The sequence below is a fragment of the Citrobacter sp. Cpo065 genome (assembly GCF_030332805.1).
GTDB lineage: Bacteria > Pseudomonadota > Gammaproteobacteria > Enterobacterales > Enterobacteriaceae > Citrobacter > Citrobacter portucalensis.
The window spans coordinates 531,061-588,731 of the sequence record NZ_JAOWHC010000031.1 but is presented as its reverse complement, the minus strand read 5'-3'; the positions used below and the strand labels follow the sequence as shown (position 1 = coordinate 588,731).

Below are 57,671 nucleotides of genomic sequence, written 5' to 3'. Positions count from 1 at the left end.
TCTCTTTCACGTCAGTGCGGTTAATCTGCTGTTTGTTGCCGTTAGCGTCTTTATACGAAATCATCCCCGTCTCATTATCGGTCTGTGGTTTACCATCAGCTACGATTGATCGACCATCATTGGTGTGCATCACGTAATTCGAACCAGAACAGGCGCTCAGGGCAAAAGTCAGCATACAGGCAGAAATAATGGCGGCAGTCTTTTTCATCTTCTTCTCCTTAAAGCGATTTATGCTATTAAAAACATACTCCGTAACAGGCAAAATTGTTCGCCTAACGCTATTTAGCATAAGACACTGAACGGGCTTTGCCAGGATATCCAGAGTATTCCGATGGTTAGCACAACCCTTGTATCAATGCCCTTTTTGCGCCACGATCGGTTTACTGAACTGAGGAATACCATGAACGCTTTTAACCCCGCGCAGTTTCGCGCACAATTTCCCGCACTCAACGATGCTGGCGTCTATCTCGACAGTGCTGCTACGGCGCTGAAGCCACAGGCGGTCATTGAAGCTACCCATCAGTTTTATAGCCTGAGTGCCGGGAACGTCCATCGCAGCCAGTTTGCTGAAGCCCAGCGTCTGACCGCACGCTATGAAGCCGCGCGGGAAAAAGTCGCACACCTGATTAATGCGTCGGATGACAAAACCATCGTCTGGACCCGCGGCACAACGGAAGCGATCAACATGGTTGCCCAAAGCTATGCGCGTCCACGCCTTCAACCGGGTGATGAGATTATCGTTAGCGCAGCGGAACATCACGCCAACCTCGTTCCCTGGCTGATGGTCGCGGAGCAAACGGGGGCTAAGGTTGTCAAACTCCCACTCACCCCCCATTTATTGCCAGACGTTGAGCGCCTCACGCAGCTCATCACCCCGCGCAGCCGCATTCTGGCGCTCGGGCAAATGTCGAACGTCACCGGTGGCTGCCCGGATCTGGTCCGCGCCATTACGCTCGCCCATGCGGCTGGCATGGTGGTGATGGTTGATGGTGCCCAGGGGATTGTGCATTACCCTGCCGATGTACAGCAGTTGGATATTGATTTCTATGCGTTTTCAGGCCACAAGCTATATGGCCCCACCGGTATTGGCGTGCTGTACGGTAAGCCGGAACTGCTGGAAGCCATGTCTCCCTGGCTTGGGGGCGGTAAGATGATTAGCGAAGTCAGTTTTGACGGTTTCACCACTCAGCCCGCACCATGGAAGCTGGAAGCCGGTACGCCTAACGTTGCAGGCGTTATCGGGCTAAGCGCGGCGCTCGAATGGCTGGCGGACGTCGACGTTGCGCAGGCCGAAAACTGGAGCCGGGGTCTGGCGACGCTGGCAGAAGATGCCCTGGCGAAACGCCCTGGCTTTCGTTCCTTCCGCTGCCAGGACTCCAGTCTGTTAGCCTTTGATTTCGCGGGTGTTCATCACAGCGATATGGTCACTCTATTGGCCGAATATGGCATTGCGCTGCGCGCGGGGCAACACTGCGCACAACCGCTGCTGGCGGAACTCGGCGTATCCGGAACACTACGCGCCTCATTTGCCCCTTATAATACCCAAAGCGATGTGGATGCGTTGGTCGCAGCCGTCGACCGCGCGCTGGAAATATTGGTGGATTAATGACAAGCCCTCAGTTCGCCGGACACCCGTTTGGCACAACCGTAACCGAAGAGACGTTACGCAATACCTTTATCCCGCTTACTCAGTGGGAAGATAAATATCGCCAGCTGATTCTGCTGGGTAAGCAGTTGCCGGCGCTCCCGGATGCGCTAAAGGCGCAGGCCAAAGAAATTGCGGGCTGCGAAAATCGCGTCTGGCTGGGACATACCCTTCATGAGAATGGTACTCTGCATTTCTTCGGCGACAGCGAAGGTCGAATAGTACGTGGACTGTTGGCGGTATTACTCACCGCGGTCGAAGGTAAAACGGCAGCCGAATTACTGGCGCGTGCGCCGATGGCGTTATTTGACGAACTGGGTTTACGCGCTCAGCTCAGCGCCTCGCGTAGCCAGGGACTACATGCTCTGAACGAGGCGATTCTCGAGGCGGCCCAGAAAGCCGGATGACGACGCTGATACGTCTTATCCGGCCTACAACACTGCACGAACCGTAGGTCGGATAAGCGTAGTGACATCCGACACAATCAGGCCTGACGCGCGGCCTTCGCCATCATCTTCTTCAGCGCATGGGAGACAGCAACAAAGCCAAAGGTGGCTGTCACCATGGTGGCCGCGCCAAACCCGGACGCGCAATCCATACGCTTCGGCCCTTCCGCCGTCGCTTTCATCGCACATACCGAGCCATCCGCCTGCGGGTAAACCAGCGCTTCGGTCGAGAACACACAGTCCACGCCCAGCTTGCCTTTGCTGTTTTTCACCACGCCAAAATCGCTTTTCAGCCGCTCACGTAGCTTGGCCGCCAGCGGATCCTGGATGGTTTTTGCCAAATCAACGACCTGAATCTGGGTAGGATCGATCTGTCCGCCCGCACCACCGGTGGTCACCAGCGGAATTTTATTACGTCGACAGTACGCGATCAGTGCCGCTTTTGGGCGCACGCTATCAATCGCATCGATGACGTACGAAAATCCCGCATTCATATATTCAGCAACGTTATCTGGCGTAACAAAATCATCGACCACGTTCACCCGGCAATCCGGGTTAATCTGTCGGATACGCTCCGCCATCACTTCAGCTTTTGCCAGACCGACGTTATCACGCAGCGCATGGATCTGGCGGTTTGTATTGGTGACGCACACATCATCCATATCGATGAGTGTAATAGCGCCAATACCGGTTCGCGCCAGCGCTTCCGCCGCCCATGACCCTACTCCGCCAATCCCAACCACGCAAACGTGCGATTGGGCAAACAGCTGCAACGCATTTTCGCCATACAGACGTGCCGTACCGCCAAAACGTTGGCGCCAGGCATCGCTAATAACCACAGACATAGAACCTCAAATTCATTAATACCGAGCAGTCTGACTGCCTGATGTCGGCTACGCCTTATCAGGCCTACTCAATAATGTAGGCTTGATAAGCGAAGCGCCATCCGGCAATTAACCGCTGAACACGTTACCCGCACCCGGCGCCGTTTTTAGTACCCATACGCGACCGTAGTGATTATACCACCCGGCACGGTGTCCGGCGTCAGCGCCAATACCCTGATAGATATCGAAGTGTTGCCCTTTAATAGCCCCACCCACATCTAACGCCACCATCAGGCGCAGTTCGTACTGGCCAGTAAACTTGCCGTTATTGTCCAGTAACGGGACTTCCGCCAGTAACGTTGTGCCCGCAGGAATGATACTACGGTCAGAAGCTACGGACGCGCGGCCAATCAGCGGCACCGCGCTGGCCCCTTTTACCGGAGCAAAAGATTGCGGTTTAAAGAAGACAAACGATGGGTTCTGCTCCAGCAGCTCACGCACTTCGGCTTCGCTGTGCGTTTCACCCCAGTGGCGAATAGCCTGCATCGACATATCTTCTTTTTTCACTTCGCCACGGTCGATAAGCACTTTACCGATACTGCGATAGGCGTGGCCGTTTTTCCCGGCATAGCTAAAGAAGTTGAGCGGGCTGCCATCGCCAAAATCGATGTAACCACTGCCCTGAACATCCATAATGAAGTTATCCATCAGGGAGTTGCTGTATGCCAGAATATAATTGTCGCTTAGCGCGCCCGCGTAGATCTCGGCACGAGAGGGTAAGCGCCCACGTTTTGGTGGCATGCGATAGATAGGATACTGAAACTCGCCCTGGCGCGTATGGCGCGCCTGGATAACCGGTGTGTAGTAACCGGTAAACTGGACGTTACCGTAGTTGTCCGCCCCTTCCATTTGCCAGGCATCAATACCAAACTGGCGCATACTGCGCGTATCACCGCCCGCACGTAACCATTGCTGGATAGCGTTGTAGACGTCGCTCTGGTTGCCGTACAAACGTGGCGAAGCGCTGCGAATTTGATTAACCTGCTCGGCGAAATCACCGGCATTGATTGGCGCGCCAACCGCATCAGGCTGGTTCACCAGTGAGAAAGGCTGGGTAAATTTCCCGTCTTTATACTGCTGCCCACGATCGGTGGGTTTTGAGGAACACGCGGCGAGCATCGCGACTACAGCTCCCGCCAGAAGATATTTTGCCCAACGTCCTTTCATTGTTCTCGTCTTATGTTGCCTGAATGCGAGACGAAGATAACAAACCCCCGAACCTAATGAAATGCGTATACATACCCGAACGCAAATTTTGAGCAAAAAATAATCCAGAATGCGTTGTTTTTGTTCATTTTCACCCTAAAAACGTGATCAAGGTGAAAAAAGGGTTGCATGAAAATGCGAGCAGAGTATAGTGCGCATCCACGGACGCGGGGTGGAGCAGCCTGGTAGCTCGTCGGGCTCATAACCCGAAGGTCGTCAGTTCAAATCTGGCCCCCGCAACCAATTAAAATTTGATGTAAGATTTTTGCAAAGTAGTTCGGATCACAGCAAGGCGGCGACGCAGTGAATCCTTAGGAGCTTACTCCAGTAAGTGACTGAGGTGAATGAGGAAAGCCAACGCTGATGTGGTTTGAAATACGAAGCAAAAAGACGGACGCGGGGTGGAGCAGCCTGGTAGCTCGTCGGGCTCATAACCCGAAGGTCGTCGGTTCAAATCCGGCCCCCGCAACCAATCAAATTTGATAAAATATAAGCAGTACGGTGACGCGGGGTGGAGCAGCCTGGTAGCTCGTCGGGCTCATAACCCGAAGGTCGTCGGTTCAAATCCGGCCCCCGCAACCAACACATTAAACACCTTAACGGGTGTTTTTTTGTTTCTGCCGCCCATAAAAAAAGCGCTTTTCAGCGCTTTTTTGTTATCCCCTTCTCGCCAGCGTCGCCCCATCGGCAAAGTAGGCTTTAATCCCTGCCAGAATCGACTCTGCAACTTCCTGCTGGAAGGTCGCCGTTTTGAGTTTGCGCTCTTCCTCAACGTTACTGATAAATGCCGTTTCGACCAGAATAGACGGGATATCCGGCGCTTTTAGTACCGCAAACCCGGCCTGTTCAACCTGGTTCTTGTGCAGATTGTTGATTTTGCCAAGCTTACTCAATACCGCTTTACCAAACTTCAGGCTGTCGGCGATGGTCAGCGACTGCACCATGTCGAACATGGTGTGGTCGACGTAGCGGTCACCGCTCTTACTGACACCACCAATGAGATCCGAGGCGTTCTGGGTCTGCGCCAGATATTTCGCGGCGGTACTGGTCGCACCTTTGGTCGAGAGCGCAAACACCGACGAACCGCTGGGTTGTCGACTGGTAAAGGCATCGGCGTGAATAGAGACAAACAGGTCAGCACGCTGCTTCTGCGCTTTCGCCACGCGGACTTTAAGCGGAATGAAGATATCTTCATTTCGTGTCATAAAGACCTTCATGTTGCCCTCTTTCTCTATGAGGGCTCGCAGGCGGCGGGCAATCTGCAGCACCACATCCTTTTCACGCGTCTTGTATTTCCCCACCGCACCGGAGTCTTCTCCGCCGTGGCCCGGGTCCAGCATAATGACAATGGGACGATCGCGCCCCGCTTTACCCGGCTGCGGGCCACTTTGTGCAGGTGGCACCTGTTTATCCAGATCGCCCTTGTTGTAATCTTCCAGCAATGCCAGCAGCGGATCCTGAACGTCCTGGGCATTCGCGGGATAGAGATCCATTACCAGACGTTCTTTAAAGCCTGCCACCGGAGCCAGCGCAAAAAGTTGCGGCTTCACATTCTGTTTCAGCTCGAACACCATCCGCACGGTCTTAGGATCAAACTGGCCAACGCGCGCCGACTTAATATACGGATCGTCAGGACGAATCTGCGTCCCAATGCCCTTGAGCACCGAGTTCAAATTAACGTCTTCAATATCCACAACCACACGCTCAGGATTACTCAGGGCAAACTGTTTGTATTTCAGCAGACGGTTAGATTCTACCGTGACGCGAGTGTAGCTGGACGCAGGCCAGATACGTACGGCAACGACCTGACTCACGGCCGCCAGACCCACCTGGCTGACGCTCAAAAGCCACATAGCACCCGCACCTTTCAATAAACGGCGGCGACTGATTGCTGAATTGGATCCCGACATGCTTCTCCCGAGCAAAGAAATCTTTTTTAGAGGTAATACGTAAAACGTCCGAATTGACCGGAAACTTTAGCGAATGACGCATAATCTGTCATCTATAAAAGGGTAAACATTCTTTTTATATTCACGGCATTACTGAGAAAAATCTTCGGCATGGGTAAAAATTACGCTTGCGCACAGCGCAAAAACAGAATAAAAATACACAAATTACGAATAATCATGCAATGAGGGTGTGCCGTGGTGAAGGAGCGTAGAACCGAACTGGTACAGGGATTCCGCCATTCTGTTCCCTATATCAATACCCATCGGGGAAAAACGTTTGTCATTATGCTGGGCGGCGAAGCCATCGAGCATGAAAACTTTTCCAGTATCGTCAATGACATTGGGCTTCTTCATAGCCTCGGCATCCGCCTGGTCGTGGTCTATGGCGCACGACCGCAGATTGATGCCAATCTTGCGGCACATCATCATGAACCGGTGTACCACAAAAATACGCGCGTCACCGACGCTAAAACGCTGGAGCTGGTCAAACAGGCTGCGGGTTTACTTCAGCTTGATATTACCGCCCGCTTGTCGATGAGCCTGAATAATACGCCATTGCAGGGTGCACACATCAATGTGGTCAGCGGCAATTTTATTATCTCCCAGCCGCTGGGCGTTGATGACGGCGTAGATTACTGCCATAGCGGGCGAATTCGTCGCATCGATGAAGATGCCATTCACCGCCAGTTAGATAGCGGCGCGATTGTGCTGATGGGCCCGGTCGCCGTTTCCGTCACCGGTGAGAGTTTTAACCTGACGTCAGAAGAGGTCGCCACGCAGTTGGCTATCAAACTGAAGGCCGAGAAAATGATCGGCTTTTGCTCGTCTCAGGGTGTCACCAACGATGATGGCGATATTATCTCCGAGCTGTTTCCTAACGAAGCCCAGGCTCGCGTTGAGTTGCAGGAAGAGAAAGGCGATTACAGCTCCGGCACGGTGCGCTTCCTGCGTGGGGCAGTGAAGGCCTGTCGCAGTGGCGTACGTCGCTGCCATCTGATCAGTTATCAGGAAGATGGTGCATTGCTGCAGGAATTGTTCTCCCGCGACGGGATCGGTACGCAGATCGTAATGGAAAGCGCCGAGCAGATCCGTCGCGCTACCATTAACGATATCGGCGGGATTCTGGAGCTTATCCGCCCGCTGGAGCAGCAAGGTATTCTGGTGCGCCGCTCGCGCGAGCAGTTGGAAATGGAGATCGACAAATTCACGATTATTCAGCGTGATAACCTGACCATCGCCTGTGCCGCTCTGTACCCTTTCCCGGAAGAGAGAATTGGCGAAATGGCGTGTGTAGCAGTGCATCCGGACTACCGTAGCTCGTCACGCGGGGAAGTGTTGCTGGAACGAATCGCCGCGCAGGCCCGGCAAATGGGGTTGAGCAAGCTGTTTGTGTTAACCACACGCAGCATCCACTGGTTCCAGGAGCGCGGCTTCACGCCGGTGGATATCGACCTGCTGCCGGAAAGCAAGAAAGAGATGTACAACTATCAGCGGCGGTCAAAAGTGCTGATGGCGGATTTGGCATAGGAGTGGTTGCCGGATGCGGCATAACTGCCTTATCCGGCCTACATCGCTGGCACATCTTTTTTAGGCCGGATGGCGCTGACGCTTATCCGGCCTACATCTACATCATGCCGTCATTAAATAATGCTGACAGTCCGCTGCGGCGTTCAGTGCGGGTGGCAATGGCGTGGCTCAATATCCGCTCATCGGCATACAGCGACAGGCGGCGACGCGCGCGGGTAACGGCGGTATAGACCAGCTCGCGGGTAACCACGGGTGAATGCTGGCTGGGTAAAATCAACGCCGCATGGTCAAACTCAGATCCCTGCGATTTGTGCACCGTCATCGCCCAGGTGGTTTCATGTTCAGGCAAGCGGCTGGGCTGCACCGATTTGATAGAACCATCCGGCAACGCAAACCACACCCTCAGGCCCTGTCCACGATCGAGGGCAATGCCGATATCACCGTTAAATAATCCCAGCGAACTGTCATTGCGCGCGATCATCACCGGCCTTCCCTCATACCAGCGGCTATGCGTCGAACGATGAATTTTACGTTTTTGCGCCATCACCTGCTCAATGCGTTCATTCAAACCACTAACGCCAAACGGACCTTCCCGCAGGGCGCATAGCAGTTGATACTCATTGAAGGCCTGAATGACAGCCCCCGGCTCGGCACCCCCGTGCAGCAAATCCAGGTAGTGCCCATATCCCGACAGCGCCTCATCCAGCATCGCGGCATAATCCTCGCTGCTGTGTAGCGTGCGTTTTTCGATGTCGCTAAATCCCTGCTGGAACACCGTTTTTATCGCAGTTTTGTCGCCGCGATTAATCGCCGCAGCCAACTGACCGATTCCGGAATCGCTGCCGAAACGGTAGCTCTTTTGCAGCAGGCACAGACTGTCGCGCAACGCTGCTGCCTGAATTCCCGAACCGGCAGGAATAGCGCTCCCGGTCAGGCGACTGAGCTGGCGGGCGCGTTCCGGGGTAAACCCGTCACCGACGAAAGCACAGATATCCCCCAGCACGGCCCCCGCTTCGACGGAAGCGAGCTGGTCGCGATCGCCCAGAAAAATCACCCGTCCGTGCGGCGGCAGCGCATCGATAAGGCGCGACATCATCGGTAAATCAATCATCGAGGCTTCATCCACCACCAGCACATCCAAATGCAGCGGGTTTCCCGCATGATGACGCAGGCGCTGACTGCCAGGCTGAGCGCCTAATAATCGATGCAGCGTACTGGCGTCATCGGGGATGCGTTTCTTTTGCTCATCGGTTAGCGGTAGCTCTCGTAACGCCGCTCCCAGTGAGGCGGTCAGGCGCGCAGCCGCTTTTCCCGTTGGCGCCGCCAGTCGTATACGACAGCGCTCACCGTCGGCCATTTGAATCAACGCCGCCAGCAGCCTTGCGACCGTTGTCGTTTTTCCCGTCCCCGGTCCGCCTGAGATCACCGATATCCGGCGGGTGAGCGCAACAGCAGCGGCTACTTTTTGCCAGTTAACCCCCTCCGATGGCGGAAACAGCGCCGCCAGCGTGTGGGTCAGCCGTTGTTCATCCACTTCAATGGCGTGGTTCACTTCACTGAAAAAGCGAGCTACCGTACGTTCGTTGTGCCACATCCGGTTCAGATACAAGCGATCGCCGTACAGCACCAGCGGCGTGGGTTGCTCGCCACGGCTTACCGCACTGGAAGCCAGCAGACATTCCGCCCAGTCTTCTGGTTCGCCCGTTTCAGCGAGCCAGGCGCTTAACAGAGGATGCGCGTCCTCGCTCAGAGATAACCGTGAAAGCGGTAAGCAGACGTGCCCTTCTCCCGCTTCACGACTGAGCAACGCCGCAGCCAGCGCAACGGCAGGGTTGTCACTTCCGGCAACCGCCAGCGCGAACTGAGCATCCAGAGGCCGGAGCTGTTTTTGCTCAACAGCCTCCAGAAATCGTTTCTGGATTGTCATAGCATCGTCTCCTGCACCGCACCGGCAAACATCTCGTCCATCAACGCAATCAACTCTCCGTCAGGTCGGGTCGCGTAAATTCCCTGCTGCGGATTTTCACTGTCAACGCCGCGCAGGAAGAGATAGATAACGCCGCCAAAATGGCGTTCATAATCGTAATCAGCAATGCGATGGCGTAAGTAGCGATGCAGCGCGAGGGTATAAAGTTGGTATTGAAGGTCGTAGCGATGCGCCTGCATGGCAGAGGCCATTGCCTGCTGCGTATAGGCGGAGCTGTCTTCACCCAGCCAGTTCGATTTGTAATCGAGCAGGTAATAACGCCCCTGGTGGCGAAATACCAGGTCAATAAAGCCTTTCAGCATGCCGCGAACCTGCATAAAGTCCAACGCAGGGCACCCCGCCGAGAGCGGATCGTATTGGCGAATTAACGCATCAAGCTGGTTGGCCATTAACGGCTGCGAAATCGGCAGATAAAACTCCATCTCCACCTGTTTTTCACGCGCGGATAGCTGGCTCAAACTCACGCCCGTCTCGTTGAGAGGCGCCTGCAAAATGGCGTCCAGCCATTCGGTCAAAACCGGCGTCCAGTGTGCGTCATAACCGCCCAACGCCAGTTGCTCCTCGACCCAATGCGGATCCACCGGTTGCGTAAAATCGAGATTTTCAAACAGGCTATGCAAGAACGTACCCGGCGAAGCGCCGCGCGGGAACTGGTGCGGTGTGAGTCCTGACTCTTCAATAACCTCACCGACGCCTGCGGCATCGATATCCAGTCGTGGGATCAGATCCTGCGCGATACCCTGTCCACGCTGTTGCAAACCGGAATAACTGGTCACGCGCCAGCTATCACCGGGCTTACGCTGCAGTATTTTTGCACTCAGTTCGCTGCTAACAGCCTGCGCAACCTGCCAGGGTTCACCGTCAGGCTGCGCGGGTGTCTGGCAAGCAATATCATTGCTGCAAAGCGCTTCAATCGCGCTACGCAGACCCACGGCATCCATCGGCTCACCTTTTTGCAACAGGCGACCAAGGGCACTCTGATGCACATCGGTATCCCCTTTTTTATCGCTCCGACGTCGTACCAACGGCGCAACGCCAAGGCTGCAATGCCATACCGAACGGGTTAGCGCGACATACAGCAAACGCAGGTCTTCCGCCAGACGCTCTGCTTCGGCTAGCTCAACGCTCTCCACAGCATCGCTGAGATCCAGCACGGCTTCAAAAGAGCTACGATCGTGGTAGAAAGCCTGATCCTGAACGCGGAAATTGGTGATAAACGGCAGCCAGACCAGCGGATACTCCAGCCCTTTCGATTTATGGATGGTGACGATTTTGACCAGATGCTTGTCGCTTTCCAGCCTGAGCTGCTGGCTGGACGCGTTGCTGTCGGGTTCAATAATATGCTGGGACAACCAGCGCACCAGCGCATGCTCGCTTTCCAGCTGCGAGCCCGCTTCCTGCAACAGTTCGCTGATATGTAAAATGTCGGTCAGTCGACGTTCGCCTCCCGCCGTCGCCAGCAGGTTCTCTGCAATCTGGCGAGCCGTCATCAGCGCACGTAGCATCGGCATCACGCCGCGTTTATGCCAGATCTGACGATAGCCGTCGAATTCTTCGACCACCGCATCCCAGGCATTCTCGTCGGTATTTAACGCTTCAATATCCTGCGCATTCAGCCCCATCATTGAGGTCGCCAGCGCGCTACGCAACGTGTTCTCACGTTCCGGCGTCATCACCGCCTGCAGCACCCATAGCAACTCCTGCGCTTCCAGTGTTTCAAATACGCTGTCACGGTTGGAGAGGTAGACAGAGGGAATGGCCAGTTGCGTCAGCGCATCACGGACCAGCGCCGCTTCCTGGCGGCTACGCACCAGTACGCTGATATCTGACGCGCGTACCGGGCTGGATGCTTTGCCACTGACCAGTTGCGCTGCGCCAGAATGCCCAGCCTTAAGCCAGTCGCGAATTTGTGTGGCGCACACCTGGGCCATGTAGCTCTGATAATCGCCTACGCCGCAACTTTCTCCTTCCATCAGCCACATACTCATAGCTGGCTGCGTTTCGCCGTGCAAAACAAACCGTAACGCCTGGTTTTTTTCTGCGGATTTTACCGGGCTGAAAGGGATTTCGCGGAACATAAAGGCGTCGTCCATCTGGCTGAAAAGCGTATTCACGCTATTGACCATGCCGGGGGCCGAACGCCAGTTGGTATCAAGCGTATAGTGTGCGCTGACTTCGCTGCGCGCCTTCATATAGGTGAAGATATCCGCGCCGCGAAACGCGTAAATTGCCTGTTTCGGATCACCAATTAGCAGCAGTGCGGTATCCGGCTGATGCTGCCAGATCCGACGAAAAATACGGTACTGCTGCGGATCGGTATCCTGGAATTCATCGATCATGGCGACCGGGAAACGAGTACGAATAGCCGTCGCCAGCGCATCGCCGCTTTCACTGCGCAACGCCGCATCCAGACGGCTGAGCATATCGTCAAAACCCAGCTCGCCGCGGCGACGTTTTTCCTCGGCAACTGCCGAGCGGATCTCCGCCAGCGCCCGGGTGATCACCAGATCGCGGAGAGTTAACGGTTCGCTAAGCAGTTCATCAATAGCGACAAACAGCGGGTGCTGAGGGGTTATCCCGCCCGCTTTGGTTCGCTCTTCCAGAAAACGCTGTGAGAATTTCTCCAGCGCGTCAGGAAGCTGGTAACTTTGTGTTTCTTCCTGCGCCCACGCGCTGATCTTTTCGATCCACTTGCCCTGATTACCGCGATTAAATTTACGCCGGTCAATTCCGGAGGCTTCCATCAGGCCATCCAGCTCATCAACAGAATCACGCCATTGCTGCTTGATCTGGTTAATGCGTGCGAGAATTTGTTCATGCCGGGCGGCCAGCGTTTCGTCATCAGACGGTGGCGCCTTGATAACCGGCGCTTCCCCCTGCAGATAGCGATCGATATCTCTCAACAGCGCTTGCGGTCCTTTCCACGTTTCAAAAACCACCTGCGCAATGTCGCGAGGCAGCGGGTAGCAGTGCCGACGCCAGAAGTCCGCGCAGGCCTGATAGCGCAGCAGCGATTCATCTTCTATCAGTTGCTGTTCGAACAGCATGCCTGACTCAAAGGCATTGAGACTGAGCATACGCTGACAAAAGCCGTGGATGGTAAACACCGCCGCTTCATCCATCTGTCTTTCAGCCAATAGCAGCCACTGCGCGGCCTGTTTTTTATCGGCAATTTCATCTAACAAACGGACATATAGCGGGTTGTCGGTGGTTTCACGCAGGCAGGCAATTCGCAGTTCATGAATATTGCTACGAATTCGACCACGCAACTCTTCGGTAGCCGCCTCGGTGAAGGTGACCACCAGTAGTTCTTCGACGGTCAAAGGACGAGGAAAGGCGGCAGAGCCGCCCAGTCCAAGCAGTAAACGTAAATACAGGGCGGCGATGGTAAAGGTTTTACCGGTGCCCGCAGAGGCTTCAATCAGACGCTCGCCCGTCAGGGGCAAGCGCAGTGGATCAAGGGACTCAGCGGCATCATTCATTCTTATCACTCATCAGGGGTAAGGTTTGCTGCAACGCGCTGACGGTCTGCCACACTTTCCAGCCTTCCGGGCGCACATATTCTGCTTTCCCATTCTGACTGCCGGAAACCTGTGACAATATCGCCATGCCTTGCGGCTCAACCACCGCCTGATGGAAGAAGTCGGCAAGTTTTTGCGGCGTCAGCAGTTTAATCTGAGCCACTATTTTATCACGTGAATCGAAGCGCATATTGCCGCGATCAAAATCTTTGCTTAACTGTGAGGCTTCTGCCCCCAGCGTTTGCGGCGCCTGCAGCATTTGCGCAATAATCGCCTGCTGAATTTGCGCGAACTCTTCAGGTTTCATCGCCCGCAGCTTCGCTTCCGCCGTCGGGAAGAACGCTTTATAACGCTCCCAGAGGTAAGACGGCTGCTTATCACTGCTTTGCAGCAGGAACCCCATTCCCCACTGACGGCCAACGCTCATCGGGAAAGCAAATACGGCGTAGCCTAACTGTTCTTCAGTACGCAGCTGATTGTAGAACCACGGCTGAACAATCTGACCTAACATAGCGCTGTAGGCTGAACTGGCGTATTCATCGTATCCGGTTGGCACAAATACCGCGGCCAGCGCTGAATCCGTGCTGCTGCCTGCTTTTTCAAAGATGACGGACTGCTTCTTGTCCACAACCACATCTTTGTTGCGACACCACTGTGATCCGTTCGCACCAAGCTGTTTTTGGATATCCCGCGCCATGCTCGTCGTCTGAGCTTCGCTCATATTGCCAATGACCAGGAATTCAGGTCGCGCACCGGTTTTTAAGGCGTCGCGGTAGGTCATCACCTCTTTCAGGGTGATGGAAGGCAGCAGCTTACGGCGCTCGTCGCGGGAGAAGTACGGTACCTGAGAAAGCATCTGCACCGGCATAATAGCCTGATCGTAAGCTTTACCCTTTTCTGCGGAATCCATCATCTGGGCATACCAGGATTTCGCCTGTTCCAGCTGTTCGTCCGTTGAGGTATAGCTGAAATATCCGCTCAGCAGCGCCTGAAAAAGCTGCGGCAAACGTTGGGTGTAGCCGTTGGCGTTAAGCATCAACCCATTGTTAGCGTTGGTAGAGAAACCAATTCCACCTACCGATGCCTGGTTACTTAACTGATCGAGCGCAATCCCTGCCAGGTAATCGTTAAGTGCGAATAAGACCTGGTTGCGGGCGCTGTCCATGGCTTTCGGGTTACGCAGGATCACGCTGACGTCAGCCTTCGGCTCGCTGGCAAAATACTGGCTCGGGGCATACACCACGCGTAAATCCGGCTCATCAACGATCAGCTCAGGATGAGCATATTTTTTATCCGTCTTAATCAGCGTGAAATCATCCGGAATGTAGGGGTTCAACTCCGGTAACGACAGCGCAATGCCCTGCGCTTTTTGCTGCCAGTCGGCAAAGGTTTTGTCGCTGATTTTATCCACCTGGTAAGGCGCATCGACAAAATAAGCGGTTTTATTATGCGGCTCTTTCGCGCTGATATACCAGATACGCGCATTCTGCGGCGTCATCATTGCCAGACGTTGCTCAACGGCTTTCGCATCGTACTGGTCAGCAATATTCACCGCATCCAGCGTATGCTCGACGGGAACGCGGATCATGGTATCAGCCAGCCATTCCACGTAGTCCATATCACGGGTGATGGAGGGATAACGGAAATCGAGATCCAGCACGTGCGCCAGCTCGTCAAAATAGCGTTTATCGACACCTTTCTCGCGTAACAAATTGAGGTAGCTAAAGATTGCCGCGACAACTTCATCGCGGTTCGCCAGCCCCTTGTCGGTTAACGTCGCGGAAATGGCTAATACGCCGCTGTTCCCGTTGACCACCGGATCGGAGTCTGCGCGAATACCTTCAACCAGGCCCTGCTTTTGCAGCCAGTCAGACAACGTGCCCGGGCTACGATTGCCAATCAGGTAGGTCACCAGTTCATCGGTTTTACTGCGGAACTGCGCGCTGTTGTTATCGATACGAAACTCGACGCGCAATACTTTACGCGGCATTGCCGGAACATAGTGGATGATGATGCCCTTTTGCGCATCAGTGACGACCGGGACGCTAATCTCAGGCTTTGCGATATTCCTGTTCGGTACGCGCCCAAAGGTGTCAGCCGCTATCCGCGCCAGCTCTGGCAGCGGTTTATTGCTATAAATCACCGCCTTCATCAGGTTCGCAGAGTAGTACTTTTCATGAAATTTTTGTAATGCTTGCAGCACCGGGTTGCCCGGTTTATCGCTTAATGTCTCAAGATTCCCGCCAGAGAAACGCGAACCTGGGTGCGCCGGGTTGATCGTCTCAGCGCTCACCTGCGCCATACGCATCCCGTCTCGGGTACGCGCCAGTGTCAGCTCGGAGTTAACCGCGTTACGCTCGCGGTCGGCATATTTTTTATCCAGCAATGGATCGGCAATAGCATCCGCCAGGCGATCCACCGCCCCCACCAGCGCGTCGTTTTCGACTTCAAGATAGAAGGCCGTACGATAAGGCGCAGTGCTGGCATTGTGGCTACCGCCGTGCATTTTCAGGAATTCAGCCAGGCTGTCCGGCTGTGGGTATTTTTTCGAGCCCATCAGACACATGTGTTCGAGATAGTGCGCCAGTCCCTGATGATCGTCCGGATCTTCCAGCGAACCCACGGGGACTACCAGTGCAGAAAGGGATTTAACGGCCTGAGGATCGGATACCAGCAGCACAACCATGCCGTTATCAAGGCGCACGGCCTGATACTGACGGGTGTCTTTATCGCTTTTACGGATGGTTTCAGCTAAAGGCTGCCAACCGGTATCTGCCTGACTTACGGGAACCCAAAGGGCGACGAACAACAGTAATGCGCTGAACCAGGTGCTGCGGGGCATTCACAAACCTCATCATTAACGAATTCACCTGTTCACTACAAACCACGCATAAATACATGATCTGAACAGGGCAAGACTATGTGCTGAACGAGCCAGCATCTTCTCTTTGTAAGAATCAGTCCGTGACAGAATGCGCATCATAGTGGAAGCCATCGAATTGCGCAATTTTTATACAATCATCATGACTGATTAAAGCGAAAAATCGGTAACAGGTAGCGCTGAGACTTTAAAACAATAGCCTCCTGCGTATCAGCATCCAGTTGACGCCAAAGACGCTGATACCAGATATCATCACCTTCGCCACGTACCATCATGTTGCCTTCATAGGCTTGCAGAAACTTACTGCGCGCTTTTTGCAACGTTGCATCGTCATCTAACATGGCATCATTTGCGGCGTCATAACAGGTTTTTATCCATGCACCACCGCTTTCGGGCAATACCAGCAACGGTGACGACATGCCTTCCCGAAACCCCTCAATGAGTTGCGACAGGTACAGCAGCGCCTGTTCTGCATCCAGCGGCGGAAAACGCCATTCTCCGTCTTTACGCAGGAACAATCGGCTCTCTCCCCTACCGCCACTGGCACAATAGACAAGATGTTCCAGCCAAAGTTGCACACCCTGCGCAATGCTTATCAAAGATGGGCGCCAGCGCAACAAACCGTCTTCTTGCACCTGCGGCAGCCAGCCGGTGATTTGCACGCCGTGACAGTTAAGATCGATTTCCATGCTCTGACAGGGCTGACGACAGGCGATAATGCGTTCAGCCAGCGACTGCATTTCCTGACGCTGCGTATCCCACAGAATTTCGCCAAACGGCCCATAGGGTAGCGCGCCCGCCGCACGAAAACGGCGGAACAGTCGTTCAGCATCGTTCTCTTCAACCAGCGTATTAAGCAATTGCTGATTAAGCTGGTAGCGGGTCAACCCTTCAAGAGTGAAAGGTTCCGTATCCGGGATCTCACTCTCTTCAGAGCGGAAGTTGACCCTTAAACGCATCTGGAAAAAGGCGCGTACCGGATGTGCCCAAAATCGCTGCAGCGTTTCCAGCGTTAGCGTTTCTGGCATTTCAAAGGGAAGAGGCTGCACAAAATCCGTGTGCGCTTTTCCTGACAGACTCGCCGCAGGCAGCCATTCCCGGGCATAGCTTTGCTGTTCGCCCGGCAAATAGTTTTGTGCATCAAAGGGCATACGGGTATGCAAACGGGTTATGTGCGCTTTTACCCTTGCCTCGCTTTGATCGCAGGTCAACGATTCATCGCCCGGCAGGTAGTGGCTTTGCCCGATGTAGTCCATCAGTTCTTGTACCAGCACCGACGGGAAGCGCTCGCTGTTATCCTGAATAGAGCGGCCAATGTAGCTGATGTAGAGCGTCTGCTGTGCCGAAATTAATGCTTCGAGGAACAGATAGCGGTCATCATCTCGACGACTGCGATCGCCCCGCATCGGTTTTTGGCTCATTAAATCAAAGCCCAGCGGCGCAAGTTGACGCGGATAAACCCCATCGTTCATACCCAGCAGGCACACCACTTTGAACGGAATGGAGCGCATCGGCATCAGCGTACAAATGTTAACGGGCCCCGCCAGGAAGCGCTGGCTGATGCGTTCCTGGTCAAGGCGCTGGGCTAGCTCATCACGCAACAGAGAGAGCGGTATAGCATCGCCGTACTCGGCCCCTAAACCTTCGGTAATAATGGCCTGCCACTGCTGTTCAATCAGCGTCATTGCAGCTTCGGTGTCCGCGTCCGGTAGGAAGAAATCATTAAGCATTTCCCGACAAATGGGTAGCCACTCTTCCAGCGGTCGTTCCTGCGCTAACCCTCTACGCCAGAGATTAAGCTGCATCAGCAACGAGGCCAGATGCCCTACCAGTTCGGCAATCAGGCCGCTGGACTCATCGTAAGGCAATACCGATTGCCACTCGCCCTGCGAGCTTTCCATCGCGTAGCCGAGCAGCATACGCGTTAAACCAAATTGCCATGTATGCTGACCTGTAGGTGGAAGTTCCAGTTCACGCACGTTATCGTCGTCAATTCCCCAACGAATCCCGGATTCATTGACCCATAAGCGAAGATAGCGCAACCCTTCTTCATCAATGTTGAAACGCGCCGCCAGCACGGGAACATCCAGTAACGCCAGGACATCCTCTGAGACAAAACGGCTATCCGGCAGCGACAGCAGGCTGATAAAGGCCTGTAAGACGGGATGAGACTGGCGTGCCCGACGGTCAGATATTGCATAAGGTAAGTAACGCTCGGCTGGCGCGCTACCAAAGACCGACTGAATGAATGGGCTGTAGCTGTCGATGTCCGCCACCATCACAATAATATCGCGCGGCGTCAGCGTTGGGTCCGCTTCCAGCATGGCCAACAGCCGGTCATGAAGAATTTCCACCTCGCGCTGTGGGCTATGGCAGACATGGAAAGTCACACTGGTGTCGTTCAGCTCAAGCCGGCGTTTATTGTCGCTACGTGAATATTCTTCCAGCGTAACGCCCGCCACGGCATTACTTTCGAGTTCCAGAATATCTGATTGAATATTATGCAAAAGGTTGTCAGGCGTAATATCGACAAACGCATCCAGTTCCTGACTGTTTTCCAGCTCCGAAAGCAAATAAATGTAATCACGCCCCAGCTTGCCCCACGAGGCCAGCATCGGGTTGCCCACATCCTGTTCGCCATCGCTGTTAAATAATCCTTCGGCTTTCTGGTTATCACGAAACAGCGGCAGATGCCGTTCTTCAAAGCTGTGCCGACGCTGACGAGCCATCAGCTTCGCCAGCCAGGCAGGATCTTTAATGTCGCCCCAATAGTAGCGACAAGGGTTGGTAAACAGCAGATGAATATCAATGTGCTTACCCAACGCCTGCAAGGCCTGCAGGTAAACCGGCGGTAGCGCCGAAATTCCGCAAATAAAGACGCGAGAAGGCAGCCCCTGCGGACATTCAGACGCATTTTCCAGGGTCTGAATAAATCGTTGGTATAAATTGGCACGATGCCAGCGCGGCTGGCCCAATTCCGCGGTGTATTCCACCAGCGCTTTCCACAACGGTGCCTGCCAGGCCTGAGACTCGCCGAGTCCCTCAACCAGTCGCCCCGCTTCCCACTGGGTCAACCAATCAGGGCGGTAGACTAAATACTGGTCGAAAAGGTCAGCCGCGCGCGAGGAAAGCTGAAAAAGCTTACGTTTATCAGTATCGTCCGTCAGATAGTGGCGTAGCAATGCGAAGTCATCGCTATCCAGCAATTGTGGCAACAGCGTCATCAACTTCCAGCTCATACTCTGTTTGCTGAACGCACTCTCTTTCGGGATATCCGGCAGCACGCGCACAAACATATCCCAGATAAAACTCGCGGGCAGCGGAAAGTCGATATTGGCGGCAATACTAAACTTCTGTGCAAGAGTCATTTGTAGCCACTGCGCCATACCGGTACTTTGAACCAGGATCATCTCAGGTTCAAAGGGGTCGTCCAGCCGCTCGCGCTCAACGATAAATTCCATTAACGCTTCCAGCACATCCAGACGGTTGGAGTGGTAGACCCTTAACATAGCGACTCCTGACTACTGACGATTCGGGCAATGCAGACGCGTCATCTGACCCTGCCTGCCGAGGGGTGAAGAAATTATAACGTTGATGCTGACACATCCCGCTCTCGTTGTCTGCATTCGGTTAACCTGCCAGTTCACAGGCGATGAAAACGGGTACAGCTGGGTTTGCTGCCAGGCGTGGCGCCAGAGTTGCTGATACTGGTTTCTGATGATAAAGCTGTTCATTAGCACCCGCTGGTATCCTGACAACGCGGTCACAATCATTATCATTAGTACCATTGCCAGCATCACTTCCGGCAGACTAAAGCCACGCTGTCTGTTCAGGGGATCTGGCATAACGTCTGCTCCTTTAGCGGACAAAAATCGCTCCAGCCACGCGCCGAGAATTCTATGTTGCCATCAATAACCCCCCCCTGACGCCATAACGATATCCCTTCATAGTGGGCAATAAGCAGAACAAAATTATTGGTAAGCAGGCGCAGGCAAACCGCGGCATCCTGCGTGGGAACGCGCCGACACTGTACAGGGGGTTGTAAGCGCCAGGGCTGCATACGCCCCCATTCCATCCCGGATTGCACTACCGCCTGACGCTGCAGCGCCTGACTTTGTGTGACCACACGCGCAGCAAAACTGGCCTCCTGTCTGCTAACGCCTTGCAGCAGCAGACTACCGAGCACCAGCAGCAACAGGACCATTGCCAGAGAAGATACGCCTCGCTCACGGTTCACAGGTTGAATCCCGTAACGCTGTAGACCGCTTCAACAACTTTTTGTGGTTGGTCATTGCTCACTCCACGCAAACGCAGCGTAAGAAGCGGGGAATATCCGCTGAAATTCAGCCTTTCAACCTGGAATGCCTCAATCTGCATCGTGGCCGGATCGGTCATTTTCTCCCATCCTTTGCCAGTGCAGCCGGTGGCTCCACGCACGGTTTCCAACACCTTGTCCTGTAAACGAAACCCAATAGAATCAGCCTCTTTCACGGGACTGCTTTCCCAAACGCCATTGCTGTTGGCATCCCATCGGGCAATAACACAGTCTCCCTTAGCCGATATCACCAGTCCCTCTCCGACACAGTTTCCCCGGCAATACCCCGCCCGCTGAAGATGCTTCGCCACGGTGTAGACCCGCTGCCATATTTCATCTTCCAGTACTAACTGGCGCGTGTTACGCAGAATCTCTCGCTGTAGCGCCGGTAAAAATCGTGCTGAGCTAAGCAATAAAATACTGCTAATCGCCATGGCAATGAGCATCTCCAGCAGTGAAAATCCCCGTTCATTTACTGACATAATCTGGCCTCATCGCGCTCGCAAAGCCTGATTCGCCCCCAGCCAGACACCACCACGCGCCATTCCCCACTCGCATTTTTCAGACGTATATGTCCGGCCCATGCCGTATTGCGCAGTCCAAAAAAGGCCAGTGAAGGTGTTATCTCTGCCATTTCGACGTCGTCCCAGGGCGGTGTAAAAACCAAAGACGAAGCGGGTCGACACGTGGTTTGCGAAGCCGCAGAGCTGACAAAACACCATGATGTGCCATCCCGAATCACGCTTATCACATGATCGCGGTTACGCCAGTTAGCATCTTCACGCAGTTGCAGCAGGTAGTCCCGCACCTGGCAGGCGGTCTGCCACAGCCGCTGTTGCTGCTGCCAGCGCTGCCAACCATACAGTCCAGATGCACCAAGCGCCGCGACAATCAGCATCGCAATCAGGGTTTCGAGAAGCGTGTAACCTTGTTGTTTTTTCATGTCGCCAGTATGGCGTGAGGAAAATGAATAACGAGCGGGAAATTCGGTTTCTACGGCGAGCTATGGGGAATATTTAGCACGTTACAGGCCGTTGCAACATTTCAGGAATCCACGCCGAAGAACGCGATTTGAGACAAAAAAACCGACGCACATGGGCGTCGGTTGTGACAGCATGAAACAGGTTAGATAGCTACCGGTGCTTTAATACCCGGGTGCGGATCGTAGCCTTCAATTTCGAAGTCTTCGAAGCGATAGTCAAAGATTGATTCAGGCTTACGTTTGATAACCAGTTTCGGCAGCGCGCGCGGTTCACGGCTAAGCTGCAGATGCGTTTGATCCATATGGTTGCTGTACAGGTGCGTGTCGCCGCCGGTCCAGACAAAATCACCCACTTCCAGATCGCACTGCTGCGCCATCATGTGTACCAGCAAAGCGTAGCTGGCAATGTTAAACGGCAGGCCGAGGAACACATCGCACGAACGCTGATACAGCTGGCAGGAGAGCTTGCCATCCGCCACGTAGAACTGGAAGAACGCATGGCACGGTGCCAGCGCCATTTTATCCAGCTCACCGACGTTCCATGCGGAAACGATGATGCGGCGAGAGTCCGGATCATTTTTCAGCTGGTTTAGCACGGTGGTGATCTGGTCGATATGGCGACCATCTGGCGTAGGCCACGCGCGCCATTGTTTGCCGTAAACCGGGCCTAAATTACCGTTTTCATCCGCCCATTCGTCCCAGATTGAGACGTTGTTTTCATGCAGGTAGGCAACGTTAGTATCGCCCTGCAAGAACCACAGCAGCTCATGAATGATCGAGCGTAAATGGCAGCGTTTAGTCGTAACCAGCGGGAACCCTTCCTGCAGATTAAAACGCATCTGATGACCAAAAATGGAAAGCGTTCCGGTTCCGGTACGGTCGTTTTTCTGTGTGCCTTCATCCAGCACTTTTTGCATCAGTTCTAAATACTGTTTCATGGTTCCTCAGGAAACGTGTTGCTGTGGGCTGCGGCGGTACGCCCAAACCATCATAATAATGCCTGCGACAATCATCGGGATAGAGAGGATCTGACCCATGCTGATGTACTGTACCCAGGTGCCGGTAAACTGCGCATCCGGCTGGCGGAAGAATTCAACAATAATACGAAACGCGCCATAACCAATCAGGAACAGACCGGATACCGAACCCATCGGGCGCGGTTTGCGAATGTACAAGTTCAGAATGATAAACAGCACAACGCCTTCCAACGCCATCTCATAAAGCTGTGAGGCGTGGCGTGGCAGCGAGCCGTAGGTATCAAAAATAGACTGCCATTGCGGGTTAGTTTGCAGCAGTAAAATATCTTCGGTACGGGAGCCGGGGAACAGCATGGCGTACTTGAAGTTCGGGTCAACGCGTCCCCACAGCTCACCGTTGATAAAGTTGCCCAGACGCCCTGCACCCAAGCCAAACGGAATCAGCGGGGCAATGAAATCAGAAACCTGGAAGAACGAACGCTTAGTGCGTTTGGCGAAGATAATCATCACCAGGATCACACCGATAAGTCCACCGTGGAAGGACATACCGCCGTCCCAGACGCGGAACAGATACAGGGGATTATCGAGGAATAACGGGAAGTTATAGAACAGTACGTAACCAATACGCCCACCGAGGAAAACCCCGAGGAAGCCCGCATACAGTAAGTTTTCTACTTCATTTTTGGTCCAGCCACTGCCCGGACGATTCGCGCGGCGCGTCGCCAGCCACATCGCGAAAATAAACCCCACCAAATACATTAAGCCGTACCAGTGAAGCGCGACGGGTCCGATTGAGAAAATGACCGGATCGAAATCCGGAAAATGCAGATAGCTACTGGTCATCTGTCACCACAAGTTCTTGTTATTTCGCTGAAGTCAGACAGCAATTGATAAGCGCGCCTGCATAATGCAGGCGCTCCAAAGGTGCGAATGATAGCACAAGGGGTTAGAAGCGGATGCCGGGAAGATGTAAAAGATCTGTATAGGTAATCTCTATCCCCCGTAATACCTGATAGCGCTACGCTTATCAGACCTACAATCCCCCGCGAATCAAGCCCCCCATGCCACGACGCTCCATGAAGGCCGCTACCTGATGGCGTACTTCTGTTGCCATCTGTGCCTCCAGGCTGCGCTGCGCCAGCGTTTGCGCCTCATCAAAATCGATATGGCGCAGCAGATATTTTACGCGAGCGACAGAACGACCGTTCATCGACAAATGACGGAAACCGAGACCGATCAGAATAGCCACGCACATCGGGTCGCCCGCCATTTCACCACACAGGCGCAAATCGATACCGCTTCTTTCGGCTTCCTGCGCAATCATCGCCAGCGCACGCAACATCCCCGGATGCAGGCTGTCATAAATGCTGGCTACCCGTGTGTTGTTACGATCGACGGCCAGTATGTACTGGGTAAGGTCGTTGGTTCCAACCGAGATAAAGTCTATCCGGTTTGTCAGATGCGGCAGCATGAACACCATCGACGGAACTTCCAGCATGATGCCAATGCGCGGTTTCGGGATCTCGTAACCGATCATCTCCTCCACTTCGCGTCCGGCGCGTTCAATCAAACGTCGCGCTTCGTCCACTTCATCGATGCTGGTTACCATCGGCAGCAAAATGCTCAGGTTTCCGGTTGCCGCATTCGCACGCAGCATAGCGCGAACCTGGATCAAAAAGATCTCCGGCTGATCGAGCGTTATGCGGATCCCTCGCCAGCCAAGGCAGGGGTTCTCTTCACTGATCGGCATATAGGGCAGCTGTTTATCGGCGCCGACATCCAGCGTACGCAGGGTCACCGGCTTGTCGTTAAACATTTGCAGCATCCCCTGATACTGCGCAACCTGTTCTTCTTCCGAAGGAAAACCGCTTTGCAGCATGAACGGAATTTCGGTGCGATACAGGCCAATGCCGTCGATTCGGCTACCCAGCTTTTCTTCATGTTCCGGGCTGAGGCCCGCATTGAGCATCACCTTCACGCGCTCGCCGCTTTTCAGCTGTGCTGGCTGGTTGACGTCGTCTTCCGCCAGGCGGCTCAGCTCAATTTCTTCACTGATAAGACGCTGGTATTCCTGGATCAATACCGGTTCCGGATCGACCAGCAGTTCACCGCGATAACCGTCCACCACCAGCGTACGGCGATGCAGCACCGACGGCTGGATATCGGCCCCCATGACGGTAGGGATACCCAGCGCACGCACCATAATTGCCGCATGAGAGTTGGCTGCGCCGTCCCGGACAACCACGCCAACTAACCGGTCCTGAGGAAGCTCCGCCAGCGTGGTCGCCGAAAGTTCGTCCGCCACCAGCACAAAGCGTTCCGGCCAGGCATTTGGCCCCTGGATAGAGTCATCAAGGTGGAACAGCAGACGCTGGCCCAGCGCGCGTAAATCTCCGGCCCGCTCTTTGAGGTAGTTATCGCTCAGCGCAGCGAACTGTTCGGCAAACTTTTCGATGATCGTTTTAACCGCCCACTCGGCCACCGAACCGTTATCCACTTCCGCAAACAGCTCGCGGCGCAGACGGGTATCGGAAAGTAAGTGCGAGTAAAGATCAAAGATCGCCGCCGTTTCTTTCTGCGCCCCAGCGGTAAAACGCTTGCTGTAGCGGCGGAATTCGTTCGCCGCCTCTTCCAGCGCACCGGTCAGTCGCTCGCGTTCAAGCACAGGATCCAGCGTTGAAGCCTGGTAGACCTGTTCCATCAACGGCAGCGTCGCATCCTGCCAACCTTCGGCTATTGCCACACCGGGAGCGGCTGGCAGCGCACGGATGCGCGTTTGACGGTACTGGCCGAACAGCGCGTTTAGCTGCGACTGCGAAAGTATGGCCGCCATTTGCGTGGCGAGCGTGACGAGGAAAGACTCTTCACTTTCATCGTACTGACGCAGTTCACGCTGCTGCACCACCAGCACACCTAAAAGCTGGCGACGCTGAATGATCGGTACGCCTAAGAATGCACGAAAACGCTCTTCTTTTACCGAAGGAATGTATTTAAAGCTGGGATGTTTTTGCGCATCGGCGAGGTTGATAGGTTCCGCCAGCCTGCCAACCAGGCCAACGATACCTTCATCAAACGCGAGTGCGACAGTGCGACCACGTGGTTTTTTTAGTCCCCGGGTCGCCATGAGGTAATAACAACGTCGATCGTGATCGGCCAGATAGACCGAGCAGACCTCTGTATCCATCGCAAGACAGATGTCGGTAACCAGTATATTCAGCGCTTCGTTCAGACGCGGAGCACTGGCCACCTTTTCGACTATTTCGCGCAGGCGGGTGAGCATAATTTGCGTAGCTTAACCTCTTTTACGTCTGTACGCAGGTGCGCTTTGCGGTTTAGGAGTGCTCTCCTGAAGCGCCATGACAACACTTGCGAATTCTTTCATCACCCTGCGATAGACATCGCGTTTAAATGACACCACCTGTCGAACCGGATACCAGTAACTCACCCAGCGCCAGCCGTCGAACTCAGGTGTACTGCTGGTTTGCATATTGATTTCAGCATCGCTGCTGACCAATTGCAGAAGAAACCATTTTTGTTTCTGGCCGATACAAACCGGCTTCGTGTCCCAACGCACCAAACGTTTCGGTAACTTGTAACGCAACCAGTTACGAGTAGAAGCAAGGATCCGTACATCTTTACGACTGAGACCCACTTCTTCAAAGAGTTCCCGGTACATCGCCTGCTCTGCTGTCTCTCCTGCGTTGATCCCACCTTGTGGGAATTGCCAGGAGTGCTGACCAAATCGCCGGGCCCACATGACCTGCCCCTGGCGGTTACAAATTACTATCCCTACATTCGGGCGGTAGCCATCGTCATCAATCACCGGACTACCTCAACATAAACCTTATATACAAACGATTGTTTCACACTCCTGAGGGGCGGTAAACCACTCTGTTAAGGGTGCGATATTCTAATAACAATTGAATAACTCACAGTTAAAGGCCGAGTTATAAACAGAAGAAGGGCAAGCAAGGCGATTTTATTCACCTTTTCTGTGGATATAGTTGTGAAGAAGTACGGAATTACTATGGGAAAACCCAGAACAGTCCGAATAAGACATTCGTCACATATCAAAAATACTCTTATACATTCATAAAGTTAAAACCGATCCACGCAGATAAACACACAGAAATGTGATGTGCATCACGCATACGATCTTCACGCTGATGAAAGATCGACCAGCGTTGGTTTTATCCACAGATTATGCCAATAAGTTAGGCACAATTTGTGTGAAAATTCGATTTTCGTCGCACGTCAAGGCTGTAAATTGAAACAGTAGTGGGGGTTTTTCACAGTTATCCCATCTTTCTGTGGATAACATGGTGTAAGATCCTGTTCATTGTCAGTGACCAGAATTGGAAAACCCGCTTCGCTGTTGCGCAACTCTGCGAACGTGAATCTAAAAACCAATATAAATCATAGAATTGAATAAAGCATGTGGAAAAAGATAAACTCTGTCCACACGGTATAAAATCATTGCTCATTTTTTCACCTAAGGGTTAACCCGATGCCAGAACTCCGTCCGTTGCTTTCTCCCCCTGAATCTGAAGCCCAGTTGCTGAGCCAGGCACGGCAGCTTTCGGGCTACGCGTTAGGAGAATTAGCGGCAATGGCGGGAATCGTTACGCCGAAGGATCTTAAGCGCGATAAAGGCTGGATTGGCGTCCTGCTGGAAATCTGGCTCGGTGCCAGCGCGGGCAGTAAACCAGAGCAGGATTTTGCGGCGCTGGGCGTGGAGCTGAAAACGATCCCTGTGGACAGTCTTGGCAGACCGCTGGAAACCACCTTTGTGTGTGTGGCGCCGTTAACCGGCAATACCGGCGTCACCTGGGAAACCAGCCATGTACGACACAAACTCAAACGTGTTCTGTGGATCCCGGTAGAAGGCGAACGCAGCATCCCTCTGGCTGAGCGCCGCGTCGGCTCTCCCCTGCTGTGGAGCCCGAATGAAGAAGAAGACCGGCAATTGCGTCTGGACTGGGAAGAGTTAATGGACATGATTGTGTTAGGTCATGTCGAACGCATCACCGCTCGCCATGGGGAAGTACTGCAACTGCGTCCTAAAGCCGCCAACGCCCGCGCGCTTACCGAGGCCATTGGCGCCAACGGCGAACCCATCCTGACCCTGCCACGCGGCTTTTACCTGAAAAAGAACTTCACCCGCGCATTGCTTGAGCGACATTTCTTGTTCCAGGCGCAATAGGCACCGTCCAGCCTTTCACCCGCCGCGTTACGGGCCTATAATTACCGCTTCTTTTTTTGGCAGGACTTTGTTCGATGTTATTTGCATGGATAACCGATCCTAACGCCTGGCTTGCGCTCGGTACGCTGACGCTGCTGGAGATCGTTCTTGGGATCGACAATATTATTTTCCTTTCTCTGGTTGTAGCCAAACTCCCGACAGCGCAACGCAATCATGCCCGACGTATTGGGCTGGCGGCGGCGATGATCATGCGTCTGGCACTGCTGGCTTCTATCGCCTGGGTAACGCGGCTGACAAACCCGTTATTCGAGCTGTTTGGCGAGGCGATATCAGCACGTGACCTGATCCTTCTGCTGGGGGGATTGTTCCTGATCTGGAAAGCCAGCAAGGAGATCCACGAATCCATTGAAGGTGAGGAAGAGGGGTTAAAAACCCGCGTATCTTCTTTCCTGGGCGCGATTGTGCAGATCATGTTGTTAGACATTATCTTCAGTCTGGATTCCGTGATTACTGCGGTTGGCTTGTCCGATCATCTGTTTATTATGATGGCGGCGGTGGTGATTGCCGTAGGCGTGATGATGTTTGCCGCGCGCCCAATTGGCGAGTTTGTCGATCGCCACCCTTCGGTGAAAATGCTGGCGCTCTCGTTTCTGATTCTGGTCGGTTTTACGCTGATTCTGGAAAGTTTCGACATCCACGTTCCGAAAGGATATATCTATTTCGCCATGTTCTTCTCTATCGCGGTAGAGACCCTGAACCTGTGGCGTAATAAAAAAAATCCGCTCTGATGAAATCCATCGCTCCCCGCAAGGGGAGCGAATGCCAGCCACACCTACCCCTTCTCACAGTTTAAGATTTTACTGCTTTCACCCTGCACAACTTCGCGTTATTACTAAACTATTGTCAGACGCAGGCCATGTGAGGATAAGCAGATGAAAAAATGGGCAGTTTTGATTTCCGCCGTAGGACTGGCTTTTGCCGTTTCCGGATGCAGCAGCGATTATGTAATGGCGACAAAAGATGGTCGAATGATCCTGACCGATGGAAAACCAGAAATTGACGATGATACTGGTCTGGTGAGCTATCACGACCAGCAGGGCAATGCGATGCAGATTAACCGCGATGATGTGTCTCAAATCATTGAACGCTGATGGTTGAGGTCAGCAGCGCGCTGGCCTTAACAATTTTACTTCCCTTTTTCTCTTCCCTCAGCCATTTTTATAATCCTTATGTCGCGATTATAAAAAGGAAACGGCTATGCAATATCACCGTATACCCCACAGCTCGCTGGAAGTCAGTACACTGGGGCTGGGCACAATGACGTTTGGTGAACAAAACAGCGAAGCCGACGCACATGCACAGCTCGATTATGCCGTAGCACAGGGCATTAATTTGATCGACGTTGCCGAGATGTATCCGGTACCGCCGCGTCCTGAAACCCAGGGTCTCACCGAAACCTACGTAGGTAACTGGCTCGCCAAACACGGCAGCCGCGAAAAGCTGATCGTTGCGTCTAAGGTCAGCGGACCATCACGTAACAACGACAGCGGCATTCGACCGAATCAGGCGCTGGACCGTAAAAATATCCGTGAAGCGCTGCACGACAGCCTGAAAAGACTGAAAACCGATTATCTGGATCTGTATCAGGTTCACTGGCCGCAGCGCCCGACCAACTGTTTTGGTAAGTTAGGCTACAGCTGGACAGACTCCGCGCCGGTCGTTTCCCTTCTCGATACGCTGGACGCTCTGGCCGAGTTTCAGCGCGCCGGGAAAATTCGCTACATCGGCGTTTCTAATGAAACCGCGTTTGGCGTGATGCGCTATCTGCACCTGGCGGACAAACACGATCTGCCACGCATCGCCACCATCCAGAACCCCTACAGCCTGCTGAACCGCAGCTTTGAGGTTGGACTGGCTGAAGTGAGCCAGTATGAAGGCGTTGAGCTGCTGGCCTACTCTTGCCTGGGCTTCGGTACGTTAACCGGGAAATACCTGAACGGCGCGAAACCTGCCGGTGCACGCAATACGTTGTTTAGCCGTTTCACGCGCTACAGCGGCGAGCAGACGCAGAAAGCCGTTGCGGCCTATGTGGATATCGCGAAACGCCATAATCTGGATCCTGCGCAAATGGCGCTGGCATTCGTGCGTCGTCAGCCGTTTGTCGCCAGCACTTTGCTGGGCGCCACGACGATGGAGCAGCTAAAAACCAACGTTGAAAGCCTGCATCTGGAGTTGAGCGAAGAAGTACTGGCAGAGATTGAAGCGGTGCATCAGGTGTATACCTATCCTGCACCGTAACAGTTAGCGCCTGATGGCGCTACGCTTATCAGGCCTACAAAGTGAGCATCCTGTAGGCCGTATACGGTAACGCCGCCATCCGGCACATTCATAGCATACTTATCTCGCACCGTGACGATTAGCGCCTGATGGCGCTACGCTTATCAGGCCTACAAAGTAAGCATCCTGTAGGCCGGATAAGGCAACGCCGCCATCCGGCACATTCATAGCATGCTCATCTCGAACCGTGACGATTAGCGCCTGATGGCGCTGCGCTTATCAGGCCTACAAAGTGAGCATCCTGTAGGCCGGATAAGGCAACGCCGCCATCCGGCACATTCATAGCATGCTCATCTCGAACCGTGACGATTAGCGCCTGATGGCGCTACGCTTATCAGGCCTACAAAGTGAGCATCCGGCAACAGCATACAACAGACTAATGGCGGCGCTGCCAAATCCACAGTGCCGCAATCGCCAGCGCAAACAGCGCACCAAATCCAATACCAATCGCAACAGCCGGGATCCCCACCAGCACCGCCAGTGAGTAAATACCGAGCATCAACAGCATCGCGCTGTTTTCGCCCAGGTTTTGCACCGCTATCGCATTACCCGCGCCGACGCTTTTCTTACCCCGTTCCTGCAGCAACGCATTCAGCGGTACCACAAAGAAGCCACCCGACACGCCGATAAGCATCAGCAATGCGTAAGCCGGAAGCAGCGAATGTTGAAGAGAGAAAATCAGCACCACGACGCCAATCAGGATCCCCGCAGGCATACAGCGCGACACGGTTTCCAGCGTTACGAGCTTCGCTGCCGCACCCGCACCGACCACAATCCCGATCGCTACCATGGCATTGAGGTAGGTCGGCGTGGCGTTATCGGTGATGCCGAGCGCCACCGGGACCCACAGCACCAGCAGAAAACGCAGCGTAACGCCCGCGCCCCAAAAAAGGCTGGTTCCGACCAGCGAGAAACGCGTCTCGCCATTACGCCACAACGATGAAGCCGCACAGAAGAAACTGCGCGTCATTTTCCCCAGATGCCAGGACTGGCCAGGACGAGCCGCGGCCAGTTTCGGGATATACAGGTTAGCCACCACCGCGCCAGCATAGGCCAGGGCACAGGCAGAAAGCGCGGCAATCACGTGCCAGTCGGCCAGAACGCCGCCGGCGACAGAACCGAGCAAAATCGCGGCAATGGTGGAGGCTTCCATCAGACCGTTAGCCTTCACCAGTTTGTCGCCGGTAGTCAGTTCACCGAGAATGCCGTACTTGGCCGGTGAATATGCCGCCGCACCGATCCCCACCAGCGTATACCCAAGAAACGGATTAATGCCGAAGCAAATACTCGCCGCGCCCAGCAGTTTCAGAGCGTTCGCGAACATCATCACTCTGCCTTTGGCAAAGCTATCCGCCACCTGTCCCACAAAGGGAGCAAACAGAATGTAAGCGCCCACAAACACCATTTGCAGGATTGGCTGACTCCAGTCCGGATAGAATTGTTCTTTCAGCAACGCCAGCGTAGCAAACAGCAACGCATTATCGCCAAACGCCGACAGAAACTGCGCGGCGATAACGGACATCATCCCTTTGGACCAGATTGAAGTGTTAGTGTGCACTGACTCACTCATGTTGTTTTTCCGGCTCATCGACCCAGCTTTTCAGCGTAACAAAATCCGGCTTACCGCTGCCGAGTAAGGGGAGTTGCTTCAGATGGCGAATATCACGCGGTACGGCGAGTTCAGGTACACCGTGCGCCCGCGCATACTGCTGTAGTTTTTCACGTGTCAGCTCGCTGTCGGTAGTGAACAGCACCAGCGCCTCACCTTTGCTGGCATCACTCTTGATCGCCGTGGCGTGCATTTTGTCTGCGGATACCGCCAACGCCAGTTGCTCAACCATTTCCAGCGAAACCATCTCTCCGGCAATTTTAGCGAAACGCTTAGCGCGCCCCTGAATCTGTACAAAGCCGTTTTCATCAAAGCGCACGATGTCTCCGGTGTCATACCAGCCGCGCTCAATCTCACCTTGCGCATTCTCTGCTGTCGGCACTTCCAGCACGCCAGGTTTTTCGACGCGCAAATAGCCGCTCATAATATTAGGACCTTTCAGCTGTAAACGCCCACCGTCCTCAATTCCCGGAACGGCCAACAGTCGAGCATCCATACCAGGCAAGATGCGCCCTACCGTTCCCGATTTTGCCGCCATTGGTACGTTAATCGACACAACCGGCGCACATTCCGTCACGCCATAGCCTTCAAGAACGCGCAGGCCAAATTTCTCCTGCCACAGCTGCTTTGTGCTGTCCTGAAGTTTTTCCGCTCCCGCCACCACATAGCGCAGGCGGTGGAAATCGTACGGATGCGCAAAACGCGCGTAGTTGCCGAGGAACGTTGAAGTACCAAACAACACGGTGCAATTCCGGTCGTATACCAGCTCTGGCACAATGCGGTAATGCAGCGGGCTGGGATAAAGAAACACTTCTGCGCCAGTCAGTAGCGGCGTGAATAATCCCACCGTCAGGCCAAAGGAGTGGAACAGCGGCAGCGCCGACATAAAACGGTCATCGGCGGTGAAATCGGCAATCGTTTTGATCTGCTCAACGTTCGCCAGAATGCTTTTATGACTGTGAACCACACCTTTCGGATGGCCTTCTGAGCCAGAAGTAAAGAGGATCACCGCAGCGTCTTCCGGCTGCTGCTTCACCTGCGCCAGATGCGGTGCCAGCAGATGTGAGAAAATCCACAGCTTATCGCTGAAGGTCACATCAGCTTTTAAGTCTTCCAGATAAACCCAACGCACCTGGGTGAGCTGTTCCGGTAAATGCCAGAGTTTGCCTTTATCGAGAAACTGTCGGGATGTGAAGATCGTTTTAATTTCAGACGCAGTAATGGCGCTGGTTAATCCTTTCACGCCCGCGGTGTAGTTCATCATGGCCGGAATGCGTCGACGCGCAATGGCGCCAAAAATAACCGCCGCGCTGATCCCCGCGTTTGGCAGCATCAGGCCGATTTTTTCACCTTCGACGCTGTATTTTTCCAGAATACGGGCCACAAAGAGCGTCTTTGTCAGCAGTTTGCGGTAGCTGTCCGGGGTAAAGTTAACATCTTCAATGCAGTTTTTGCCTGCGCCAAAACGGTATTTCGCCGCCAGCAGCGACTCGTATAGCGTTTCACGCGGACGAACCGCCATGCGTGCTTCCATCATAATTTGATGCAGCATCTCTCCGGCAATTTTGCGGCGATCGCGAGCACGCGGTGCTTCCGGCATCGGCAGTTGTGTCGGCGGTAGGATATGTAAGCGGATGCGCGGGAAGAATCGCTGTTTAACCAAACCTTTCAGGCGGCTAAAGTGGGAAAGCTCCGCGCCTTCAATGCGCACAGGAACGACCGTCGCCCCAGACTTTGCGGCAACAAACCCCGCGCCGTCATAAATTTTCATTAACGAACCGGACGTCGAAATACGTCCTTCCGGGAAAATAACCACCGGACGGCCCTGTTCGACCAGACGAACCAGATGTTTAATCGACATCGGTTTGGTTGGATCTAACGGTACGAAATCAATCAGCGGAGTTAGCCAGCGCATATACCATTGCTGGCTGATCGAGGTGTAAACAGCGAAGACGGGACGAATCGGTAAAAAGAGCGCCAACAGGATGCCGTCTATAAATGAGACATGGTTGGGAGTGATTAGAACGCGTTCTCCCTGTAGCGCGCTGACATCGCCCGTGACGCGAACGCGGAAAAGCACGCGAAACAGATTACGAAAAAAGCCAAATAGCATCTCAACTCCCTGTGCCATTAATTATATAAACATCAATGGTGGGAGAGTATACGAGTTGGGGAATGGGCGCGACAGGTAACTGGTAAATACAATCCGAAAAAAAACCTGCGCATCCGCGCAGGTTGGTGCAAGAGACAGGTACGAAGTGCGTACCGAATAATCTCACCAATCAATACCTCTGGGATCTTGATTGTGGTCGTCAGCAGCCAGATACGCCAGTGCGAAAACGCAAAGGAATGAACCCAAATGCAACGAGTTGTGTAAATTATCGGTTACTGTTACAGATAGGCTGAAGGTAAAAAAAAACCTGCGCATCTGCGCAGGCTGGTGTAATTCTAGTGATCAACCCGAAAGTTGATTTCACCTATCAATACCTCTGGGATCTCAACTCTAGCAATCTGCTCAGTTCCCTCACCAGCGAACAATCGCAACAGCACATCGCAAAGTGTAAGCAAAAATTAGCATTTTCTATTTTCTGTCTTACTTCGCTCGTGTGCGCTCACATTTGCGACGTTCTGACGGGCAATCTGCTTGAACAGCCAGCCATTTTCCGTAACACTGACGGAATGTAAGCGTTTACCCACAACAGGTACTATCATGGCGACCATAAAGGATGTAGCCCGACTAGCTGGTGTATCAGTCGCCACCGTTTCTCGAGTGATTAATGATTCCCCTAAAGCCAGCGAAGCATCGCGCCTGGCCGTAACGAGTGCAATGGAATCACTCAGCTACCACCCCAACGCCAATGCGCGTGCGCTGGCACAACAATCCACTGAAACCATCGGTCTGGTGGTAGGTGATGTGTCCGATCCATTTTTTGGGGCAATGGTTAAAGCAGTCGAGCAGGTGGCGTATAACACCGGTAATTTTTTACTGATTGGTAACGGCTACCATAACGAACAGAAGGAACGACAGGCGATTGAACAGCTCATTCGCCACCGCTGCGCAGCCCTTGTTGTCCACGCAAAAATTATCCCGGATGCTGAGCTGGCATCACTCATGAAGCAAATCCCCGGCATGGTATTGATTAACCGAATTCTGCCGGGATTCGAACAACGTTGCGTTGCCCTTGATGACCGTTTCGGCGCCTGGCTCGCGACCCGACACCTCATTCAGCAGGGCCATACACGCATTGGCTATCTGTGCTCCAATCACACGATTTCAGATGCGGAAGATCGTCTGCAAGGCTATTACGACGCGCTGGCAGAGAGCAATATTCCTGTCAGCGATCGACTGGTAACGTTTGGTGAACCAGATGAAAGCGGCGGTGAGCAGGCCATGACAGAGTTACTTGGCCGTGGCAAAAACTTCACTGCGGTAGCCTGCTACAACGACTCAATGGCGGCTGGTGCCATGGGCGTATTGAATGATAACGGCATTGATGTGCCGGGAGAAATCTCGCTGATTGGTTTTGATGATGTGCTGGTTTCCCGCTACGTGCGCCCGCGTCTGACCACGGTGCGCTACCCGATCGTGACGATGGCAACCCAGGCTGCCGAACTGGCGCTCGCGCTGGCGGAGAAGCGTCCCGTGCCTGAAATTACCCACGTTTTTAACCCAACTCTGGTGCGTCGCCATTCCGTTTCGACGCTGACAGAGCCGGGGAATTCATCGTCAAACGAATAACCAGGATAGCGTTATGACTACGATGTTGGACGTTTCACGACACGCAGGCGTCTCAAAAGCGACCGTTTCGCGCGTACTGAATGGCACGGGTCAGGTAAAAGAGAGCACGCGCCAGAAAGTGTTTAAGGCCATGCAGGCACTTGATTATCGGCCTAATTTTTTAGCGCGCTCTTTGGCAAACCGCACCAGCAACAGCATTGGTCTGGTAGTTTCCACATTTGATGGATTCTACTTTGGCCGCCTGCTGCAACAGGCTTCACGCCAGACGGAATCTCACGGCAAGCAGTTGATCGTCACCGACGGACACGACACACCAGAGCGTGAGCAGGAAGCCGTGCAAATGCTGGCGGACAGGCAGTGCGACGCCATTATTCTCTATACCCGCTATATGAGTGAAAAGGCGATTATGTCGTTGATGAACAGCATTGCTATGCCCTTGCTGGTCATCAACCGTGATGTCAGCCAGGCCCGCGATCGCGCAATTTTCTTTGAACAGGAAGACGCGGCCTATCAGGCGGTCAATTACCTGATCTCCCAGGGCCATAGCGATATTGCTTGTATCACTGTGCCAGGTCATACGCCTACCGGTAAATCCCGCCTGATGGGGTATCGTAAGGCGCTGGAAAAAAACGGTATTCCCTGGGATCCCGATAAGGTCAAATACGGCGACTCCACGATGACGCGAGGCTATGAGGCCTGCCGTGAACTGCTGGAGGAAGGGGTAAAATTTAGCGCCCTGTTCGCCTGTAACGATGACATGGCATTAGGCGCATCAAAAGCGTTACATCAGGCCGGGCTGAGGATCCCAACGGACGTCTCACTGTTTGGTTTTGATGATGCGCCCAGCGCCAAATGGCTGGAGCCGGGGCTGTCTACCGTTTATCTGCCGATTGATACCATGATAACCACGGCAATCGACCAGGCTATCCGGCTGGCCAACGGCGAGAGCGTCGAGCCAATCCCACCGTTCACCGGCAAACTGGTACTACGTGACTCAGTAACGCTCGGGCCATACTTTAAGTAATCAAATGCCGGATGGCGGCGCAGTTAATCTTGTAGGCCGGATAAGCGTAGCGCCATCCGGCATTTCACAGCGCTGTAATCAGATTAATTCCAGCGCTAACAGCTCATTAATGGTCTGGCGACGGCGAATCAGCCGCGCCACGCCGTTATCGAACAAAACTTCCGGCAACAGCGGACGGCTATTGTAGTTTGACGACATTGACGCGCCGTACGCCCCGGTATCATGCAGCACCAGATAATCGCCCGGCACCACCGCAGGCAACAGACGGGTTTCCACATTTCCGCCTTCCTGCTGGGTAAACACATCGCCAGATTCGCACAGCGGCCCGGCTACCACGGTTTCCCGTTGCGGTGTGTGCTCCAGAGAGCGACCATCTCCTGCCAGCGCGGAGATATGGTGATAACTACCGTACATGGCCGGGCGCATTAGATCGTTGAAGCCCGCATCGATCAGCACAAAGTGGCGGCTACCCATCTCTTTAACGCTACGCACCTGCGCCACTAACACGCCAGCTTCCGCGACCAGAAAACGACCTGGCTCTATCTCAAGCGCGACCGGGTGACCCAGGTGTTTAGCAATCTGTTCACGCGCAGCGTTCCACAATCCAAAGTAGTGATCGGTATCGATCGCCTCTTCGCCTTCGCGATACGGGATTGATAAACCGCCACCCGCGGAGATCGCCTCCAGATCCTGGCCAAATTCAACCACCTGGCGCACCATCGCACCGCACACCTGCTCCAGATGCGCATAGTCCACGCCGGAGCCGATATGCATATGAATCCCCACCAGCTTCAGCTTATAGCGCTGAATCACCTCCAGCGCCGCGGGAAGATCGCTATACCAGATCCCGTGCTTGCTGTTTTCGCCGCCGGTATTGGTTTTCTGACTGTGCCCATGCCCAAAGCCAGGGTTTACGCGTAGCCACACGCGATGGCCCGGCGAGACCTGGCCCAGTTGTTCAAGCATATCCACCGACCCGGCATTTACCGGAATGCGCAATTCATGCACCCGCGCGAGCGTCGCTTCATCAATCATATCGGCGGTAAAGACGATTTCATCTTTCCCCGGTACGAAGCCTGCCGCCAACGCACGTTCAATTTCGCCAAGCGAGACGGAATCAACCTTCACGCCCTGCTCGCGCATCAGGCGCAAAATATGAATATTCGAACATGCCTTTTGGGCGAAACGCACCACGTCAAACTGACTCAATTTGGCAATCTGCCCGCGGATAATCTGCGCATCATAGACCCACACCGGGCAGCCGAATTCGGCAGGCAGGCGTAGCAGGTTGTCGGCGGTCAGGTCAGTGTCAGTACTATTGAGTGGGCGTGGCATGGTGTGCTCCGGTATTGGCTTTTTTATGATTACGCCACAGCCCGAAAAGAATAAAAAATATCGTTTTATCGTGAGTCTATGCAAAAATGATATGGATTGATTCATTCGAGGATTGCCCATGCCCGCCGTTAACCTGCGACACATCGAAATTTTTCACGCCATCATGACGGCAGGCAATCTGACAGAAGCCGCGCGCATGCTACATACCTCGCAGCCCACCGTCAGCCGGGAACTGGCCCGATTCGAGAAAGTGCTGGGATTAACGCTGTTTGAACGTACGCGTGGCCGACTGCACCCAACCGTGCAAGGGTTACGTCTGTTTGAAGAGGTGCAACGTTCGTGGTATGGCCTGGACAGAATTGTGAGCGCCGCCGAAAGCCTGCGCGAGTTTCGCCAGGGCGAATTGTCGATTGTTTGCCTGCCGGTATTCTCACAGTCTTTTTTACCGCCGCTGCTGCAGCCATTCCTCGCACGCTATCCACAAGTCAATATTCAGATAGTGCCGCAGGAGTCACCGCTGCTGGAAGAGTGGCTGTCGGCGCAGCGCCACGATCTGGGGTTAACGGAAACGCTGCATACGCCTGCCGGAACGAAACGCACCGAATTGCTGGCGCTGGATGAAGTGTGCGTGCTGCCGCAGGGCCATCCGCTGACTAAGAAAGCGGTGTTAACGCCGCAGGATTTTCAGGGAGAAAACTACATCAGCCTGTCGCGCACCGACAGCTACCGTCAGCTACTGGATACCCTGTTTAATGAGCACCAGGTGAAGCGCCGCATGGTGATTGAAACCCATAGCGCCGCTTCAATTTGTGCAATGGTACGGGCAGGCGTGGGGATCTCGGTGGTGAACCCACTGACCGCACTGGATTACGCCAGCAGCGGAGTCGTTATCCGCCGCTTCAGTATTTCGGTACCCTTTACAGTCAGCCTGATTCACCCGCTTCATCGCCCCGCCTCGGCGCTGGTTGATGCTTTTACGGCGCATCTGCAGGCCCATCTACCGAGGCTTATTGACCCGCTGGAGGCTATTTTGCATCCACAGCCGAAAGCATAAACGCCACCGCATCTTGCGCATGGATTGCCGCGGTGTCGAAAACCGGTAGTGGGCTTAGCTCGGTGGGAACCAGCAGACCAATCTCGGTACAGCCAAAGATAACCCCTTGCGCCCCCTGTTTCGCCAGTTGGTCGATGACGCCCAGGTAATAGTCGCGGGAAGCCTCGCTGAACTTACCGAGACACAGCTCGTCGAAAATAATCTGGTTTATTTTCTGACGATCATCAGCTTCAGGGATCAGCGTGCTAATGCCGAATTCAGTCTGTAAACGCCCGCGGTAAAAATCCTGCTCCATGGTGTAACGCGTACCCAGTAGCGCCACGTTGCTCATTTGCTGCTTTTGTATCGCCCGCCCCGTCGCGTCGGCAATATGCAGAAACGGCACATCACAGGCGCTTTCAATCGCCTCAGCAACTTTGTGCATGGTGTTGGTACACAGCACAATTCCTTGCGCCCCGGCTTGCTGTAGCCCGGTGGCGGCCTGCGCGAGGATCTCACCGGCTCGCTGCCAGTCACCGCTTGACTGGCAGACTTCAATCTCGTGAAAATCCACGCTGTGCAACAGAATCTGTGCCGAATGCAGGCCGCCCAGACGCTGTTTTACGCCTTCATTAATGAGTCGATAATAAGGAATGGTAGATTCCCAGCTCATACCGCCTAACAGACCGATCGTTTTCATCATTTCCCCTGACTCGTTGTTGTCTCTCCAGTGAACCAAAGATGTGATCAACTTTCCACATCTGTTGGCGTGCATTTCTTTTTTTAATTTTCTAATATAGCTTTAATGAAACATTGTTTTAATTAATTACAGGAAGGCCGGATGTTTATTTTTCATAAAGAGACCACGCTTGACGATCTGGGCAATGGCGTTACCCGGCGTATTCTTGCTCACGACGGTAACATGATGGCGGTTGAGGTGAACTTCGAGCAAGGCGCAATCGGCCCGATGCACAATCATCCGCACGAGCAGCTGACTTACGTGTTGTCCGGTGAGTTTGAATTTACCATCGGCGAAGAAAAGCATATCGTTAGGGCGGGCGATACCCTGTATAAACAGCCCAACATTATGCATGGCTGCGTCTGCTTAAAACCGGGAACGCTGCTGGATACCTTTACCCCAATTCGCGAAGATTTTCTGCACGGGTAAGGTGCTAAATAAAAAAACCGGGTCGCGTTGACGCTTTCCCGGCCTATAAGAGACTCCACTCGCAGGCCGGATAAGGCTGAACCGCCATCCGGCATGCTTGTCTGACTTACACCCCAATATCTCTTAACTTCTCGCCTGCCATCAGCTTACGTTCGATATGCTCCAGCGTGACGTTTTTGGTTTCTGGAATCAGCCAGAACGTGATGCCAATAAACACGACGTTCAGCGCAGTATAGAGCCAGAACGTACCGGCGGCGCCAATGCTGTCGAGCAGCGTCAGGAACGTTGCGCCAATGATCATGTTCGACACCCAGTTGGTGGTGGTGGAGCAGGTAATACCAAAATCACGGCATTTCAGTGGCTGAATTTCCGAACACAGGATCCACACCACCGGCGCGGCACTCATCGCATAGCCTGCAATACACATCATCGTCATGCCAACTGACAGCCAGGATAGCCCACTGGAAGCCGTGCCGTTATCAAACTGCATCAGGCAATAACCAAGCACCAGCGTCCCGATAGCCATTACGCTAAAACCAATTTTCAGCGCCGGTTTACGTCCTGCTTTGTCGACCGTGAAGACGGCAATAAAGGTGGCGAACATAAACGTTAAGCCAACTACCAGCGTGGCAATCATCTGCTGCTCTGTGGTGGTAAAACCCGCCATTTTAAAAATGCGCGGCGCGTAGTACATGATGATGTTCATCCCGGTGAACTGCTGCATCGCCTGCAGTAACATTCCGAGGAAAACCGCGCGACGCACGTTACGGTTAATTTTAAACAGCGCCCAACCACCCTGCTTCAGCTTCAGGCTTTCACGGATTTCGTTCAGCTCATCGCGGGCCTTTTCTGACGTATCACGCAGCATACGCAGTACTTCTTCGGCTTCGATGTGGCGACCTTTTTCCGCCAACCAGCGCGGGCTGTTGGGCAAGAAAATAACCAGAATAATCAGCAATACAGCCGGAAGCGCCAGCACGCCCAGCATAGCGCGCCAGTTACCGCTGTAGCTGAACGCGGTGTCGGACAAAAAGGCCAGAACGATGCCCAGCGTCACCATCAGCTGATACATACTGATCATCTTGCCACGCACATTTTCGCTGGCCATTTCAGAGAGATAGAGTGGTGCGGTGTAAGACGCGATCCCCACCGCTACGCCCAGCACCACGCGAGCAAAAATGAGCATTTCTACGCTGGAGGCAAACGCCGAGCCCAGAGATCCGACGACGAAAAGGATCGCGCCCGCCATCAGGCTGTATTTGCGCCCCAGGCGGAATGACAACCAACCGTTAAACAGCGCACCAATTGCCGCACCCAGCATCATGCTGCTTACCACCCACTCCTGCAGGCGGCTGGTCAACACAAAGTGATCGGTGATAAAAGGCAACGCGCCAGCAATCACGCCAATATCCAGGCCGAATAACAACCCTGCGACAGCCGCAGAGATAGAAACAAACATATTCATACGTCGCGTATCGCGCACTGGGCGCGGCGCTAAAGCAGCATCATTATTTATTGAGACCATTTTTTCCTGCCAGATACAGAGTAACCATGCCATTGAAAGTAAGGGATCCCTTGCAGGAAGCGTCAGGCGGGAAACGGCAAAAATATGGATTAAATAGCTACACCACATGGTTATGTGATGGATATTCCAATTTTAAAATTTACCGACAATCACTCAATTAAATTTAATTTGTTGATATTAAAGTACATTAAAAACAATAAATTTATACGTATGAAATTTAATATGGAATAATTTATAACCACAATATGGATTTTATTAATCCGAATATAAAAAAACCCTGCCAGAGGGCAGGGTTTAACGGTTCTGGAAAGTGAATTAACGTGCCAGCCAGCCGCCATCTACTGCAACGGTATAGCCGTTGATATAGTCAGATGCGCTGGACGCCAGGAACACGACAGGCCCCATCAGGTCGCTCGGTAAACCCCAACGACCCGCCGGGATACGATCGAGGATCTCTGCGCTACGTTGCTCATCAGCACGCAGCTGTTGAGTGTTATTCGTCGCCATGTAACCCGGTGCAATCGCGTTGACGTTGATGTTATGTTTTGCCCACTCGTTCGCCATCAGACGGGTAACACCCATTACGCCGCTTTTAGATGCGGTGTAAGACGGCACGCGGATCCCGCCCTGGAAGGAAAGCATAGAGGCGATATTGATAATTTTGCCGCCGTTACCCTGAGCGATAAAATGCTTCGCCGCAGCCTGAGACATAAAGAACACGCTCTTAATGTTCAGGTTCATCACGTCGTCCCAGTCTTTTTCGCTGAAATCGATCGCATCGTCACGACGGATAAGACCCGCGTTGTTGACCAGAATATCGATATGGCCGAATTCTGCCACTGCGCGCTCCAGCAGCGCCGGAATACCATCGATTTGACGCAGATCGGCGGTCAGGCTTAAAAAACGGCGGCCCAGTGCGGTCACGCGTTCGATGGTTTCTGTCGGTTCAACAATATTGATACCGACGATATCGCAGCCCGCTTCAGCCAGGCCCAGCGCCATACCCTGACCCAAACCTGTGTCACAACCGGTCACAACGGCGACTTTACCTTCAAGAGAGAATGCATTCAAAATCATTGTAAATCCTTAATTTTTTATAATGCCCGCCGCAGCAGGCACGGCTGTCGCCCGCAACTAGCGCAGATCTTTTACTGCAACATGGTCCATATCATCAAAGACCTGGTTTTCGCCGACCATGCCCCAAATGAACGTATAAGCTTTTGTGCCGACACCGGAGTGAATAGACCAGCTTGGAGAAATCACCGCCTGCTCGTTGTGCATCACAATATGACGCGTTTCCTGAGGCTGACCCATCATGTGGAAGACGCAGGTGTCTTCTTCCATATTGAAGTAGAAATAGACTTCCATACGACGTTCATGGGTATGACACGGCATGGTGTTCCACAGGTTACCCGGAGCCAGCTCAGTCAGACCCATGCTCAACTGGCAGGTTTCCAGAACATCCGGCACAAAGTATTTGTTGATGGTACGACGGTTACTGGTGAGGTTATCGCCCAGCGTCACTGGCGCAACGTCTGCAGGCGTGACTTTCTTAGTTGGGTAAGTCGTGTGTGCCGGCGCGCAGTTGTAGTAAAACTTCGCCGGTTTCGCCGTATCAATACTGGCGAATACCACTTCTTTTGCCCCTTTTCCGACGTACAGCGCGTCGCGATGACCAATTTCATAGCACTGGCCGTCAACGGTAATCGTGCCCGGGCCGCCGATATTGATCACACCCAGCTCACGACGTTCGAGGAAATAGGTTACGCCCAGCTGTTTGCCGACTTCGCCACCCACAGAGACGGTTTTGGCCACTGGCATAATGCCGCCAACAATGATGCGGTCGATGTGACTGTAGACCATGGTGTATTCATCTGCGACAAACACTTCTTCGACCAAAAACTCATTACGCAGCCCCTGAGTGTCCAGGGTTTTCGCATGCGCACTATGGATACTTTGTCTTACGTCCACATTTACCTCCAGTGATAAATTGACCGTGAATGCTTAAACGAATAGCAAAACGCTGTTCCGTTTTATCTTATGCGCTCATGATATCCCTCCCTGAATGTGTTTTCAATTATAACTAAAACGATGTTTCACTTTTTCCGCATCTTATTATCAAAAGTGTAAGTGCGATCACGCTAGCGCATATAAATCGCAAAATTTGTTTCAATAAAATCATTTAAAACAATTAGATAGATAAAAACACAAAAGGGTTAATCATTAGTGGCAGGGGTAAGATATTGAAAATACAGCCAGGCTCATACGTCATTCACACACCTTTTCTAACAAAGTGCGCTATCAATCACATGAAATGAAACAACGTTTTGATATGTTGGCAGGGTTTAGAGTGTATGTTTCTGTAACTGGCCTTGCCCTCCTGTTGGAGGGCTTTTTTATAGATGCAGGAGAAAGTCATCAGAAAAGGCGTTTAAGCAGAGAAATCGAAGGGAAATTAGTCTCGTTCGATAGCGAGCGCCACCCCCTGACCACCACCAATACACAGTGTTGCCAGGCCCTTGTGCGCCCGACGTTTCACCATTTCATGTACCAGCGAAACCAGAATACGACAGCCAGAAGCGCCAATCGGATGGCCGAGCGCAATGGCCCCGCCGTTCACATTCACTCGCCGTTCATCCCACTCCAGCATTTTCCCAACGGATAATGCCTGCGCGGCGAAGGCCTCATTAGCTTCGATAAGATCAACATCAGCCAGTTGCCAGCCCACGCGCTCAAGGCAGCGGCGCGTTGCATACACTGGCGCAATCCCCATGAGCGCAGGGTCGACTCCGACGCTGGCAAAGGCGCGAATACGAGCCAACACAGGTAAGTTAAGTTCCTGCGCCTTGGCCTCGCTCATCATCATCACCGCAGCGGCACCGTCGTTGATGGATGACGCGTTACCCGCCGTTACCGAACCGAGTCTGTCAAAGGTAGGATCCAGACGCGCCAACCCTTCGGCGCTGGCATCGGTACGCGGTTGTTCGTCGGTGTCCACCACGAACGATTGCCCATTACGCTGTGTTACCACCGGCACGATTTCATCTTTAAAGCGTCCGGCATCAATTGCCATCCGCGCTTTGTGCTGCGAGTGCAGCGCGTAGGTATCCTGCAATTCGCGGCTGATTCCGTATTCTCGCGCCAGGTTTTCCGCGGTAACGCCCATGTGATAATCGTTGAAGGCATCCCACAGACCGTCATGTACCAGGCTGTCGACCAGTTGGCTGTTCCCCAGCTGTGCGCCAGTGCGGCTATCGGTAAGGACATGCGGTGCACGGCTCATATTCTCTTGCCCGCCCGCAATCACAATGTCGGCTTCGCCACACTGGATAGCCTGGGTCGCCAGATGCAGCGCTTTCAGACCCGAGCCACAGACATCGTTAATGGTGATGGCGGAAACGGTATTGGGTAGCCCACCATTGATGGCAGACTGACGCGCAGGGTTCTGCCCGGCACCTGCGGTAAGCACCTGTCCGAGGATCACTTCATCCACAGCGTGAACGTCCACGCCCGTGCGTTCCAGTAACGCCTTGACCACCATGCTGCCTAACTCAACGGCAGAGTGGCGCGCCAGCGTCCCCTGGAAGCAGCCAATCGGTGTCCTTAATGCCCCGACGATCACAACCTCTTTCATCACTACCTCAGCGCAAAATAACACCGCAATAGTAGATGATTGTTAAAAATAGTTATCAAGGTTGTTTAAAAACGGTGATTTTTATCACAAAGGAAATTCGTATCACTTATTGGTCATCTGAACGCCACTCTGCTGTAAATGGTCACGCAGCCAACTTCCTGCCACACCAGGCGGTGATTTCTTATTCCACAACAGATCGATAGAGATAGCCTTTGGCCAGCCAGGCATCTTTAATTGCACCAGTGGTTTTTCTGCCGCAAACTCCTCCACCAGCGCACAAGGGAGCGCGCACCAGCCGAATCCCTGAACAGCCATACTTAGCAATAACAGATAGTTAGGAGCAGACCAGACGGGGCCGCGCGCCACGTTGGTGCCGCTTTCCAGATAGGTATTCAAGCGCAGCTCGCGCCAGGTGTGTAGCTGCTCCCACTGCAGTTTTTCTTGAGCCGCGAGCGGATGCGACGCTGCAACGTATAATCCCATCCAGGTTTGCATCGGCAGACGCGTAACGCCCATGTCGGTCGGGTAATCTTCCCGCGCCTCGATCAACCCCACCTGAGCACGTCCTTTTTGCAGCAGATCGATCACGTCTTCATCTTCGCCAATCAGGCATTCAAACTCGGTATGGGGAAACTTGCGATCAAACTGCACCATCAACTCTTCCAGCACATCCGGATGCAGCGTGTCAGACAGCACAAAGGTCAGACGCGCCTCAGTTTCACCCGACAGCGAGATCGCCGCCTCATCGAGACGTTCGCTGGCCGTCAGAATAGCCTGCACATAGCCCAACACCCGCTTACCTTCCTCGGTCAGCGTTGGCTGGCGGGATGAGCGGTCAAACAGCGCAAAACCAAGATCGGCTTCCAGATGCGCAATGGCCGTACTGATAGTGGACTGGCTTTTACGCAGCCGCCGGGCCGCCGCAGAAAATGAACCGCAGGAAACGGTCTCCACAAATGCCGTTAATGCTTCAGGAGAATAACGCATGAGCTATCTACTTTATCGATGGATACTATCTTTTAGATATCACATAAAACGATAAAATTGCCACCATTCCGTTATCCGGGCATCAAAGAAGGTTTTAGGTTATGCAACACGATACTGTCCAACGCCGCTCGTTAGTTGAGCGTATTTTTCATGCCGTCTGCTTTGAAGGCATTGCCACCGCGATCCTCGCACCAACCACCGCATGGTTGATGCAGCGCTCGGTACTGGAAATGGGCGGACTGACCATTCTTCTCGCCACCACTGCGATGATCTGGAATATCATTTATAACGCCCTGTTTGACCGTTTGTGGCCGTCGCACCTGGTAAAACGTACGGCGAAAGTGCGAGCATTTCACGCGTTAGGCTTCGAGAGCGGTTTTATTGTGATCGGGGTGAGCATCGTGGCGTATGTGCTGAACGTCAGCCTGGTTCAGGCATTCACGCTGGAAATAGGTTTCTTCCTGTTCTTCCTGCCGTACACCATGTTCTATAACTGGGCTTATGACACGTTACGCGAGCGCGTTATGAAGCGCCGCCAGCAGCGCGTTACTGCCTGATAATTAAAATAATAGTCGGAATCTTCTCGGTTCCGGCTATTGTCCCATTCACTCGCCCGCTTGTTCACACCTCCCCCAGCCCCTGCCATTTGTGGTAAATTGCGCTTCTTTTTGTTTATTTTATAGTTGATACGTTCAAATAATGTCGAAATTTTGGTCAAAAGAAGAGACTCTCTGGAGCTTCGCACTATATGGGACTGCCGTCGGCGCAGGAACCCTATTCCTACCCATACAGCTGGGTTCTGCAGGCGCGGTGGTATTGTTTATCACCGCACTCGTCGCCTGGCCTTTAACCTACTGGCCGCACAAGGCGCTGTGTCAGTTTATCCTGTCCTCAAAAACGTCGGCTGGTGAAGGGATCACTGGCGCGGTTACCCACTACTACGGCAAGAAGATTGGCAGCCTGATCACCACCCTCTATTTTATTGCCTTCTTTGTGGTGGTGCTGATCTACGCCGTAGCGATAACCAATTCACTCACTGAACAGCTGGCAAAACATATCACTATCGATCTGCGGATCCGCATGTTGGTCAGCCTTGGCGTGGTGCTGGTGCTGAACCTGATTTTTCTGATGGGCCGACAAGCCACTATTCGGGTCATGGGCTTTTTGGTGTTCCCGCTCATCGCGTACTTTTTGTTCCTTTCGCTCTACCTGACCGGAAGCTGGCAGCCAACGCTACTCACCGGCCAGATGTCTTTCGATCAGCACACGCTTCATCAGGTTTGGATATCTATTCCCGTGATGGTTTTCGCTTTTAGCCATACGCCAATTATCTCTACGTTCGCCATCGACAGACGAGAGAAATACGGCGAGCAGGCCATGGGTAAATGCAAAAAAATCATGAAGGTAGCCTACGTCATCATCTGCCTGAGCGTACTGTTTTTCGTCTTCAGCTGCTTGCTTTCGATTCCGACAAACTATATCGAAGACGCGAAAAATGAAGGCGTGACGATTCTTTCCGCGCTGTCGATGATGCCAAACGCACCGGCATGGCTGTCGATTTCCGGGATCATCGTTGCCGTTGTCGCGATGTCAAAATCGTTCCTCGGCACCTACTTTGGCGTGATTGAAGGGGCAACGGAGGTAGTAAAAACGTCGTTGCATCAGGTGGGTGTGAAGAAAAGCCGGGCCTTTAACCGCGCTCTGTCCATCATGCTGGTCTCGGCTATCACGTTTATCATCTGCTGCATTAATCCTAATGCTATTTCAATGATTTACGCGATAAGCGGCCCGCTGATTGCCATGATTCTGTTTATCATGCCAACATTGTCTACCTATCTGATCCCGGCGCTGAAGCCGTACCGTTCAGTGGGTAATCTGATCACCCTGATTGTCGGTCTGCTGTGCGTATCTGTGATGTTTTTTGGCTAGAACGTGTTGTTTAACGGCTCATTCTCCTGAAAGTGGGTGCGATGTCGTTCAGTTAACGACTCAATTTCAGAAAGTTTCAACCTGTGTTGGCGGAAGTAATGAACATGCTATCTCAGAGAAGGGTTCCGTTCACCTCATGTTCATCGTTTCTCTGAAGCACCGATTCCTGTGAACGTGCAAGGGAGGCTCACCGCCGCCTCCCTTGCAACCCAGGCTCCCGGCGGGAAAATCGTCGCTACGCGATTCATTCGTCTTATGCCGTCTGCCTGTCGGGTCGGGGCCGAGCCTGCGTCCATGCAGCCCGTCCTCTCTGTCCGCATCCCTGCGGACAGCCCCGGTCAGACGTCAACTCCTCATCGATTTTCAGCCGGACCCGAGTCATCGCTTCAACGCTCTGATTTCCAGTTAAATCTGTTTTGCTGTTCAGACCAAAAACGCAGATGGTGAGGTGTGGGCTGGTCCGGCTGAAAATTGCCGACGTGTTTCCGTAAGCCCGGGAGAGCCAGCATGGATGCTGGCTCAGGGCGCGCTTTGCAGGGATGCTTCCTCGCGCCCGACCCGGTAGCCTGGAGGAATAAGCGGAGGGGACCGCGGAGCGGCAATTTTCCCGCCGGGAGCCGGGATTGTAAAGGGCGTGGCGAAGAACGCCCTTTACACGTTCACGGGTATCAATGCTTCAGAAAAATAACACTGCTGAGGTGAACGGAACCCTGAGAAAGAATCACATGTTCACCCTACATGCTTAACTGGACGGTATTGAACGTGGATGAGCCGTTAAACTGACTTATTTGATGTACGAATCCAGCACTTTCAGGACCACATCCAAATCCTCTTCGCGCTTAATTTCATCGCCCTGATGCACAATGTGCTCGGTCAGATGACCTTTAATCACTTCACGCATCAATCCGTTTACTGCCCCGCGGATCGCCGCTATTTGCTGCAATACTGCCGCGCATTCATGCGGTTCATCCAGCATGGTTTTCAACGCCGCTACCTGCCCCTGAATCTTGCTGGTTCGGGCTTTCAGCTTTTGTTTGTCGCGGATCGTATGTGACATAACTTTACCTTTTTAACGTCTGGCTGTAGGGACAATACCATCGACATTCTACTGGGGGGTAGTATTTGATACTGGGGGGGAGTAGAATCAGGCGAAATTAAACAACTAAGAATCATTCTCATGGGTGAGTTTTCTACGCTTCTTCAGCAAGGTAACGCCTGGTTTTTCATTCCCAGCGCGATTCTATTGGGTGTGTTGCACGGTCTGGAACCGGGGCATTCCAAGACGATGATGGCGGCCTTTATTATTGCCATTAAGGGGACCATCAAACAGGCGGTGATGCTGGGGCTGGCAGCAACGCTGTCGCATACCGCCGTGGTATGGCTGATTGCGCTCGGTGGGATGTATATCAGCAAAGCGTTTACTGCCCAGGCCGTTGAGCCATGGCTGCAGTTTGTCTCGGCGATTATTATTCTCGGAACCGCATTCTGGATGTTCTGGCGAACCTGGCAGGGAGAGCAGAACTGGCTGGCCCAGACGCATCACGACCACAATCACGAGCATCACCACCACCATGATCATGACGACCATCATCATGACCACGATGACGATCATCACCATCATCATCACGAACACGAGCATGATCACGACCATGCCGCACTGGCAGGACTCACCGAAGGCTCGAAGGAGTATCAGGATGCCCACGAACGGGCGCATGCCACCGATATTCAGCGCCGCTTTGCGGGCAAAGAGGTCACCAACGGCCAAATATTACTGTTCGGTCTGACCGGCGGGCTTATCCCGTGCCCAGCCGCCATTACGGTGCTGCTGATTTGCATCCAGCTCAAAGCCTTCACGCTGGGCGCGACCATGGTGCTGTGCTTCAGCCTCGGGCTGGCGCTGACGTTGGTAACGGTGGGCGTGGGAGCGGCAATCAGCGTGCAACAGGCGGCCAAACGCTGGAGCGGATTTAACACGCTGGCACGCAAAGCTCCCTATTTTTCCAGCGCAATCATTGGCATGGTGGGGTTGTATATGGGGATCCACGGCTATCTGGGAATTGTCGGCTAACAAGCAAAGAGCGCAGCAGCGATTGCCGCCGCGCGTAAAACCAGATTAGCTTGCGACATTCCCCCACACCAGTTGCCCTTGATGGAAGGTCGCGGTGCGTGGGGAAATTCGCGCGACGGCTTCCGCCGAACAGGAGGCATCCACCAGCACAAAGCTGGCTTCATCCTGCGCTTTCGGCCAGACGCGCTCACCTTTATCGTTGAGCGGCAACACATCGCCGGTGGCAAGAAACAGCGCACGCGACAGGTTAAGCTCATTGGGGCGAATATAGAGCTGGGCGTACAGATTCGCCTTCTCCAGCATGTCTCCCAGCCCGTACGGCGACCAGTGGTCAATCACGCTGTCGGTGCCGGTAATCACCTCCACGCCTTTGTCTCGCAGCTGTTTGAGCGGCATATGCAGCGTGCCAATCGGCACCGTCGAGGCAATTGTAATCTGCTGCGCCGCCATACGGGTCGCCAGCGCGTCAACCTGCTGCTCGTTCAGCGTTGCCAGCGCAAAAGCGTGGCTGATGGTCAGTTTGCCCTTTAGCTGCGGCGTTTTCTCCACCGTTTCCACCATGTAATTCACCGCCGCCACACCCGCCGGACTGGTTTCATGCAGATGGATATCTACGCCTTTATCGTAATCCAGCGCAATCTGGAACATGGTGTCGAGGGATTTTTCCATCGCCCCATCGACGCTGGTTGGGTCCAGACCGCCGACGTAATGCGCTCCCGCCTGCATCGCTTCGCGCATCAGCGGTTCAGATTTTGATAACAGCAGGCCATGCTGCGGAAATGCCACGATTTCACAGGCAAAACCCGGTTGACGACGCGCCAGTACCGCCTGCAGGTTTTCGAGATTTTTCAGCCCGGAAACCGGTTCTATGTTGCAGTGGCTGCGGGCGATCGAGGTGCCTTTTGATTGCAGCAGATCGATCAGCTTTTCCGCACGCTCCTGCGTATAAGGCTGGAGTTCAGGCAGCAGCTTTTGTTCCAGGCGGATCATATCCTGAATAGTGGTGCCAGCCGGACGGTTCAGCGAACGCCAGGGACCGCCGTAAAAGGTTTTATCCAGATGGGTGTGCATGTCGCGCATGGCGGGCAGCATCAGCTTTCCTCCCGCATCATAGTGCGGCAGCGTCGCATCCGGATGCTGCTTATTCTCGCGCAGCGCAACAATTTTCCCGTCCTGGATTTCAACGGTTTGTAGCGCGGTACGGGTATGCACCACCACCGAGTTTTCGTAATCAAACCCGGCTTCCAGCAGGACGTTATCCAGGTAATAGTGCTTATCGTTAATCGTCATTGTGCTCTTCGACCCGCAGGTGTTCCCGACAGGATTAGCAGCATACGCGACCGGAGCCACTGCGCCAAACAGCGCGGCAGCTGTCACCATTTTTCCACTCTGACTTAAAAATTCACGGCGGCTGTTACTTTCCTTCATTCACGTTTCCTCTCAGGAATGGACAATATGGGTGCCCGTTTCGCCACGCAGTGCGGCAGGCAGGCATTCCGGCGTGGTGATGATCACTCGTTTACCGCCACGATCCAGAAACGCCAGGCTGGCAACGATCTTGGGTAACATGCTGCCAGGCGGGAAATGCCCCTCCTGCATGTAACGGGTCATCGTTGCAACATCCACCGTATCCAGCGCCTGCTGGTTGGGTTTGCCAAAATGAATACAGACCTGCTCGACGCCGGTGGTGATCACCAAAATGTCGGCGCGGATCTCCTGCGCCAGTAGCGCCGTGGAGAGATCTTTATCAATCACCGCGTCCACGCTCTGGTAATCCCCTTGATCGCTACGCACCACCGGGATCCCGCCGCCACCCGCGCCAATAACCACAAAGCCTTGCTGGGTCAGCGTTTTGATCGCCTCCGCCTCGACAATGCGCTTCGGTTGTGGAGAGGCGACTACCCGACGGTAGCCGCGCCCCGAATCCTCAACAAAGCGCCAGCCCGGATTGACCCGCTGCAGTTCATCACGCTGCACTTCGCTAAAGAACGCTCCAATGGGCTTGGTCGGATTAGCGAAGCCCGGATCGTTTTTGTCGACCTCCACCTGCGTGACCACCGTAACTGCCCTCTGCTCACCGCGCCGCTCCAGACGGTTATTCAGCGCCTGTTGGATCAGGTAACCGATACCGCCCTGCGTATCGGCAACGCAGTTTGCCAGCGGGGTAAGCGGCAGCCCTTCACGCTCGTGCGCGATTTCCGCACGCCGCAGATCCAGCCCTACCTGTGGCCCGTTACCGTGCGTCAGCACAATGTTGTAGTCCGATGCCAGCATCTCCAGCACCGTATCCGCTACCGCTTTCACCGCTTCAGCCTGGTGTTCAATCGACTGGCTGGCGTTATCTTTGATAATGCTGTTGCCGCCAATGGCAACGACCACAAGTTCTTTCATAGTGTTATCTTCCGCTTGCAGGCAATTCAGGTCGTTTTCGTCGGTTCCTGCTCAGGCGCAGTCACCGCTTCACGGCTATCAAGAACATGCTTGAGGACAAACATGCCGCTCATCATCAGGTAGGCCACAACAAACATCATCGAGCTGCCTTCCGCAAAGCCAACCGCCGGGGAGTGGATCACGCCAAACAGTGATAACAGCGCACCAAAGGCTGCGGCAATCGCCCCGCGTAACGGCTTGTTCATAATGGCGAAGATAGCGACGCAGCCCCACAGCATGCTGGCCAGCGGTGCGCCGCTTCCCAGATGCACCAGTCCGTCGTAATAGACACCTTTGCTGTGCAGCAAGTCACTACCCAGTTTCCCCGCGGATGTTCCGGCGGCACCCATCACGCTGTTGACGATGGTCAATGCCCAGTTGGCGATCCACGGGAACAGACAGATGAAGATAACGGGAACCTCGACTTTGGGCGTTTCTCGCACCACCTGGTTGGCGGTCACCACGCCGATAAACACCAGAATCGGCACTATCGCGGTCATCGGAATAATGGCGAGCATAAACGCGCCCAACCCAAACAGCGGCACCAGGAACATGGTGATGCCTGAAGCGAGGGTATAGCCGATGCTGGCGCCCATCGCTTTCCAGCCCGCATGCCCAACATATACGGTCACCGGGAACGGGTTACCCAGCATGCAGCCGAGCATGGAGGCAAAGCCGTTCGCCATCATGACCTTACGGGTGTTGTACTCATCGCCCGCCGCGTGCGCACTTTCAATGTTCTCAAGGTCAAAAATATAGTTCGCCAGGCCCAAAGGAACTGCAGAAGCCAGATACGGCAGTGCGTGCGGTAAACCTTGCAAGAAGCTGTCGACATGAATTTCCGGCGGGTTGAAGCCAAAGGAAGACATCGACGCTTTAATGGCTTCCGGGCTTTGTAAACCGGAGATCCACGCCAGGGCCGTACCGGCAATCAGCAGCAGTAAACCGGTAGGAATACGGGCAAAAATCGGCTTCTTACCGAACCAGTTAATGAAGATCAGCAACAGGACGATGAAAGAAACCGTCGGCGCTTCGAATGCCTGCAGCATCGGGTTCATCGCCAGCAGCAACAGCCCCAGGCCGGACAGACAAGAAAGCAGTACCGTACGTGGGATCATCTTGCGGATGGTCTCACCCAGGAAGGAGCCGCCGACCAGGATCAACGCTTCGACAAAGCACCACACCAGGGCTATCTGGATAGCGAAGTTGGCATCTTTGGTTTGCTGATAAACCGGCATCAGCACCAGGAAGGTCACGGTGAAGATTGACGGTGCACTCGGTCCGGACGGCAGCGCCGTTACGTCGTTACGCCCGGTGTGCTTTGCCATCTGCAGGCCAAACCAGGCGTAGCAGACGCTGGCCACCAGCACCGCCAGACCAAAGGCAGGCGCAATGCGACCATAGACAATTTCGGTAGGGATCCCGACGACAAAAATGAGTAGTCCCATCATTGTCAGCAGGTTAGTCAGGTTGTTGGTCATCAGCCCAAAGTAAGCCGCCCAGTCACCACGTTTCCATTCTAGTTTTATGCTGTTCATGGAATATCCTTAACAGGTTAAGCATCGTTTGCGATCGCGGAGATCGCCCAGCCCTGCAGGTAAGCAACGTTTTTCGCTTCGCTACTGTGGGGCTAATCGCGTTAGCCCCGGTTATTGTTATTGGCAGTAGCGGTCGCGCCAGTTGAGGATCGCCTTTTCAAAACAGGCGAACGGCGGGTGAACTATTCCGGCGCCGATCATGCCGATCCCCGCATCTTTGTGCGCAATGGCGGTGTTGATCACTGGCAAAATGCCGGTGCTGCCCACGCGCGTAATGTCGATAGCGGTCGGTACGCCCATAAAACCAAGCAGCGGAATGGTGACGTTGGGGTTTTCGCCGAGAGTGATTTCTCGCATCTGGCGAGAGAAATCAACGGCCTCTTCGACCGTACCGCCCACCAGCGCTACGATGGCCGGTGCCGTCGCCATCGCGAAACCGCCAATGCCGTAGGTTTCGGTGATCGCGCTATCGCCGATATCACGTCCGGAATCTTCCGGCTTGTAGCCCGCAAACATCGGCCCAATCACCTGCTGCGCCGGACCGGTAAACCACTGGCCCGGTAAGCCGCTAATGCGCAGACCGAACTCAACGCCGTTGCGTGCCATCGTCGTCACCACGGTGCTGTATTCAATACCGTGTGCAGCGTCCATTGCGGCTTTACACATCGCCATCCAGGTCGGTCCGGAGAAGTAATCACTACTAAGGACGAACTCGAACACCTCACGTTGCTGCTCAACCGGATAGCCGGTCTGAATAATCCACGGCGTCAGCGCCTGAATCAGCAGCGCCGTCCCGGCGTTGTTGCGGTTATGGCACTCATCACCCATGTGCAATGCCTGCGCCAGCATCAGGCGCAGATCGATTTCGCCCGCCAGTTTCATAGCGTCGCGCAGCATCGGTCCCAGCACATCGCGCATCCAGTTCAAACGATCGATAACGCTCTGATCGTTCGCGCCCATACGCAGGATCTTCGCCATCTGCTCGCTCATATTGGTATATGCGCGGTTGCCATAGGTTTTGTTCTCGACGATGTGCATAAACATCGATGCCGACGTCACGCCCGCCATCGAGCCGACACAGTCATGCTCGTGGCACGGAGAGAAGATGATTTCACCCGAGGCGGCCAGTTCCGCGGCTTCATCCAGATCTTTCGCCAGCCCTTCAAAGACCAGCGCCCCGGTTACCGCCCCCTTCATTGCGCCGCACATTTTTTCCCAGCGGATTGGCGGCCCGGCGTGCAGGATGGTGTTACGGGTCATGCCCGGCACGACGTTGATCGCCTGGTCATAGCCAATTAGCACCGGATGCGACTGGATAATGCGTTCCAGCGCCTGCTGGTTAGCGGCCGCGATTTTGTCTGCCAACGGTGAATCGGCAATGTCGTCCAGTGCCGCTACCACCTGCATGTTGCCCTGGCCCGGCGGCGTCCAGTCGAGCTGGGTCACCGGTACGTTCTGCTTTTTCAGGTCATCGCTGAACATTGCGATGCCAACGTTAATCACGTTCAGCGGCTGGTTAAACAGTGTCTGGCTCATCAGGCTTCCTCCCCTTTACAGATAAATTCACGCGCCAGCAATCCGGTGTTGGTGCTACTGCTCGCCCAGATAACCCCGGCGTCGGTCAGCATCTGACACTGTTTTTCCAGCGACGGCGTATCAAGATCGGTTCCCAGCACATAGCCGAGGATCTCAAGCGGACGACCGTCTGCGGCGGCGATCGCTTTGGCTTCAACGATCGCATCGAGCATCACGCCAACCGGATCTTCATGCGATCCAAATCCAAGGACGAAGTCCATCACGATCACGCCAACTTCAGGATCGCGCGCTTCCTGCAACAGACGACTAATGCGGTTGGTGGGATCGATCATCGGGTGCGGTTTGCCGTTGGTAAAATCATCATCACCGAAATCGAGGAAGGTATGCGCCACGCTGCGGTTGAGATCTTTCAGGCGGAACGCCGGATCCGGATGAATGTTGCTGTAAACTTCGGCATGTTTTTCCATGGCAGCAAACATCGCCTCATCGCACAACGTGCCACCGCAGAACAAGCCACGGATGTACTTTTGCTGTGGAGTCAGACGGGCGCGAACCTCTTCAATCAGCGGCCAGTTGAGCGGATGCAGATCCAGACTCTCTTTTTTCACGCCGGTCAGCAGTACCGCTTTCAACGCCGCCTCTTTAGTACCGCGGGCAAACTGCAGGCCTTTTTCATCCGCAGGCGCGGCTTCACGGCCCAGGAAACACACCACCACGGGCTTATGACAGGCGCGCGCACGTTCCAGCACCTTGCGCGCCACCGCTGGCGCAGGCGGTTTGGAGATAAGCGCGATGATCTCGGTTTGCGGATCGGCCTCCAGCATGCCAATCGCGTCAAGCATCATCAGACCACCAATCTTTTCGCTCAGATCGCGTCCACCTGTGCCAATCAGCTGGGAAATCCCGCCGCCAAACTCGTGAATGCGTACGCTCAGTTCCTGGCTACCGGTACCGGAGGCACCAATAATTCCGATGTTGCCGCGACGCACCGCGTTGCCAAAACACAGCGCCGCGCCGTTAATAATGGCGGTTCCACAATCTGGTCCCATCATCAACAGCCCTTTTTCATGCGCCAGCTGCTTAAGCGCCAGCTCGTCCTCAAGAGAGACATTGTCAGAGAACAGCATCACATTGAGGTTATTTTGCAGCGCCTGACGCGCTTCACGCGCGGCAAACAGGCCATTGACCGAGATCACCGCCAGATTGCTCTCAGGCACATGCTTTTTCGCGCTGGCAAGCGTGGCATAGCGCGCTTCGTGCTGACCCCCCTGCTCTTTATGCGTAAACAGTTCATCGATAGCCACCAGCGTTTGCGCGTTTGCTTCGTCGCTCGCGCCTTTAATGACAATCATCAGATCGCCACTTTTCGCCTCTTCCAGTTCAGACGTCAGCAGGCCGAGATTCTTCAGCACGCCCTTATTCATCTCTGTCGCCATAGCCACAAACGCCTGCTCAACGCCATCGAGCTTATTTGCGCGCGTGGAGATAGACATCAGTGAGACAGAATCAAAATACGTGTTCTTTTTAACAACTATCCTGATCGACATAATTCCCTCCGGACCTGTGGCTCAGGGCGCAGGCATCCGCCATGCCATACAGCATGTCGCAGCCAGAACTTGAACCGATATTTTTAATGTCAGTAATATATTGCGTAGAAACGAGTTGTTGCTCAGTAATAAATTGGTTCAGCAGCCGTCCGATACTTTCCCGATAACGCTGATTAAATGCTTCCTCTAGCGTTACTTTGCTAAGTAGCGTTGTATTATTTCCTGCACGTTGCAATGCCGCTAAAAAATCATCTCGATATTTCCTCAGCGGATGTCCGGGAATAAATAAAATAGTGCTTAAGCCTACTAAATAATCATCCGATGAGGGCGTCAGCCCTATCCCCAAACCAATTAAATGGCTGACTGCCGTAGTAATATTTTCTCCTGTACGCAACGCCGTCAGTAATGTTTGTCGGCGGTTGAGTAATTGACGGGTGATTTCCTGATAAAACGGATTGTCACCCCGGTACAGAAATAATGTGTCGTCGCTTCTTAGCTGTTGGCGGATAACCTCTTCCCAGTGCTGCCAGCCGACTGCGGCAAGGCTTGCTGCATCAGATGTCCACCGTGGTATTCGCCACAGCTGGCAACCGGCGGTTTCTATCCATTTATCATTGCCAACAACTATTCCCGACCCGCTAAAATTGACCCGCTCACCGGGGTGAAACAGGTCTTCACAATGCGTCAGCGCCAACCGACAGCTGTTAGG

Annotated in this window: 46 protein-coding genes and 3 tRNA genes (2 of these 49 only partly in view); 17 read left to right on the top strand and 32 right to left on the bottom strand. The window is 53.8% G+C overall.

The window, feature by feature from the left end; translation table 11 throughout:
* A protein-coding gene (locus tag OGY68_RS13920; protein ID WP_003825635.1) for a YgdI/YgdR family lipoprotein crosses the window boundary here: on the bottom strand, positions 1-208 show its 5' portion. The gene continues 20 nt to the left of window position 1, outside the view; 208 of the gene's 228 nt are visible here — the first part of the coding sequence; it begins with the start codon at positions 206-208; its stop codon lies off the left edge, out of view.
* Between the two features lie 192 nt (positions 209-400).
* On the opposite strand from OGY68_RS13920, the gene csdA reads away from it, so the two are divergent.
* Together csdA and csdE are read left to right on the top strand one after the other, a co-directional pair.
* On the top strand, positions 401-1,606 hold the full coding sequence (gene csdA / locus OGY68_RS13915; RefSeq protein ID WP_032944843.1) for a cysteine desulfurase CsdA: 1,206 nt from the start codon (positions 401-403) through the stop codon (positions 1,604-1,606).
* Positions 1,606-2,052 (top strand): cysteine desulfurase sulfur acceptor subunit CsdE, encoded by a 447-nt coding sequence (csdE, locus tag OGY68_RS13910; protein ID WP_057067295.1) that lies wholly within the window; start codon positions 1,606-1,608, stop codon positions 2,050-2,052. The genes csdA and csdE overlap by 1 nt, the downstream gene beginning before the upstream one ends.
* Positions 2,053-2,129: 77 nt before the next feature.
* Here csdE and tcdA read toward each other — a convergent pair whose 3' ends face one another.
* Together tcdA and mltA are read right to left on the bottom strand one after the other, a co-directional pair.
* Positions 2,130-2,936: a tRNA cyclic N6-threonylcarbamoyladenosine(37) synthase TcdA gene (tcdA, locus tag OGY68_RS13905; protein WP_057067297.1), complete on the bottom strand. Its 807-nt coding sequence runs from the start codon at positions 2,934-2,936 to the stop codon at positions 2,130-2,132.
* Positions 2,937-3,044: 108 nt separating this feature from the next.
* Entirely contained in the window at positions 3,045-4,142 is a 1,098-nt protein-coding gene (gene mltA / locus OGY68_RS13900) for a murein transglycosylase A (protein ID WP_008785702.1), read from the bottom strand.
* Positions 4,143-4,347: 205 nt separating this feature from the next.
* Between mltA and OGY68_RS13895 the strand changes: the two genes are divergently transcribed.
* The 3 genes from OGY68_RS13895 to OGY68_RS13885 all read left to right on the top strand — a co-directional run bounded on the left by OGY68_RS13895 (position 4,348) and on the right by OGY68_RS13885 (position 4,763).
* Positions 4,348-4,424 (top strand) — tRNA-Met (locus OGY68_RS13895).
* A gap of 152 nt (positions 4,425-4,576) precedes the next feature.
* Positions 4,577-4,653, top strand: a tRNA-Met gene (locus tag OGY68_RS13890).
* Positions 4,654-4,686: 33 nt separating this feature from the next.
* Positions 4,687-4,763 (top strand) — tRNA-Met (locus OGY68_RS13885).
* Positions 4,764-4,837: 74 nt separating this feature from the next.
* On the opposite strand, the gene amiC is transcribed toward OGY68_RS13885, so the two are convergent.
* Entirely contained in the window at positions 4,838-6,091 is a 1,254-nt protein-coding gene (gene amiC, locus OGY68_RS13880) for an N-acetylmuramoyl-L-alanine amidase AmiC (protein WP_048215635.1), read from the bottom strand.
* A gap of 234 nt (positions 6,092-6,325) precedes the next feature.
* Here amiC and argA point away from each other — a divergent pair, with 234 nt between their 5' ends.
* Positions 6,326-7,657: an amino-acid N-acetyltransferase gene (gene argA, locus OGY68_RS13875; protein WP_003034012.1), complete on the top strand. Its 1,332-nt coding sequence runs from the start codon at positions 6,326-6,328 to the stop codon at positions 7,655-7,657.
* A gap of 97 nt (positions 7,658-7,754) precedes the next feature.
* On the opposite strand, the gene recD is transcribed toward argA, so the two are convergent.
* From recD to rppH, 12 genes are all read right to left on the bottom strand, one after another.
* Entirely contained in the window at positions 7,755-9,584 is a 1,830-nt protein-coding gene (gene recD / locus OGY68_RS13870; RefSeq protein WP_057067298.1) for an exodeoxyribonuclease V subunit alpha, read from the bottom strand.
* Complete coding sequence (gene recB / locus OGY68_RS13865; RefSeq protein ID WP_149617952.1) at positions 9,581-13,126, bottom strand: exodeoxyribonuclease V subunit beta; 3,546 nt, start codon at positions 13,124-13,126, stop codon at positions 9,581-9,583. The genes recD and recB overlap by 4 nt, the downstream gene beginning before the upstream one ends.
* Positions 13,119-16,007 carry a pitrilysin gene (ptrA, locus tag OGY68_RS13860; protein WP_286579634.1) on the bottom strand — a complete coding sequence of 963 codons (2,889 nt, stop codon included), beginning with the start codon at positions 16,005-16,007 and terminating at the stop codon, positions 13,119-13,121. Before ptrA ends, recB begins: the two co-directional genes overlap by 8 nt.
* A gap of 179 nt (positions 16,008-16,186) precedes the next feature.
* A complete protein-coding gene (gene recC, locus OGY68_RS13855) occupies positions 16,187-19,555 on the bottom strand; it encodes an exodeoxyribonuclease V subunit gamma (RefSeq protein ID WP_286617109.1) in 3,369 nt (1,122 codons plus the stop codon).
* A 12-nt stretch (positions 19,556-19,567) separates the two neighbouring features.
* Positions 19,568-19,891 (bottom strand): prepilin-type N-terminal cleavage/methylation domain-containing protein, encoded by a 324-nt coding sequence (locus OGY68_RS13850; protein WP_008785708.1) that lies wholly within the window; start codon positions 19,889-19,891, stop codon positions 19,568-19,570.
* On the bottom strand, positions 19,876-20,283 hold the full coding sequence (locus OGY68_RS13845) for a DUF2509 family protein (protein WP_275163127.1): 408 nt from the start codon (positions 20,281-20,283) through the stop codon (positions 19,876-19,878). The genes OGY68_RS13850 and OGY68_RS13845 overlap by 16 nt, the downstream gene beginning before the upstream one ends.
* Complete coding sequence (locus tag OGY68_RS13840) at positions 20,280-20,843, bottom strand: prepilin peptidase-dependent protein (protein WP_057067306.1); 564 nt, start codon at positions 20,841-20,843, stop codon at positions 20,280-20,282. The genes OGY68_RS13845 and OGY68_RS13840 overlap by 4 nt, the downstream gene beginning before the upstream one ends.
* On the bottom strand, positions 20,834-21,304 hold the full coding sequence (locus OGY68_RS13835; RefSeq protein WP_057067307.1) for a prepilin peptidase-dependent protein: 471 nt from the start codon (positions 21,302-21,304) through the stop codon (positions 20,834-20,836). The genes OGY68_RS13840 and OGY68_RS13835 overlap by 10 nt, the downstream gene beginning before the upstream one ends.
* Positions 21,305-21,486: 182 nt before the next feature.
* A complete protein-coding gene (thyA, locus tag OGY68_RS13830) occupies positions 21,487-22,281 on the bottom strand; it encodes a thymidylate synthase (protein ID WP_003033990.1) in 795 nt (264 codons plus the stop codon).
* Positions 22,282-22,287: 6 nt separating this feature from the next.
* Positions 22,288-23,163 carry a prolipoprotein diacylglyceryl transferase gene (gene lgt, locus OGY68_RS13825; protein WP_003825606.1) on the bottom strand — a complete coding sequence of 292 codons (876 nt, stop codon included), beginning with the start codon at positions 23,161-23,163 and terminating at the stop codon, positions 22,288-22,290.
* Between the two features lie 190 nt (positions 23,164-23,353).
* Entirely contained in the window at positions 23,354-25,600 is a 2,247-nt protein-coding gene (gene ptsP / locus OGY68_RS13820; protein WP_003825604.1) for a phosphoenolpyruvate--protein phosphotransferase, read from the bottom strand.
* Positions 25,601-25,612: 12 nt separating this feature from the next.
* Positions 25,613-26,143, bottom strand: coding sequence for an RNA pyrophosphohydrolase (gene rppH, locus OGY68_RS13815; protein WP_003825602.1), 531 nt, complete (start codon positions 26,141-26,143; stop codon positions 25,613-25,615).
* A 684-nt stretch (positions 26,144-26,827) separates the two neighbouring features.
* Here rppH and mutH point away from each other — a divergent pair.
* From mutH to OGY68_RS13795, 4 genes are all read left to right on the top strand, one after another.
* Positions 26,828-27,523, top strand: a complete 696-nt coding sequence (gene mutH / locus OGY68_RS13810; protein ID WP_003033965.1) for a DNA mismatch repair endonuclease MutH — start codon at positions 26,828-26,830, stop codon at positions 27,521-27,523.
* A gap of 74 nt (positions 27,524-27,597) precedes the next feature.
* Positions 27,598-28,311, top strand: a complete 714-nt coding sequence (locus OGY68_RS13805) for a TerC family protein (RefSeq protein WP_032949961.1) — start codon at positions 27,598-27,600, stop codon at positions 28,309-28,311.
* A gap of 144 nt (positions 28,312-28,455) precedes the next feature.
* The gene (gene ygdR, locus OGY68_RS13800) at positions 28,456-28,674 is read left to right on the top strand and encodes a lipoprotein YgdR (RefSeq protein ID WP_000758660.1); all 219 of its coding nucleotides are present in this window, start codon (positions 28,456-28,458) and stop codon (positions 28,672-28,674) included.
* Between the two features lie 106 nt (positions 28,675-28,780).
* Complete coding sequence (locus OGY68_RS13795) at positions 28,781-29,821, top strand: NADP(H)-dependent aldo-keto reductase (protein ID WP_003825597.1); 1,041 nt, start codon at positions 28,781-28,783, stop codon at positions 29,819-29,821.
* A gap of 415 nt (positions 29,822-30,236) precedes the next feature.
* On the opposite strand, the gene lplT is transcribed toward OGY68_RS13795, so the two are convergent.
* Positions 30,237-31,430 (bottom strand): lysophospholipid transporter LplT, encoded by a 1,194-nt coding sequence (gene lplT, locus OGY68_RS13790; protein ID WP_008785713.1) that lies wholly within the window; start codon positions 31,428-31,430, stop codon positions 30,237-30,239.
* On the bottom strand, positions 31,423-33,582 hold the full coding sequence (gene aas / locus OGY68_RS13785) for a bifunctional acyl-ACP--phospholipid O-acyltransferase/long-chain-fatty-acid--ACP ligase (RefSeq protein WP_057067431.1): 2,160 nt from the start codon (positions 33,580-33,582) through the stop codon (positions 31,423-31,425). The genes lplT and aas overlap by 8 nt, the downstream gene beginning before the upstream one ends.
* A 597-nt stretch (positions 33,583-34,179) precedes the next feature.
* Here aas and galR point away from each other — a divergent pair.
* Both galR and OGY68_RS13775 read left to right on the top strand, forming a co-directional pair.
* The gene (galR, locus tag OGY68_RS13780) at positions 34,180-35,208 is read left to right on the top strand and encodes an HTH-type transcriptional regulator GalR (protein WP_048215625.1); all 1,029 of its coding nucleotides are present in this window, start codon (positions 34,180-34,182) and stop codon (positions 35,206-35,208) included.
* Between the two features lie 13 nt (positions 35,209-35,221).
* The gene (locus OGY68_RS13775; RefSeq protein ID WP_008785715.1) at positions 35,222-36,232 is read left to right on the top strand and encodes a LacI family DNA-binding transcriptional regulator; all 1,011 of its coding nucleotides are present in this window, start codon (positions 35,222-35,224) and stop codon (positions 36,230-36,232) included.
* Positions 36,233-36,310: 78 nt separating this feature from the next.
* Here OGY68_RS13775 and lysA read toward each other — a convergent pair whose 3' ends face one another.
* On the bottom strand, positions 36,311-37,567 hold the full coding sequence (gene lysA / locus OGY68_RS13770) for a diaminopimelate decarboxylase (RefSeq protein WP_057067432.1): 1,257 nt from the start codon (positions 37,565-37,567) through the stop codon (positions 36,311-36,313).
* 118 nt (positions 37,568-37,685) lie between these two features.
* On the opposite strand from lysA, the gene OGY68_RS13765 reads away from it, so the two are divergent.
* Positions 37,686-38,621, top strand: coding sequence for a LysR family transcriptional regulator (locus tag OGY68_RS13765; RefSeq protein WP_008785717.1), 936 nt, complete (start codon positions 37,686-37,688; stop codon positions 38,619-38,621).
* On the opposite strand, the gene OGY68_RS13760 is transcribed toward OGY68_RS13765, so the two are convergent.
* Positions 38,593-39,300, bottom strand: coding sequence for an aspartate/glutamate racemase (locus OGY68_RS13760; protein ID WP_057067433.1), 708 nt, complete (start codon positions 39,298-39,300; stop codon positions 38,593-38,595). The two genes, OGY68_RS13765 and OGY68_RS13760, sit on opposite strands and share 29 nt — an antisense overlap.
* Positions 39,301-39,441: 141 nt before the next feature.
* Between OGY68_RS13760 and OGY68_RS13755 the strand changes: the two genes are divergently transcribed.
* The gene (locus OGY68_RS13755) at positions 39,442-39,768 is read left to right on the top strand and encodes a cupin domain-containing protein (protein WP_048225407.1); all 327 of its coding nucleotides are present in this window, start codon (positions 39,442-39,444) and stop codon (positions 39,766-39,768) included.
* A 106-nt stretch (positions 39,769-39,874) separates the two neighbouring features.
* Here the strand turns inward: OGY68_RS13755 and araE are convergent, their stop codons facing one another.
* The 5 genes from araE to OGY68_RS13730 all read right to left on the bottom strand — a co-directional run bounded on the left by araE (position 39,875) and on the right by OGY68_RS13730 (position 45,914).
* Positions 39,875-41,293, bottom strand: coding sequence for an arabinose-proton symporter AraE (gene araE / locus OGY68_RS13750; RefSeq protein WP_057067458.1), 1,419 nt, complete (start codon positions 41,291-41,293; stop codon positions 39,875-39,877).
* A gap of 315 nt (positions 41,294-41,608) precedes the next feature.
* A complete protein-coding gene (gene kduD, locus OGY68_RS13745; protein ID WP_003033923.1) occupies positions 41,609-42,370 on the bottom strand; it encodes a 2-dehydro-3-deoxy-D-gluconate 5-dehydrogenase KduD in 762 nt (253 codons plus the stop codon).
* A gap of 57 nt (positions 42,371-42,427) precedes the next feature.
* The gene (gene kduI, locus OGY68_RS13740; protein ID WP_008785720.1) at positions 42,428-43,264 is read right to left on the bottom strand and encodes a 5-dehydro-4-deoxy-D-glucuronate isomerase; all 837 of its coding nucleotides are present in this window, start codon (positions 43,262-43,264) and stop codon (positions 42,428-42,430) included.
* A 484-nt stretch (positions 43,265-43,748) separates the two neighbouring features.
* Positions 43,749-44,927: an acetyl-CoA C-acetyltransferase gene (locus OGY68_RS13735; RefSeq protein WP_020996304.1), complete on the bottom strand. Its 1,179-nt coding sequence runs from the start codon at positions 44,925-44,927 to the stop codon at positions 43,749-43,751.
* A 102-nt stretch (positions 44,928-45,029) separates the two neighbouring features.
* Positions 45,030-45,914 (bottom strand): LysR family transcriptional regulator, encoded by an 885-nt coding sequence (locus OGY68_RS13730; RefSeq protein WP_008785722.1) that lies wholly within the window; start codon positions 45,912-45,914, stop codon positions 45,030-45,032.
* 101 nt (positions 45,915-46,015) lie between these two features.
* On the opposite strand from OGY68_RS13730, the gene OGY68_RS13725 reads away from it, so the two are divergent.
* On the top strand, positions 46,016-46,471 hold the full coding sequence (locus tag OGY68_RS13725) for a multidrug/biocide efflux PACE transporter (protein ID WP_008785723.1): 456 nt from the start codon (positions 46,016-46,018) through the stop codon (positions 46,469-46,471).
* 142 nt (positions 46,472-46,613) lie between these two features.
* Entirely contained in the window at positions 46,614-47,843 is a 1,230-nt protein-coding gene (locus OGY68_RS13720; protein ID WP_008785724.1) for an amino acid permease, read from the top strand.
* Positions 47,844-48,627: 784 nt separating this feature from the next.
* Here OGY68_RS13720 and rcnR read toward each other — a convergent pair.
* Positions 48,628-48,900 (bottom strand): Ni(II)/Co(II)-binding transcriptional repressor RcnR, encoded by a 273-nt coding sequence (gene rcnR / locus OGY68_RS13715; RefSeq protein WP_003825567.1) that lies wholly within the window; start codon positions 48,898-48,900, stop codon positions 48,628-48,630.
* A 120-nt stretch (positions 48,901-49,020) separates the two neighbouring features.
* On the opposite strand from rcnR, the gene OGY68_RS13710 reads away from it, so the two are divergent.
* A complete protein-coding gene (locus OGY68_RS13710; RefSeq protein WP_057067434.1) occupies positions 49,021-49,911 on the top strand; it encodes a nickel/cobalt efflux protein RcnA in 891 nt (296 codons plus the stop codon).
* Between the two features lie 45 nt (positions 49,912-49,956).
* Here OGY68_RS13710 and OGY68_RS13705 read toward each other — a convergent pair whose 3' ends face one another.
* The 6 genes from OGY68_RS13705 to OGY68_RS13680 all read right to left on the bottom strand — a co-directional run.
* Positions 49,957-51,339 (bottom strand): amidohydrolase family protein, encoded by a 1,383-nt coding sequence (locus tag OGY68_RS13705; protein ID WP_057067435.1) that lies wholly within the window; start codon positions 51,337-51,339, stop codon positions 49,957-49,959.
* Between the two features lie 12 nt (positions 51,340-51,351).
* Positions 51,352-52,302, bottom strand: a complete 951-nt coding sequence (locus OGY68_RS13700; RefSeq protein ID WP_057067436.1) for a carbamate kinase family protein — start codon at positions 52,300-52,302, stop codon at positions 51,352-51,354.
* A 26-nt stretch (positions 52,303-52,328) separates the two neighbouring features.
* Complete coding sequence (locus OGY68_RS13695) at positions 52,329-53,879, bottom strand: hypothetical protein (protein WP_003825560.1); 1,551 nt, start codon at positions 53,877-53,879, stop codon at positions 52,329-52,331.
* A gap of 117 nt (positions 53,880-53,996) precedes the next feature.
* Positions 53,997-55,415 carry a YlbE family protein gene (locus OGY68_RS13690; protein WP_008785728.1) on the bottom strand — a complete coding sequence of 473 codons (1,419 nt, stop codon included), beginning with the start codon at positions 55,413-55,415 and terminating at the stop codon, positions 53,997-53,999.
* Positions 55,415-56,962, bottom strand: coding sequence for an acyl-CoA synthetase FdrA (fdrA, locus tag OGY68_RS13685; protein ID WP_057067437.1), 1,548 nt, complete (start codon positions 56,960-56,962; stop codon positions 55,415-55,417). Before fdrA ends, OGY68_RS13690 begins: the two co-directional genes overlap by 1 nt.
* Positions 56,940-57,671: the 3' portion of an oxamate carbamoyltransferase subunit AllH family protein gene (locus OGY68_RS13680; RefSeq protein WP_074439552.1), read on the bottom strand. It continues 168 nt past the right edge of the window; 732 of the gene's 900 nt are visible here — the last part of the coding sequence; the start codon falls outside the window, past its right edge; the stop codon is at positions 56,940-56,942. Before OGY68_RS13680 ends, fdrA begins: the two co-directional genes overlap by 23 nt.

Coding starts and splice junctions, on each gene's coding strand:
- csdA (WP_032944843.1), top strand. CDS start 401: ATGAACGCTTTTAACCCCGCGCAGTTTCGCGCACAATTTCCCGCACTC.
- csdE (WP_057067295.1), top strand. CDS start 1,606: ATGACAAGCCCTCAGTTCGCCGGACACCCGTTTGGCACAACCGTAACC.
- tcdA (WP_057067297.1), bottom strand. CDS start 2,936: ATGTCTGTGGTTATTAGCGATGCCTGGCGCCAACGTTTTGGCGGTACG.
- mltA (WP_008785702.1), bottom strand. CDS start 4,142: ATGAAAGGACGTTGGGCAAAATATCTTCTGGCGGGAGCTGTAGTCGCG.
- amiC (WP_048215635.1), bottom strand. CDS start 6,091: ATGTCGGGATCCAATTCAGCAATCAGTCGCCGCCGTTTATTGAAAGGT.
- recD (WP_057067298.1), bottom strand. CDS start 9,584: ATGACAATCCAGAAACGATTTCTGGAGGCTGTTGAGCAAAAACAGCTC.
- recB (WP_149617952.1), bottom strand. CDS start 13,126: ATGAATGATGCCGCTGAGTCCCTTGATCCACTGCGCTTGCCCCTGACG.
- ptrA (WP_286579634.1), bottom strand. CDS start 16,007: ATGCCCCGCAGCACCTGGTTCAGCGCATTACTGTTGTTCGTCGCCCTT.
- recC (WP_286617109.1), bottom strand. CDS start 19,555: ATGTTAAGGGTCTACCACTCCAACCGTCTGGATGTGCTGGAAGCGTTA.
- OGY68_RS13850 (WP_008785708.1), bottom strand. CDS start 19,891: ATGCCAGATCCCCTGAACAGACAGCGTGGCTTTAGTCTGCCGGAAGTG.
- OGY68_RS13840 (WP_057067306.1), bottom strand. CDS start 20,843: ATGTCAGTAAATGAACGGGGATTTTCACTGCTGGAGATGCTCATTGCC.
- OGY68_RS13835 (WP_057067307.1), bottom strand. CDS start 21,304: ATGAAAAAACAACAAGGTTACACGCTTCTCGAAACCCTGATTGCGATG.
- thyA (WP_003033990.1), bottom strand. CDS start 22,281: ATGAAACAGTATTTAGAACTGATGCAAAAAGTGCTGGATGAAGGCACA.
- lgt (WP_003825606.1), bottom strand. CDS start 23,163: ATGACCAGTAGCTATCTGCATTTTCCGGATTTCGATCCGGTCATTTTC.
- ptsP (WP_003825604.1), bottom strand. CDS start 25,600: ATGCTCACCCGCCTGCGCGAAATAGTCGAAAAGGTGGCCAGTGCTCCG.
- mutH (WP_003033965.1), top strand. CDS start 26,828: ATGCCAGAACTCCGTCCGTTGCTTTCTCCCCCTGAATCTGAAGCCCAG.
- OGY68_RS13805 (WP_032949961.1), top strand. CDS start 27,598: ATGTTATTTGCATGGATAACCGATCCTAACGCCTGGCTTGCGCTCGGT.
- ygdR (WP_000758660.1), top strand. CDS start 28,456: ATGAAAAAATGGGCAGTTTTGATTTCCGCCGTAGGACTGGCTTTTGCC.
- OGY68_RS13795 (WP_003825597.1), top strand. CDS start 28,781: ATGCAATATCACCGTATACCCCACAGCTCGCTGGAAGTCAGTACACTG.
- lplT (WP_008785713.1), bottom strand. CDS start 31,430: ATGAGTGAGTCAGTGCACACTAACACTTCAATCTGGTCCAAAGGGATG.
- aas (WP_057067431.1), bottom strand. CDS start 33,582: ATGCTATTTGGCTTTTTTCGTAATCTGTTTCGCGTGCTTTTCCGCGTT.
- galR (WP_048215625.1), top strand. CDS start 34,180: ATGGCGACCATAAAGGATGTAGCCCGACTAGCTGGTGTATCAGTCGCC.
- OGY68_RS13775 (WP_008785715.1), top strand. CDS start 35,222: ATGACTACGATGTTGGACGTTTCACGACACGCAGGCGTCTCAAAAGCG.
- lysA (WP_057067432.1), bottom strand. CDS start 37,567: ATGCCACGCCCACTCAATAGTACTGACACTGACCTGACCGCCGACAAC.
- OGY68_RS13765 (WP_008785717.1), top strand. CDS start 37,686: ATGCCCGCCGTTAACCTGCGACACATCGAAATTTTTCACGCCATCATG.
- OGY68_RS13760 (WP_057067433.1), bottom strand. CDS start 39,300: ATGAAAACGATCGGTCTGTTAGGCGGTATGAGCTGGGAATCTACCATT.
- OGY68_RS13755 (WP_048225407.1), top strand. CDS start 39,442: ATGTTTATTTTTCATAAAGAGACCACGCTTGACGATCTGGGCAATGGC.
- araE (WP_057067458.1), bottom strand. CDS start 41,293: ATGGTCTCAATAAATAATGATGCTGCTTTAGCGCCGCGCCCAGTGCGC.
- kduD (WP_003033923.1), bottom strand. CDS start 42,370: ATGATTTTGAATGCATTCTCTCTTGAAGGTAAAGTCGCCGTTGTGACC.
- OGY68_RS13735 (WP_020996304.1), bottom strand. CDS start 44,927: ATGAAAGAGGTTGTGATCGTCGGGGCATTAAGGACACCGATTGGCTGC.
- OGY68_RS13730 (WP_008785722.1), bottom strand. CDS start 45,914: ATGCGTTATTCTCCTGAAGCATTAACGGCATTTGTGGAGACCGTTTCC.
- OGY68_RS13725 (WP_008785723.1), top strand. CDS start 46,016: ATGCAACACGATACTGTCCAACGCCGCTCGTTAGTTGAGCGTATTTTT.
- OGY68_RS13720 (WP_008785724.1), top strand. CDS start 46,614: ATGTCGAAATTTTGGTCAAAAGAAGAGACTCTCTGGAGCTTCGCACTA.
- rcnR (WP_003825567.1), bottom strand. CDS start 48,900: ATGTCACATACGATCCGCGACAAACAAAAGCTGAAAGCCCGAACCAGC.
- OGY68_RS13710 (WP_057067434.1), top strand. CDS start 49,021: ATGGGTGAGTTTTCTACGCTTCTTCAGCAAGGTAACGCCTGGTTTTTC.
- OGY68_RS13705 (WP_057067435.1), bottom strand. CDS start 51,339: ATGAAGGAAAGTAACAGCCGCCGTGAATTTTTAAGTCAGAGTGGAAAA.
- OGY68_RS13700 (WP_057067436.1), bottom strand. CDS start 52,302: ATGAAAGAACTTGTGGTCGTTGCCATTGGCGGCAACAGCATTATCAAA.
- OGY68_RS13695 (WP_003825560.1), bottom strand. CDS start 53,879: ATGAACAGCATAAAACTAGAATGGAAACGTGGTGACTGGGCGGCTTAC.
- OGY68_RS13690 (WP_008785728.1), bottom strand. CDS start 55,415: ATGAGCCAGACACTGTTTAACCAGCCGCTGAACGTGATTAACGTTGGC.
- fdrA (WP_057067437.1), bottom strand. CDS start 56,962: ATGTCGATCAGGATAGTTGTTAAAAAGAACACGTATTTTGATTCTGTC.